Below are 55,517 nucleotides of genomic sequence, written 5' to 3'. Positions count from 1 at the left end.
TCGGGAACCGATGTGGGCGAGGCGTGTGCGCATTGCCCGATTCGATGGAAACGTGGGGTGATGACGCTCGCGCACACCGACCCCAGCCGCCACGACCGATCCGACCGTGGCGCCCCCGCACTGGTGCTGGGACCCATCCTCCGGTTCGTCGACGAGTCGCGGGCGACCGTCTGGGTCGAGACCGACCGGGCGACCGGGGTCCGCATCGACACCTCCGTCGGCGTGACGGCGCAGACCGACACCTGGGGAGTCGGCGGGCACCACTACGCGATCGTGGTGGTCGAGGGTCTGCCGCCCGATGCGCAGGTCGACTACACGGTCACCCTCGGCGACGACGCCGGGCCGGATGCGGTGTGGCCGCCCGACGGCGAACCGTGCCGATTGCGGACCGCGGCGGTCGGGGCCGACGTCACGATCGCCTTCGGCTCCTGCCGTCGCGGCGACACCTACGACGAGGAGTCACTGGGCCGGATCGGTGCCGACGCGTTGGTCGGCCTCGCACACCGGGTGAACACCGAGGCGCCGCAACGCCGGCCCGATCTGCTGATGCTGCTGGGCGATCAGGTCTACGCCGACGACCCGTCACCGGAGATCCTCACGCGCCTGCACCGCCACCGGGCGCAGACCGGCGGTCACGGCGGCACCGTCGGCCGGGGCGAGCTGAACGACGAGGTGGCCGAGGAGATCTGCGACTTCGAGGAGTACACCTGGCTCTACGCGGAGTCGTGGGGGACGCCGGAGGTGCGTGCCCTGATGGCGGCCGTGCCGAGCTGCATGATCCTCGACGACCACGACCTGCGCGACGACTGGAACTCGTCGATGGACTGGCGTCGCACCGTCACCGTCGCCCCGTGGTGGCCGCGACGGGTCGTGGGCGCCTTCACCTCGTACTGGATCTATCAGCACCTGGGCAACCTCTCCCCGGAGTCGCTCGCCGCCGACCCCGTCTACGCGGCGGTGCGCGGGGCGGCCACCGACGCCGAGCGCGAGCAGATACTGGCCGATTTCGCGCTGCGCGCCGACGCCGAACCCGATTCCGCGCGATGGAGTTTCGTGCGCGATCTCGGCGACACCCGTCTGATCGTGATCGACTCGCGCTGCTCCCGCGATCTCGACCCCGAGCGCCGCACGATGCTCGACGACACCGAGTGGCGGTGGCTGCGGACGGTCGCCACCGAGACCGATGCGCGGCACATCGTGTTCGGCACGTCGCTGCCCTACCTGATGCTGCCCGCGCTGCATCATCTCGAGCAGTGGAACGAGGCGGTCGCCCAGGGCGCGTGGGGTCCCCGTGCGGCGAAGCTCGGTGAGAAGCTGCGTCTGGAACTCGATCTCGAGCACTGGGCGGCGTTCGACAACTCCTTCGACGCGATGGCCGATCTGGTCGGCGACCTCACCTCGCGGGCCGATCCGCCGGCGTCGGTGGTGTGGCTCTCCGGCGACGTGCACTGCTCGTATGTCGCCGAGGCCGAGCTCGTCGGCCGCGCCACACCGGACACCACGCTGTGCCAGCTGACGATGTCGCCGTTCCGGAATCCGTTGGAGCGCCCCGTGCGCGCGGTCAACCGGATCGCCGTGAAGGCGCCGATGGTGAAGCTGATGCGCGCCCTGGCGAAGCGGGCCGGGGCGGGCCCGTCGGCGATGTCGTGGAAGGCCACCGCCGGCCCCTGGTTCGACAACGGCGTGATGTCGTTGACGGTCAGCGGCGAACGGCTCAGCGTGCGTGTCGAGCACGCGTTCGTCGACGGCGATGGCGCACAGCGGTTGTCGCAGACCCACGTCGCCGATCTCACCGCGGGTGGGAGGGTCTCAGCGGCGCAGCGAGGCCAGCAGCCCCTCGGGCAGTGAGCGCGACGCCCGGTACAGCAGCGTGGTGACGCGGCCACGGATGAGGCCGGCCTCGCCGAAGAAGCGCAGCATCGGTCCGCAGGCGAAGGTGGCGTTCTCGCGATAGTGCGGCGAACGCTGGGCCACCAGCCACCCCCTGGTCGGTGAGATCCCGACCGAGATGTACGCGCGGGGATCGATCAGTGTCGGCATCACGATCAGCACCAACAGCCCGATGAGGACCCGGTTGATCGCGAGCGAGACGGGCCCGCAGTTCTCGATTGCTCGCACGAGTTCGGTTCGCGCGTAGGTGATGTGGCGCGCCTCCTCGAGGATGTGGATGCGCATCATCTGACGGACGTGGGGCTGTACGTTCTCATCACGGGTGGCCTCGCGCTGCACCGCGTCGAGCAACTCCTCGACGATGAGGGTGATCGCGAAGATGAGCGGTCCGTGGGGCACGAAACCCATGAGCCGTAGCGCCCGGTTCAGCGGCCCGGGGGCGGGCCACGCAGGCATCTCGGCCTTGTTGATGAGACGCCCGAACATCGTCGAGTGGCGCGTCTCCTCGGCGACCTCGGTCAGCGAGTACAGCATCTGCGGTTCGGTGAAGTCCTCGACATGGAAGACCCTGCGCAGCAGGTTGTTACACAGTCCCATCTCGGCGACGATGCCGTAGCTCAGGACCGCCACCGCCTCGGCGCGGCCCAGCGTCAGCTGCTGTTCGGTGCTCAGCGCATCCCACATCTTCGTGCCGAACAGCGTGCCGCGGCGTTCGGTCAGCCACGCCTTGTCGGGGTCGAGCGGGGCGTCCCAGTCGATGTCGAGCTCACCGTCGAGGGCGTTGTCGGCGGTCGAGCGCAGCAACCGTTCCGCGGTGGTGCGCGGGTCACCCGGCCCCGCGGTCCCCGCCTTGTGCCGAGCGGTGTCGATGTCGACGCTCACGGGTGATCCCCTCCCCGACGCCGGGCACGGCGCCTCTCAACAGTCGTTGAGCGATCACCCTGCGCCGATGCCGGACGGGTGTCAAGGGTCACAGCCGGCGACTGGACGATGCCCGACGATCGGTCGTCGACGGTGGACATCACCACGTCACCGACGGTCCGTAGGGTGGATCACGTATCACCAGCACCGACTCGAGAGCACGGTTCGGCGTCCGATTCCCCAGGAGGCACCCATGGCCAATTACCGAGTCATCAACCCCGTCGGCGACGTCGTCGCGACCAAGGACATCGAGAACGCCGAGGACGCGTACTCGTGGTTCAAGGAGAGCCAGGAGGACAACGGCGAACTCGGCTGGCGCCTCGAGGTCGACCACGACGGCGAATGGGCGTTCGTCGACGACTCCGAGGGCACCGACGATTCGAAGGGCATCGACGAGTCGACGGGACCGACCAACTGATGGCGATCGCATCGATCAACCCGGCGACCGGCGAGACGATCCGCGAGTTCGACGCCCTGTCGGACGCCGAGGTCGAGGAGAAGATCGCCACCGCCGCACGGGTCGCGCGCGAGTACCGGCACACCGGGTTCGACGAGCGCGCCGCGGGACTGCGTCGTGCCGCCGACATCCTCGACGCCGACACCGATTCGCTGGCCGCCACCATGACCGCGGAGATGGGCAAGACCATCACCGCCGCCAAGGCGGAGATCGGCAAGTGCGCCAAGGGATTGCGGTACTACGCCGACGCCGCCCCGGCGATGTTGGCCGACGACATCGCCGACGCCGACGCGGTCAACGCCTCCCGGGCGCTGCACCGTTTCCAGCCGCTGGGCGTGATCCTCGCGGTCATGCCGTGGAACTTCCCGCTGTGGCAGGTCATCCGTTTCGCGGGACCCGGCCTGATGGCGGGCAATGTCGGACTGCTCAAGCACGCGTCGAACGTGCCGCAGACCGCGCTCTACCTCGAGGATCTGTTCCGCCGGGCGGGCCTGCCCGAGGGCGTGTTCCAGACGCTGCTGATCTCGTCGGGTCAGATCGAGGACATCCTCACCGACTCCCGGGTCGCGGCGGCGACGCTGACCGGCAGCGAGGGAGCCGGCCGTGCGGTCGGTGAGACCGCCGGCGCGCAGTTGAAGAAGGTCGTGCTCGAGCTCGGCGGATCCGATCCGTTCGTGGTGCTGCCGTCGGCGGATCTCGCTGCCGCGGCGAAGACCGCGACCACCGCGCGATGCCAGAACAACGGGCAGTCCTGCATCGCCGCGAAGCGGTTCATCGTCCACACCGACGTCTACGACGAGTTCGCCGAACTCTTCGTCGCCGAGATGGCCGCACAGAAGGTCGGCGACCCGACGGCCGACGACACCGACATCGGACCGCTGGCCACCGAGCAGGGCCGCACCGACGTCACCGATCTCGTCGACGACGCGGTGGCCAAGGGCGCGACCGTGCTCACCGGCGGTTCCGTGCCCGACGGTCCGGGGTGGTTCTACCCGCCGACCGTCATCTCCGAGATCACCACGGAGATGGACATCTACGGCGAGGAGGTCTTCGGACCGGTGGCGTCGCTGTACCGCGCCACCGACATCGACGACGCCCTGCGCATCGCCAACGACACCGACTTCGGGTTGGGCTCCAACGTCTGGACCACCGATGAGGCCGAGATCGAGCGCTGCATCGACGAGCTCGAGGCCGGACAGGTCTTCGTCAACGGCATGACGACGTCATATCCGGAGATCTCGTTCGGCGGCATCAAGAACAGTGGTCACGGTCGTGAGCTGGCGAAGTTCGGCATCCACGAGTTCTGTAACGTCAAGACCGTCTGGGTCGCCCGTACGGGGAAGAACGAGTGAAGGAGAACGCGTGAGCACGGTGGGAGTCAACAGGGGGCGTCGGCGCCCGGTCGTGGTGTCGATGATCGTCGCGGTGATGGCCGCTCTCGGTCTCGTCGTGGGTACCGCGGGTGCCAGTGCGGCGCCGCTCGGCCCGATCGCGAAGCTCGACGTCGCTCGGTACCTCGGTGTGTGGAACCAGGTCGCGGCGATCCCGCAGCCGTTCAACATCGACTGCCTGCGCAACACCCAGGCGCGCTACACCCAGATCGACGCGAACAACATCAAGGTCGAGAACACCTGCACCAAGTTCACCGGGCAGCGCAGCGGCATCACCGGCAACGCCCGCGTCAACGACCAGCGGACGAAGGCGCAGCTGCACGTCAGCTTCCCCGGCGTGCCGTTCCAGAGCTCGAAGTCGGGTCCGACGAACTACATCGTCACCTACATCGCGCCGGACTACTCCTGGGCGCTGGTGGGCAGCCCCGAGCGTCTCTCCGGCTTCGTCCTCAAGCGCGACAAGCAGGTCTCGAGCGCGCAGTGGAAGCAGATCAAGAACGTGATCGTCTCGCGCGGTTACAACCTGAACCTCTTCCTCACCACGCCGATCGACGGCGCGTACCCGAACGTGACGCCCCTGGCGCTCGTTCGCTGACACACCCGCTCCACCACGACGCCCCGCCGGGTTCACCCGGCGGGGCGTCGTCGTGTCGGGCGGCGGTGCGGCGCGACCATGTCTTGACGTGGCCGTGGCCGGCGGTGTCGACTACACGACGGTGACCTCGCGCCGCTGCTGAGATCGTCCCCGTGAGGCTGGTCCGGCGGCGATATGCCGTCGGCGACCTCTCAGGGGGACGATCTCGACAGAGATCGGGCGGCATCCGACGCAGACAACGGAAAACTGCCCCGAGAGCTCGGTCCGAGGGGAATGTTCCCTCGGACACCTGCCTCGGGGCAGTTCTCAGCAGCTGCAGTGTGGGTCAGAAGTAGTGCGACCGGCCGGCGACCACGCGACCGTGTGTGCCCGAGAAGGCCAATGCGACACCGACGACCGCCAGCACGATGCCGATGATCCACATCCACTGGATCGGGATGATGACCCCCACGACGATCAGGATGAGTCCCAGGATCGTCATGACGTCCCGTAGTCGACCGCGAGCCGCTTCACGCCGTTGAGCCAGCCGGACCGCAGCCGCTCGGGCTCGGCGAGCTTGGTGATGTCGGGCATGTGGTCGGCGATGGCGTTGAAGATGAGGTTGATCTCCATACGCGCCAGGTTCGCGCCGATGCAGTAGTGCGTGCCGTGGCCTCCGAACCCGACGTGCGGGTTGGGGTCCCGCATGATGTCGAAGGTGAACGGGTCGGTGAAGACGTCCTCGTCGTAGTTGGCCGAGCCGTAGAACATCCCGACGCGGTCACCCTTCTTGATCTCGACGCCGTCGAGCACGAGGTCCTCGCGCGCCGTGCGCTGGAACGAGTTGACCGGGGTGGCCCATCGGACGATCTCGTCGGCCGCGGTCGTGGGGCGCTCGCGCTTGTAGAGCTCCCACTGCTCGGGGTGGTCGAGGAAGGCGTTCATGCCGTGGGTGATCGCGTTGCGGGTGGTCTCGTTGCCGGCCACCGACAGCAGGATGAAGAAGTACCCGAACTCGATCTCCGACAACGCTTCCCCGTCGAAGTCCGCGTTGACGAGTTCGGTCACGATGTCCTCGGCCGGGCAGGTCTTGCGGGCCTCGGCCATCTGGTAGGCGTACCCGAGCACCTCCGCCGAGGCGGTCGTCGGGTCGACGGTGAACTCGGGGTCGTCGGCGTTCATCATCGAGTTCGACCACTCGAAGAGCTTGTGGCGGTCCTCCTGCGGGACGCCGAGCAGATCGGCGATGGCCTGCAGCGGCAACTCGACGGCGACCTGGTGGACGAAATCGCCGCGGCCGTTCGCGGCGGCCTCCTTCACGATCGTCTCCGCCGCGGTGGCCAGCTTCTCCTCGAGCCCGTGCACCGCACGGGGGGTGAACAGCCGCGACACCAGCTTGCGGAGGCGGGTGTGCTCCGGCGGGTCGTGGTTGATCAGCAACGCCTTGGTGATCTCGAGCGCCTCGGGCGGCATCGTGTCCTCGAAGCGCATGATCACGCCGTTGTCGTTGGTCGACCACAGGGCGTCGTTCTTCGAGATGTCGCGCACGTGCTCGTGCTTGCTGACCACCCAGTACCCGCCGTCGGTGAAGCCACCGCCCTTACCCGGCTTCTGGGCGTTCCACCACACCGGCGCGGTCTTGCGCAGCTGGGCGAACTCGTGGATCGGCAGCCCCTTCTCGAGCAGATCGGGGTCGGTGAAATCGAACCCGTCGTGCATGAACGGGCAGGCGGCGGGATCGGTCGCGGCGCCGGCAATACGATCGAGGGAGGTCATTCGTCTCCTGGTGGTACGGCCCGCCGCCGATCTCTTCGTCAGATCACGGCAGCGGTGAGGGCGGCCCGTCGGCGAGACGGGTATGCGTAGTATCGATGCCACTGGTACCGATACCAATGGATACGATACCACTGGATCAGGAAGGGGTGTGTGTGGTCACGTCGAATTCGTCGACCGCTCTCGGATCAGCCGGAGAACCGGACGGTCGGGGCGGCGGAACGACCGGCGCGTCCGCCGCACCGACACCTCGCGGCGGACGTCCGCGGGACATGACGATCGACTCCCGGGTGCTCCCGGTGGTGCGCGATCTGCTCGTCGAGGTGGGCTGGAACGACCTCAGCGTCCGCGCCGTCGCGGCCAAGTCCGGCGTCGCGCGAGCGACCATCAATCGCCGCTGGGAGACCAAGGCCGAGCTGGTGTTGCACGCGGTCCTCAACGACCGGATCGTGCTGGAGGACATCGGCACCGACGAACCCGGCGGCTGGATCGACGACCTCATCCGACAGAGCAACCAGATCTTCGGACACCCCGACCTGCGCTCGGCCCTGCCCGGCCTGCTCAGCACGTTCCAGCAGGATCCCGGCCTCCGGAACCAGCTCTGGACCGGGCTGGCCGGCCCGGCCGCCGAGCGCTACGCCGTACAGGGCGCGCCGGCACGTCGCGATCAGGCCGAGACCGACGCCCTGGCGATGATCATCATCGCCGCGGGCACCGCCATGTTCGCCAGCGTGCTCGCCACCGACATCACCACCGACCCGATCCGTGAACGCATCGACGAGCTGCTGCACATGATCGGACGCGAGGTCGCCGGCGGCGACGGGAACGCGCCGAACGGGGACGTGGAGCGTAACGCCTGATCAGGCCCCGGTGAAGCGCGCCGCTCGGCGCTCGACGAACGAGGTCACACCCTCGGCGCCGTCGGCGGTGGTGAACAGGCCGGCGACGGTCGGCTGCAACGCCTCGACGGTACGAGCGGTGTCCGGGAGCGCCGACTGTGCCGACGCCAGGGTTGCCCGCACACCCAACGGGGCGGCCTTGTCGACGATCGACCGCGCGATACGCACGGCGGTCTCCCGTGCGGCGCCCTCGGGTGCGATCTCCTGGATGAGGCCGATCCGGAAGGCCTCCGCGGCGTCGAACTCGTCGCCGGTGAGCATCCACCGCATCGCGTTGCCCCATCCCGCCTCGCGGGTGAATCGCAGGGTCGCACCGCCGAACGGGTAGATACCGCGCTGCACCTCGAGCTGGGTGAAGCGCGCGGTGGTGTCGGCGACTCGGATGTCGGCCGCGAGCAACAGCTCGATCCCCAGCGTCATCACCCAGCCCTGCGCCGCGGCGACGATCGGCGTGGTCCACGGCCCGTCGAGCCGCCACGGGTCGCGCGACCCCTCGGGCACGAGCACCTCGCCCGCCAGCAGCGCCGCACCCACGTCGGCGAGGTCGAGTCCGGTGGTGAAATCGGCGCCGTGCGCGAAGAGCACGCCGCACCACACCTCGGGGTCGTCCTCGACGATGGCGTAGGCCCGAGCGAGATCGGTGAGCAGCCCCCGGTTGAAGGAGTTGCGCTTCTCGGGGCGGTTGAGCCCGATCAACAGCAGGTGGCCGTCGCGCTCGAGGGTCAGGGTCGCGAGAGAGGGGTCGGTCGTCATGGCCCGCACCCTACTATGGTTTTCATCATAGAAGGGAGCGGGCCGATGAACTCAGTGCTTCTCGGCGAGCACCACGGCGAAGCGGTCGTCGGCGTCGGTCCAGATCTGCTCGACCCCGAAACCGGCGGCGGTGAGTTCCTCGGTGATCCCCGACCGGCGGAACTTCGCGGAGATCTCGGTCCGCATCTCCTCGCCCTCGGCGAACTCGACCTCGAGATCGAGGTCGGTCACGTGGACGGTCATCGCCCGGCGCGCACGCAACCGCATCTCGATCCACTCGTTCTCGGTGTCGAACAACGCGACGTGGTCGAAGGCGTCGAGATCGAAGTCGCCGCCGAGGCGACGGTTGATCACGGCCAACACGTTGCGGTTGAAGTCGGCGGTCACACCGCGGGCGTCGTCGTAGGCGGGCACCACCACCGACTCGTCGACGACGAGGCCCACCCCGATGATGAGGTGTTCGCCGGGCCGCAACGCGGCGGCGACGCCGGTCAGGAAGGCCGCCCTGTCGGCGGGGACGAGGTTGCCCAGGGTCCCACCGAGGAACGCGACGGTCCGGTTGGGGTGATCGGGGATCGACGCGGCGGTGTCGATGAAGTCGCTCACGATGCCCGCCACGCGGAGATCGGGGTACTCGACGGCCAGTTCGTCGACCGCGCCCTGCAGCGCGGTGACCGAGACGTCCTGCGGCACATAGGTGGTCAACGTGCCCGCGCGGATGCCGGCATCGAGCAGCAGACGGGTCTTCTCCGACGATCCCGATCCGAGTTCGACGAGCGTGGTCATCCCGGTCGCGGCGGCGATGTCGTCGGCGTGGGCGGCCAGGATCGCCTTCTCGGTGCGGGTCGGGTAGTACTCGTCGAGCGTGGTGATGACCTCGAACAGCTCACTGCCGCGCTGGTCGTAGAACCACTTGGGCGGCAGATGTTTCGGCGACGCAGTGAGACCGGCTCGGACATCGGTGACGAGGGCCTCGTCGACCTCGTCGGGGTCGATGTGGATCTCGAGTGCCACGGTCGAAACGGGGTGGGACACGGGTTGCCTCCTCAAGGGGCTCAGGGTGGAGCAAGGTCGAAGGGATCGAACGGTTCTAGAGGGGGTGCGTCGACACCGATCCCGCGGTCGCGACGATCAGCGACCGGTCGGGCACGGGCTCCCAGGTGCGGTCGGCGTCGAGGGGGTCCGAGTCGAGAGGCTCCGACGCCACCCACACGTCGTCGTCGCCGACCGAGGTCGACAGCGAGTGGTGAACGGCGGTGCCCCACAGCGTGGTCCCGTCGCCGAGCAGGAGGTTCAGACGCGAGCCGGGTCCGGAGTCGTCGAGGGCGGTGACGACGCGGCGCAGCACCTCGACGGGGTCGTGGTCGCGCAGCAGGTGACGGACGACCATCCAGAGCCCGGCGGAGTCGGTGGCGGCAGGCAGGCGCAGGAGGTCCTCGACGGGTACGGCGGAGGCCAGGCCGGCGAGGCTGTGCGGCCATCCCGCCACGACACCGTTGTGACTGAACGCCCAGCGTCCGTCGACGAACGGCGCCGACGCGGTCGTCACGACGGGCATCCCGACCGTCGCCGACCGGACCGCGGCGAGCACGGCGGTCGAGCGGGTGTGGGTCAGGACGTCGTCGACGGTGCGGTCGGTCCAGATCGGTGCGGCCGACCGATACGACGTCGCCGCAACGGATTCGGGCGAGTCGCCGGCCTCGAGGTCCGGCCACCATGCGGCACCGAACCCGTCGGCGTTGGCGACCGCGCCGCAGCGCATGTCGTTCGGCGCCCACGACTGGACGATCAGTGAATGGTCCCCGTGGTGGAGGACGTCACCCACGGCCGCGGCGGGCCCCAGGTAACCGAGGTGTCGACACATCTGTCAGTCGACGTCTCGCGCGAGTCGGAAGCCGGAGAAGATCTGGCGCCGGATGGGGTGGTCCCAGTTGCGGAAGGTCGACCGCACCGCGACCGGGTCGGTCCCGAACGACCCGCCGCGCAACATCTTGTAGTCGCCGCCGAAGAACACCTCGGAGTACTCGGGGTAGGGGAACATCGCGAACTCCGGGTAGGCGGTGAACCCGCTCGAGGTCCACTCCCACACGTCGCCCACCATCTGCGCCACACCCAGTGCCGAGGCGCCCGCGGGATACGCCCCGATGTCGGCCGGTTCGAGGTGTCGCTGCGCGAGGTTGGCGTGGTCGGGCGTGGGATCGCTGTCGCCCCAGGGATATCGGGGTCCGGGAACCGATCCCCCGGTCGCCGGGTCGAACCGCGCGGCCTTCTCCCATTCGGCTTCGGTCGGCAACCGCATGCCGGCCCACCGCGCGAACGCCTCGGCCTCGAAGAAACAGACGTGCACGACCGGCTGGTTCTCGCGGATCGGTGCGCGCACCCCGAAGGCGGTGCGACACCACGATCCGTCGGCGTCGCGGTGCCAGAACTGCGGTGCCACGAGGTCGGCCTCGCAGCGGTGCGCCCATCCTCGTTCCGACCACAGCTCGCGGCGCGAGTACCCGCCGTCGTCGATGAACTCGGCGTAGCGCCCGTTCGTCACGGGGTACCGGTCGATGGCGAAGGTGGGGACGTGCACCGGATGCGCGGGCTTCTCGTTGTCGAGGGCCCACGGGTCGGTGTCGGTACCCATCACGAACGGACCGCCGGGGACGACGACCTGGTCGGCCACCACCCGGCCGGCGCGCGGAGGGGCGGGCGCGGTGAGTACCGGTTCACCCGAACGCAACTGGTGGGTGGCGAGCATCGTCTCGTCGTGCTGCTGCTCGTGCTGGGCGATCATCGCGAACACGAATCCGCGATCGACGAGCGGATCGCCGGTCAGGGGTGTGGTGTCGAGCACGCTGCGCGCGTGGTCGCGGACCGCGGCGGCGTAGGCACGCGCCTGCGTCGGGTCGAGGATGGGCAGTCCCGGCCGCGACGACCGCGAGTGGCGGAAGGCGTCGTAGAGGTCGTCGAGATCGGGACGCAGCGGCTCGCGACGACCGACCTCCCGGATCAACCAGAGTTCCTCCTGGTTGCCGATGTGTGCGAGGTCCCACACCAGGGGACTCATCAACGGGGAGTGCTGTGCCATGAGGTCGGCGTCGGTCACGGCGTCGGTGAGCACGGCGGTGCGCCTGCGGGCACGGTCGAGCACCTCGGCGAGGCGGGCGCGGGTGGCCGAGGCGGACTCGCCGTACGGGGTGTCGACAGCGGGGTGGAAAACGGTCATGCCGGAAGCGCCTCCTGGGCGGGGGTGTGGCCGCGTGCGCAGCGCGCAGCGGCGGCGACGAGGTCGTCGTGGTCGGGTCCCGATGGTGTGGCCTCGGCGGCCAGGGACAGCAGATGGCTTGCCGCCGAACGGAGCTCGGGGTCGCGCAGGCCGCGCTGCGCGGCGCGGAGCCAGGCGTCGGCGGTGGGTGCGGCGATCGCGGCGGCCGCGGCTCCCACCTCGTCGTTCGCGAGCAGCGCGGTGACCGCGGCGATGGGGACCGACCACATGCCGGTGGGCTGGCCGTCGAGGTAGCGCACCTCGAGATACCCCTGGGGTCGGACCATGGGGAAGACCGTGCTCACGTGGTACGCCAGATCTCCCGCGTCGGGGCGACGCCCGACGGCGGCGTCGAGATGCCCGTCCATCCAGTCGGCGAACGTGGCCCCCGCGGGCGGTGTCCACAGGATGTCCGCCGCGGTGCGCACGCACAGCAGCGGCACCGCGAGCACCCAGTCGGTGTAGTCGTCGATGGTCTGCGCCGGCGGAGGGATGCGGGTGCGGTCGGTCTCGAGCCACGTGCGCATCCGCTGCGACGCCCACGGCGCCCCGTCGACGCCGTACAGATCCGGCGAGTTCGCGAACGCCGACATCAGGGCGGGGCCGATGGTGTGCAGCAGCGTCCATCGGGTGACCGCGTGGTCGGCGTCGACGCCGGCGTCGAGCGCGACCTGCACCGCGGCGGTGTTGCACATCATCAGTGCGCCGAAACCGCCGCTGCGGCCGAAACTCTCCTCCATCGCGCGATACCGCTCGGTGGTCAGCAAGCGCTGCGGTGGTCGGACCCCGTCGGCGGCACCCGCGACCACGTCGATGCCACGGGCGGCGAGCAGGGCGCGCAGGGACACCTCGTCGGCCGCGAGGGCACGACGGAGCCCGGTGAGATCGGGATGGGGGACGCTGGAGAGTTCGATCTGGCCGCCCGGCTCGACGGAGACGACGCTTCCGGAGCCCAGGGGCAGTTCGGGGGAGTGCGGTGCGATGGAGCGGGGGGCGTGCCCACCGAGTGCTGCGGCGAGTTCACGCAGGTCGGGGCGGACGGCCTCGGCGGTGAGAGCGGGTCGGGAGTGAGACCCGGGATCGTGTGGGGTCTCCTCGGCGACGCGGGTGAACCATTCCAGTTCGGCGCCGACGAGTTGCGGTGGCCCCAGCTTGAAACACACCCGGGTGAGGTGTGCCGCGGCGGCCGGACGAGAGGTGATCTCGCCGGAGGTGGTTGTCATGTCCGAACTCTCGTGTCAGGGCGACCGGCGGCCGGTGCCACATTCTCGAACAGTTCCGATGCTCCGCTGCTGGGGCATCGGTCCGCCGGACCCCTGTGCGGTAAGCGGGCGGGGATCGGGGGATCAGGTGTGCTGCGTTTCGATGCTACGGATTTTCCGGCCGGGGTACATCCCTCTCGGTCCGCGATGTGTGGAGCGGCGATGCGAGCGGGAGGGTCACGACGAACGTGGCCCCGACCGCGCGCACGTCCGGGCCATCGGACACCGATTCCGACGATTGGGACGATTCGCCCACCGGCCGTTCGTGCGTCACCGGCTCGTAGGTCACGTCACCGCCGTGGGCACGGGCGAGGGCTCGAGCGATCGGGAGACCCAACCCCGCACCCGTCGAATCGCGGGCGGAATCCAGCTGCACCAGGCGGTCGAAGATCCGTTCGCGGGCGTCGGGGGGCACCCCGGGGCCGGTGTCGGTGACCGCGATCCGCGCCGTGGCGCCGGCGGCGGAGACGTCGACCGTCACCTGGGCGGGCGTGGCGCCGCCGGCCGTCGCCGCACGCACCGCGTTGTCGACGAGGTTCGACACCACCTGACCGATCCGGCCCGCGTCGACACGGGCGGGGACGGACGCGGCACCCGTGCGCCGGATGGTCACCGGCCCGCCGAGGAGGCGCCATCGGTCGATCACGTCGTCGACCACCTCCACGAGGTCGGTGTCGGCGAGGCTGAGCTGCGGGTCGCTGTCGATGCGCGCCATGTCGAGGAGGTCGGCGACGAGTCGCGACGCGTGCTGCGACTCCCGCACCAGCAACTCGGTCCACCGCGGGATGCGATCGGGGCGATCGGTGCCGTCGCGTCGCAGGGACTCGGCCACCGCCGACAATCCCGCGATCGGGGTACGCAGTTCGTGCGCCGCGTCGGCGAGGAACCGCTTGGTGTCGGCCTCGGCCCGGCGCGCGGTGTCGGCGGCGGCGCGCTGTGCGGTCTCGGCCGCCTCGAGGGCGTCGAGCATCTCGTCGACCGAGCCGGCCGCGCGGCCGAGCTCGGTGTCGGGGGCCCGGGGTCGCAGCCGCCGACCGCGGTCGCCGGAGGTGATGCCGCGTGCGACGGCGACCATCGCGTCGAGCGGTCGCAGTGCGCGCCGTACGGCCAGCATCATCAGCAGTGCCGCCACCACGAGCGTCGCCGCGCCCGCGCCGAGCATGAGCCACCGCAGTTGCGTCCGGACCTCGCTGATCGACGTCGTGTCGCCGAGGAGGGTGACGGTGGTCCCGCCCGGCAGTCGTCGGGTGACCACGAGCGAGTCGGCGGGGGGCCGAGGCGGACCGCGATCGGGACCCACCCCCGGCACTGGGGGCCCGCCACTCGGGTCGATCCCCGCACGTCCGCCCGGGTCGCCTGTGCCCCGCCCGCCAGGACCCGGCCGACCGGACGGGGGGATCGGGGCATCGCCCGCACCGGGCGCGTCGGCGTCGGGGAACGGTCCGGGACCGCCGTAGACGTCGCCGTCGGAGGTCGTGACGCGCACCCGGATCGCGTCGCCCTGCAAGGCGTTCGCGAGCTGCTGCGGTGAATACCCCTCGGCTACGAGGGTGGTGGACCGGTCCGCGCGGTCGGTGAGGCGGGCCGAGAGATCGCTGCGCAGTTGATGACCCAGCGCGACGTCGATCGCGACCCCGACGAGCGTGAGCAACACGGCGAACAGCACCACGACCAGCACCAGGACCCGGCGACGCAACGAGGGTGTCGGGGTGGTCGGGTCGCCGTCGGGGTGTCGCTTCACGCGTCGCCGCTCGGCCGCACGACGCCACCGGGCACCCGGGGAGGTCGCGGTCACGAGCCGACCCTCAGGACGTAGCCCAGCCCTCGGACGGTGTGGATCATGCGCGGGCCGTGTGCCTCCATCTTGCGACGCAGGGCGCTGATGTGGACCTCCACCAGGTTCACGTCGTAGGCGTCGTATCCCCAGACCGCCTGCAGGATCTGCGGTTTGGTGACCGTTCGACCACGCTGGGTGACGAGGAACTCGGCCAGGCGAAGTTCGGTGGCCGTCACGTCGAGGACTGCGCCGCCACGGGTGATCGTGCCCGCCGTCGGGTCGACCAACAGATCGCCCACCGACACCGCCGCCTCGGTCCGGCCACGACGTCGCAGTACCGCGTCGGCGCGGGCGAGCAACTCGTCCAGCAGGAAGGGTTTGATCACGTAATCGTCAGCGCCGCTGCGCAACCCGTGCAGTCGGTCGTCGATGTGGTCGCGGGCGGTCACCATGATGATGCCCGCGTCGGACCGCTCGCGGACGATGTCGATGAGGTCGAACCCGTCGCGGCCGCCGGGCAGCATCACGTCGAGGATCACCAGGTCGGGACGGCGCGCGGCGATGAGCTGTTCGAGGTCACTGCCGTCGGCGACGCCCGTGGCGGCGTACCCGGCATCGACGAAGGCCTCGACCACCGGTTCGCGGATCGCGTCGGAGTCCTCGACGACCACGACGCGTTGCGCGGTGCTGAAGTCGCCGTGGGTCACCGGCCCATTGTGGTCTGCCATGACACCACTGTGCTCACGACTGCCTGAAGTGACGCTGAAGACCCGCTGTGGGGCCGCTCGATTCAGGATGGCTTCAGCTGCGGCCGTCACCGTCGTTCATGTCGGGCTCACCGCTCGACTCCACGAGACAACGAGACGAGGACCAGCGATGGCTGACAAGACCCCGGACAACCCCGGCGACGACAACCCGACCGGGCGCATCGACCGCCCCGCCACCCCGGCCGATCCCCACACCCCGACGGTCGCCTACAGCGCGAACAACCCGTCGACCAGCCCCCTCGAGGGCCAGCAGGCGCCCGCGGCCGCCGCGCCGGTCGCACCCACCGGCTCGCGTTGGTCGCGTGTCCGTTCGCAGGCCGGCTCCAAGCCCTGGCTGCCGCTGACCGCGGTCGGTGTCGGTGGCGCGCTCATCGGCGCCGTCGTGGTGTCGGCGATCTTCCTCGCCAACCCGGTGGAGCAGAACGTGAACAACGCGTCGTCGTCGAGCGCACTGCCCCGCTCCGGCGGCGATCAGCAGCAGGGCCCCGACGCCTCCGGCGCACCCGCCGCCCCGGGTGAGTCGGGAGCACCCGCGGCGCCCGGTGACGGCTCCGGCCCCGCCGGCAAGGGCGGACCCGCCGGTCCCGACGCCAAGGGCGGCCCGGCAGGCCCCGACGCCAAGGGCGGACCCGACGGCGCCCAGTGCGCACCCGGTGGACCTCCCGCCCCGGGTGGTCCCGACGCCAAGGGCGGCCCCGCCGGGCCGGACGCCAAGGGTGGCCCCGCGGCCCCCGACGCCAAGGGCGGCCCGGCCGGGCCGGACGCCAAGGGTGGTCCCGACGGCAAGGCGCCGACCGACGGTGGGCAGCGCCCGCCGGCACCGAGCGGTGCACCGGCACCTCCCGCCGGTTCCTGACCGACGATCCCCGACCACCGCGGGTGGCGCCCACCGGGCGTCACCCGCGGTCTCGTCGATCCACCGTCATGCTTAGTTAGCGTCACATCTGTTCTGCGGTCGCATCGCGTCCACCCGACGCCCCTAGCGTCACCCCCGCGGGGGTTCGGGGGCGAGCCGAGAGACCAACAGATGTTTGCGCACAACAGAATTCGAACGCTGATCGTGTCCGCTGCGATCGGCTGTGCCGCCGCGGGTGTCATCACCGCACCCGGTGTCGCGGGCGCCACCCCACCGGCGATCCCGTCGGCGGCGACCGCGCGGTCCGAGCTGGCCGACCTGCAGGTCGCCACCGAGAGCTCCATGAGCGGCTACTCGCGAGACCAGTTCCCACACTGGATCGCCCAGTCGGGCACCTGCGACACCCGCGAGACCGTGCTCAAGCGCGACGGCAGCGGCGTCACGACAGGGTCGGACTGCTCCCCGACCGCGGGCACCTGGTACTCGCCCTACGACGGCGTCACCATCGCCGCATCGTCCGGCGTCGACATCGACCACGTGGTCCCCCTCGCCGAGGCCTGGCGCTCGGGTGCGGCGTCGTGGACCACCGCCCGCCGTCAGCAGTTCGCGAACGACCTCACCCACTCGCAACTCATCGCGGTGTCGGCGAGTTCGAATCGGTCGAAGGGCGATCAGGATCCCTCGACCTGGCTGCCGCCGGTGTCGGCATACCGCTGCACCTACGCCCGCATGTGGGTCGGCTCGAAGCACGCATGGGGCCTGAGCCTGCAGTCGTCGGAGAAGTCCGCACTCACCACCCTGCTGAACGGCTGTTGATCATGCCCGGCGACATCGACCCGGGAGAACTCACCTCCATCGTCACCGCGGCACCGGGCGGGGTGATGACCGACGAGGTCGGCGTCATCACCGGCTCGGTCGAGATCGCGTGCCGGTGTGACGCCGGACGGGGCCTGGCCCGCGTGCGCTACCAGGACGCCGGCGAGTGGTACACGATCACCGACGCCGCGCAACCACTCTCGGGGCCCGCCGAACTCCCCGACTTCCACCGCTCGGTCGTCGAACGCTGCTCGACTCCCTGACCCACCCGCCGAGGGGCGACGTACGGTGGGTCACGCCGTGACACGGTGAAGCAGCGCAGACGCCACTCGAGGAGGCCGGCGACCATGAGCGATTTCCCGCACGACAACGAGACCCCCATCGGCGAGACGAAGAAGATCGCCGAGGAGGAAGGCGCGTACGCGGCGTCGCAGGAGCCCGGCGACGCCGACGAGCCGGCCAGGAAACCCGACCACGCCCTGGGCGGTTCCGAGGGGACGACCGACGGAACCTGAGCGGTCGGATCCTGGCACCACCGTCGATCACCGCGCGCTGATCGACGCGCTGCGGCGGGCCGGCTGCGTGTTCGCCGAGGACGAGGCGCGTGTGCTCGCCGACGCGGCCGGGTCGCCCGCCACCGTGCGCGCGTTCCTCGACCGCCGGATCGCGGGCGAGCCGCTGGAACACATCGTCGGCTGGGTCGAGTTCGACGGGCTCCGTATCCGGGTGGGACCCGGTGTGTTCGTGCCCCGACGCCGCACCGAGATGCTCGTCAGCGTCGCGGTGGCGCACCTCGCGCCTGCGTCGGTGTTCGTCGAGATGTGTTGCGGCAGTGCCGCTGTGACGCGGGCCGTCATGGAACGCACTGGCATACGCGCGGTCACGGCCTCCGACATCGATCCCGTCGCGGTCGAGTACGCGAGCACCAACGCCCCCGACGCCCACATCGTCTGCGGTGACCTCTTCGACCCGCTGCCCGGCGACCTCGTGGGCCGCGTCGACGTCATCGTCGCCAACGCCCCGTACGTTCCGGGCCACGCGATCGCGTTCATGCCGCGCGACGCCCGCGACCACGAACCGCGACAGGCACTCGACGGCGGCGACGACGGGCTCGCGATCGCCCGACGCATCGTCGCCGACGCGCCCCGGTGGCTCGCCGACGGCGGCACGCTGGCGATCGAGACGTCCCCCGCGCAGGCCCCGCACCTCGCGGCCGCCTTCGAGCGCGCGGGACTGACCGCCGCCACCGTCACCGACGACGACATCGACGGATGCGCCGTCGTCGGTACGCGTCTTCCTGTCGGTTCTCCTCGACCGGCCGGTCGGTCCGACGTCCATCCGTAGGCTGGACACGACGTCCATCACGCCGCGCCACCGCGCGACGCGCACGACAACGGAGCAATCATGAATCCACGGACCTGCCTGGTCACCGGCGCCACCGGCTACATCGGCGGACGCCTCGCGCCACGGCTCATCGCCGCGGGCCACACCGTGCGCGCACTCGCGCGCACACCGGAGAAGCTCGCCGACGCCCCGTGGGCCGGCGACGACGCGGTGGTCAAGGGCGATCTCTCCGACCGGGACTCCCTCGATCGGGCCTTCGAGGGCGTCGACGTCGTCTACCACCTCGTCCACTCGATGGGCCTGTCCGAGGACTTCATGGCCGAGGAGCGGGAGTCGGCGACCAACGTCGCCAAGGCCGCCCAACACGCGGGCGTCTCGCGGATCGTCTACCTCAGCGGCCTGCACCCGACGGGCAAGAACCTGTCCCAACACCTCACCTCCCGGGTCGAGGTCGGTGAGATCCTCATGGCCTCGGGCATCGAGACGATCGTGCTGCAGGCCGGTGTCGTGATCGGCACGGGCTCGGCGTCGTTCGAACTCATCCGCCACCTCACCGATCGCCTGCCGGTGATGACGACACCGCGCTGGGTGCACAACAAGATCCAACCCATCTCGGTACACGACACGATGCACTACCTCATCGAGGCCGCGACGGCCTCGGTGCCGGAGAGTCGCACCTGGGACATCGGCGGGACCGAGGTGTTCGAGTACGGCGACATGATGCAGATCTACGCCGAGGCCGCCGGGCTGCGTCGCCGCCGGATGATCGTGCTGCCGTATCTGACGCCGTCGATCGCGAGCCGCTGGGTCCGTCTGGTGACCCCGGTGCCGAGCGGCCTGGCCCGCCCCCTGATCGAGTCGCTCGAGTACGACGCCGTGATGGGCGACCACGACATCGACACGGTCATCCCCCGCCCCGAGGGCGGACTGCAGACCTACCGAGCGGCCCTCGACGCCGCGCTCGACCGGGTCCGCCGTGCCGACACCGACAACGACTGGTCGAACGCCGATGCCTCGGTGCCCGCCGCCGAACCCCTTCCGTCGGACCCCACGTGGGCGGGCGAGGACGTGTTCACCGACACCCGCTCACTGTCGAGTTCGGCGTCTCCCGAGGCGGTCTGGGATGTCGTCGAGAGCCTCGGCGGCGAGAACGGCTGGTATTCCCTCGAATCCGCCTGGACCGCACGCGCACTCATCGACTCCGTCGCCGGCGGGCCGGGTGTACGGCGCACCCGCCCCTCGGGCACACCGGAGGTCGGCGACGCGCTCGACTGGTGGCGTGTCGAGGCGGTCGAACCCGGTTCGCTGCTGCGGCTGCGCGCCGAGACGAAGATGCCCGGCACCGCCTGGCTGGAGTTGCGGGTGGTCCCCGACGGCACCGGTTCACGCCTCGAACAGAAGACGATCTTCTACGCCCGCGGCCTCGCCGGACTCGCGCACTGGTACGGGCAATTGCCGTTCCACAAGGTCGTCTTCTCCCGCATGCTGCACAACATCGTCGCGACAGCGGAGTCGCACAGCTGATCTCGGGCTCAGATCTCGACGCCGGGCCGCCTGCGCTCGATGGTCTGCACCACGAGCCGGTAGCCGATCCCGACCGCGACCACCCCGACTCCGATCGCGATGGACGTCGCGGGCAGTGTCGCGACGAGCACCACGCACCCGACCGCGCCGATGATCTGCAGCGCTCGGGGATACCGCCGGTCGTCGCCGCGTTGGGTCCACGCCGCGGCGTTCGCGATCAGGTAGTAGAGCAGCACGCCGAACGACGAGAACCCGATCGCCTCGCGCAGGTCGACGGTCAGCACGAGGACGACGACCACCACGGCGAGTGACACCTCGGCCCGGCGGGGGACCCGGTGTCGGGGCTCGATCCGCGACAGCGCCCGCGGCAGATCACCGTTGCGCGCCATGGCCAACGCGGTGCGGCCGACTCCGGCGATGAGGGCCAGCAACGCTCCGAGGGCCGCGAGCGCGGCACCGATCCGGACCGGTGTCGCCCATCCGTCGCCTCCGCCCGCCGTCGCCAGGTCGACCAGCGGCGACTGGCTCGAGGCGAGGTCGTCGACACCCAGTACGGCCAGGGCGGCGATCCCCACGGCGACGTACACGACGAGGGTGATCGCCAGCGCGGTGACGATGGCGCGAGGGATCGCCCGCCGCGGGTCGCCGACCTCCTCGCCGAGCGTCGCGATGCGGGCGTAACCGGCGAAGGCGAAGAACACCAGCCCGGCCGACTGGGCGATGCCGTACCAGCCGTGACCGAGCAGATCACCGGTCAGATTCGAGGTGTCGGGACCACCGCCGGCGACCCCGACGACCACCACCGCGACGAGGACCGCCAGCACCGCCACGACGATCACCTTGGTGGCGGTGGCCGTACGGGTCACGCCGAAACAGTTCACGGTGGCCAGAGCGACTACCGCGGCGGCAGCAACCCAGGGTGCGGCACCGGCCGGGACGGCATAGGTCGCGCACGTGAGGGCCATCGCCGCACAGCTCGCCGTCTTGCCGATCACGAACGTCCACCCCGCGAGGAAACCGGCCCACTCCCCCAGCCGCTCGCGGCCGTAGAGGTAGGTACCGCCCGACTGCGGGTACTGCGCGGCGAGCTGGGCCGACGACGTCGCGTTGCAGAACGCCACCACTGCCGCGATCGCCAGACCGATCAGCAGCCCCGATCCGGCGACGGACGCGGCGGGGGCGAACACCGCGAAGATCCCGGCGCCGATCATCGACCCGAGACCGATCACGATCGCGTCACCCGTGCCGAGTCGACGGGCCAATCCGGCGGCAGGAACCTGCGGTGCAGACGACTCCGCCCCGGTCACGTCGATCTCAGATCGCGTGCCGGGGCGGGTCGGTGTTCGGGTCCGGGCGGCCGGGTCAGGCGCCCAGGGCCGGGCCGAGCGTGGAGAACCACGACTCGTGCAGCCGGTTCTGCCAGTCGTCCCAGAAATGGACGCCCTGCGGCGTGATGTGCACGACGGGGTTCACGCCGTTGCGGCGCAGCGTGTCGACGTACTGCACGCTCGCGATCGAGGCGGCGACCTCGAGCGGCACGAGCTGGGCGAACTTCACGGGATCGGTGACGGGGTCGATGTTCGAGCCGCCCGAGCCGGAGGAGACGTAGACGCGCTTGCCACGCAGCTTGCCGGCGTTGAGCGCCGGGTCGTTGGCGAGCCACTCGCCGCCGGGCCACACGCCCCACATGTTGTTCACGTCGCCGCCGACCTGGCCTACGGCCACGCCGATGCCCTGCGCGAAGCCGGGCTCGCTGGCTACGGGGTAGCCACTGTAGGAGGCCACACCGCGGTACATGCTCGGGTGGCGGGTGGCGAGGTTGAGCGCGCTGGTGCCGCTCATGGACAGACCGGCGATGGCGTTGCGGCCGGCCGGGCTGCCGAAGTTCTTGGCCATGTAGGCCGGGAGCTCACGGGTGAGGAAGGTCTCCCACTTGTTGAGGCCCAGGCCCGGGTCGCGACGCTCCCAGTCGGTGTAGAAGCTGCCCGCGCCGCCGAACGGCAGGACCACGTTGACGTTCTTGCCCGCGAAGAACCGGACGATGTCGGTGTTGATGAGCCAACCGTTGTCGTTGTTCGGGGCGCGCAGGCCGTCGAGCAGGTACAGGGTGGGCGCGCCCTGCTTGCGGTTGAGGATCTGCACCGGGATGGTGCGCTGCATCGCTGCGGAGTACACGGAGTTCGAGGCAGGTCGCGCCTGAGCGGGCGCCGTGGTGACGACGGTGGCGAACCCCGCAATGGATGCGGTTGCCAGAACGCCGGCCAACAGGCGGGTTCGGAGGCTGCGAATCGACATCGAATCTGGTCCTTAGGTTCTCGCGAGGCGGTAGACCCCAGCACAGTAACAGCCGGATAACGGGTCGGCAGAATCGCTGGTCTGCGATCGGACATATCGCTTTTACGATTCGATTACTTAGTACTACGCAACTAATATCCTTGCTCATGACCTCCGTTCACACCGCTGCCACCGGCACCGGCAGCGCGGTCGACGTCTACACCGCGCTCGCCCGTATCTCCCGGACCCTCCGCCACGAGGCCGGATCGGGTTCGCTCACCCTCGGCTCCACGTCGGCGCTGTGGGTGCTGGTGTCGAGCCCGCCGATGCGCCTGTCGGAACTGGCGGCACGTGAACGGGTCACCGCGCCGACGATGTCGCGGATCGTGAGCGGGCTCGAACGCGACGGGATGGTGGCCCGCACCGCCGACCCGCTCGACGGCCGGGCCAGCCTGATCACCGCGACCGATGCGGCGATCGAGCTCATCACCTCCACCACCTCACGCCGCGCGCGGTTGATGGAGGAGGCGCTCTCCCGCCTGTCCGACGACGACCGCGCCGCCGCCGAGCGGTCCATCGCACTGCTCGCGGAGTCGTTGATCGAGACCGTGCGGTCCCGACCCGACTGACGTCCGGCCGCGCAATCCCGCGCCACCACCGCTTCGTTCGCCCACCGCGAGAGATCCGAGGAAGCCATGACCCGCAGTTCCACACCCGTACTCGAGAAGGGTGCCGCGCCCGAACCCTCGGGACGCCGTCGCATCCGCTCGCTCGAGGAGCTCGGTCCGCACTACAAGTGGATCGCGCTGTCCAACACCACGTTGGGGATGCTGATCGCCACGATCAACTCGTCCATCGTGCTCATCGCACTGCCCGACATCTTCAAGGGCATCAAGCTCAACCCGCTCGAGCCCGACAACACCAGCTACCTGCTGTGGATGATGATGGGCTTCCTCGTCGTCACCGCGGTGCTCGTCGTCAGCTTCGGCCGCCTCGGCGACATGTTCGGCCGGGCACGCATGTACAACATCGGGTTCCTGGTCTTCACCGTCTCGTCGGTGTTCCTCGCCGCCACATGGTTCGACGGCAGCAAGGCCGCCATCTGGCTGATCTTCTGGCGCGTGATCCAGGGTGTGGGCGGCGCGTTCCTCATGGCGAACTCGTCGGCGATCCTCACCGACGCCTTCCCGCAGCATCAGCGCGGTCTGGCGTTGGGCATCAACGGCGTCGCCGCGATCTCGGGGTCGTTCCTCGGCCTGCTCATCGGCGGGATCCTGGCGCCGATCGACTGGAACCTCATCTTCCTGGTGTCGGTCCCCTTCGGTCTCGTCGGGACCGTCTGGGCCTACATGAAGTTGCACGACACCGGTATTCGCCAGAAGGCGACGATGGACTGGTGGGGCAACATCACCTTCGCGGTCGGCCTGGTCGCGATCCTGGTGGGGATCACCTACGGCATCCAGCCCTACGGCTCGTCGAACATGGGCTGGATGAGCCCGATGGTGTTGAGCTGCCTCATCGGTGGACTCGTGGTGCTCGCGGCGTTCGCGGTGATCGAGACCAGGGTGTCGAACCCGCTGTTCAACCTGTCGCTGTTCAGGAACCACTCGTTCCTGTACGGCAACATCGCCAACCTCATGGCGTCGATCGGTCGCGGTGGACTGCAGTTCATCCTCATCATCTGGTTGCAGGGGATCTGGTTGCCGCAGCACGGGTACGACTACACCCGCACCCCGCTGTGGGCGGGCATCTACATGGTGCCGATGACCATCGGCTTCCTGCTGTCCGCGCCGGTGTCGGGGTACCTGTCGGACAAGGTCGGCACCAAGTGGTTCACCACGACCGGCCTGTTCGTCACCGCAGCGACGTTCTTCGCGCTCATCGTGATCCCGGTCGACTTCAGCTACTGGGCCTTCGCGGTCATCCTGCTGATCAACGGCATCGGCATGGGTCTGTTCTCCTCGCCCAACCGAGCCGAGGTGATGAACAGCCTGCCCGCCAACGCACGGGGATCCGGCGCAGGCATGATGACGACGTTCCAGAACGCGGCGATGGTGCTGTCGATCGGCCTGTTCTTCAGCCTCATGATCGCCGGCCTGTCGAGCGATCTCCCGTCGGCGATGCACGGCGGCCTCGTCGCCAACGGTGTCTCGCAGACGGACGCGAACGCGGTGGCGAGCCTGCCGACCGTCGGGATCCTGTTCGCGGCGTTCCTCGGGTACAACCCGATCAAGGAGCTCGTGGGTCCGCACCTGTCGACGCTGTCGCAGACGAACCAGGACACGCTCACCGGCCTGAAGTTCTTCCCGCACCTCATCTCCGAGCCCTTCTCCAACGGACTGTCTGCGGCGTTCACCTTCGCGATCGTCTGCTGCATCCTCGGGGGGATCGCGTCACTGTTCACCGGCGGCAAGGGCGCTGAGGCAGCGTCCGACGAGCCGCACGAGTCGGTGGGCGAGGAGCTCGCGAGCGTCGGCTTCAACGGCGTCGCCTCCCGCGAGGCCGAGCACGCGGAGTACGACGAGTACGCACGCCGCTGACCGGACTCGTAACCAGGGGTCTTGACTTTCCTGGTTGGAAAGTAGAAGCTACTTTCCAACCAGGAAAGAGGTTTCTCATGAACGACATCGACCCCGAACAGGCTCGCGCAGCGCTCGATTCGGTCGGACAGGCGCGTGATCACGTGGCCGACGAGATCGGCCTCCCCCGCGCCTACTGGTGGGTTCTCGCCGCGGCATGGATCGCTCTCGGCGTGATCGGCGCCTACGGCCCGGCCTGGGTGGCGACGGTCGGGACCATCGCGTTCGGCGTCGGCCACTCGATCGCCGCCTCGCGCCTGCTCGAGGGACGGCGTCGCACCGCGAAGTTGCAGGTGAGCCGCGAGGTCGCCGATCGACGCGTGCCCGTGGTCGTCGTGGCGATGCTGCTCGCGCTGGTGGGTCTCACGGTCGTCGCCGCGCTGGCCCTCGACGCCGACGGAGCCGACCATCCGCAGCTGTGGGCGGCGGTGATCGTCGCGGCGGTGGTCGGTTTCGGCGGGCCCGAGATCCTGCGCACGCTGCGGCGCCGGCTGGGCGCATGACGCTCGCGCGCTTCGACGAACTCATCCACCCCAGCACGCGCCTCACGTTGATGGCGACGTTGGCCGCCGCCGACTGGGTGGAGTTCGCCTATCTCCGCGATCGACTGTCGATGTCGGATTCGGCTCTGTCCAAACAGCTCTCGACGCTGGAGGGCGCGGGCTACGTCGCGACCGAACGGCCCACCACCGGGTCACGCCGCACGGTGCGTGCCCGCATCACCGACGACGGGCGCACCGCGTTCGACGGTCACGTCGCCGCGCTGCAGGCGATCGTGGGCGGGGCGAGCTGAACGGTAGGCCTACGGAAAACTGCCCCGAGACCGCGCATCGAGGGGAATGTTCCCTCGGAGCGTCGTCTCGGGGCAGTTTTCAGCAGCGGTCGGCGATCACTCGACGCCGACGGTGACCTCGGTCGACTTGATCAGTGCGGTCGCGGCCTGCCCGACGGTGAGTCCGAGCTCCTCGACGGCCTCCTTGGTGATCGACGAGACCACCGTCTGCCCGCCCGGCTCGAGCGCGATCTTCACCGTCGCCATGACCGAGCCCAGCGTCACCTCGGTGATGACGCCGGTCAGCTGGTTGCGCGTGGACAGTCTCATCGGTGACGTTTCCTCTCGTGGCGGGCGAGCCACGAAACCGCAGCTCACAGCGGCAACCTAACAACCATCGGTCGGCCTCCGCCACCACGTCCGCTCGCGCGGGCACCGCGGTGTGCGGTGACCGCATCTGCGAGGTCACGCCGCACGTTTTGACCACGACTCGTCGGTCGCGCAGCATGGTCTCATCTGTGGTTACCCGTGGGTAACCGCGCGCCACCTCGAGGAGAATCATGCGCAGGACCCTGTACGGACCCGACCACGTCGCCTTCGGCGAATCGGCCCAGGAATTCGTCGACCGCTACGTCACGCCGCGGCACGAGTCGATCATCGAACAGCGCTACATCGACCGCGAGATCTGGAAGCGCGCCGGTGAATCCGGCTTCCTCGGCCTCGAGGTCCCCGAGACCTACGGCGGCTCCGAGGCCGGCGACTACCGGTTCAACGCGATGTTCACCGAGGTTCTCTCGGGCGTCAGCGCCGCGCTGCCCTCGGCGTTCGGCATCCACGTCGACATCGTCGCGCCGTACCTCACCCAGCTGACCACCGACGAGCAGCGACAGCGGTGGCTGCCCGGGTTCTGCACCGGCGACATCGTCACCGCGATCGCGATGACCGAGCCCGCCGCCGGATCCGACCTGGCCGGGATCAAGACCACCGCCCGCCAGGAGGGCACCGACTGGGTCATCAACGGCTCCAAGACCTTCATCACCAACGGCTACAACGCCGATCTCGTGGTCGCCGCGGTGAAGACCTCGCCGGACAAGAAGGCCAAGGGCATCACCATGTTCGCGATCGAGAAGGGCATGCCCGGCTTCGAGCGGGGTCGCAAGCTCGACAAGGTCGGTCAGCCCGAGTCCGACACCGCCGAACTGTTCTTCTCCGATGTCCGCGTGCCGGCCGAGAACGTGATCGGTGAGGTCGACCGCGGGTTCGTCCACATGATGACGTTCCTGCCGCAGGAACGCCTCAACTGCGCGGTGTCGAACCTGGCGCACGCGAAGGCGTTGTTCGGCGAGACCCTCGCCTACGTCAGCGAGCGCAAGGCCTTCGGCCAGGCCGTCGGTTCGTTCCAGTTCAACAAGTTCACGATCGCCGAGATGGCCACGAAGATCGACGTCACGCAGGCGTTCGTCGATGCGTGCGTCAGTGCCCACGCCGACGGCGAGCTCTCGGCCCCCGACGCGGCCAAGGCCAAGTGGTGGACCGCGGAGATCCAGAACGCCGTCCTCGACACCTGCCTGCAGCTGCACGGCGGCTACGGGTTCATGAACGAGTACCGGATCGCCCAGGCATGGAAGGACGCCCGCGTCACCAAGATCTGGGCCGGCTCGAACGAGATCATGAAGGAGATCATCGGCCGCGATCTCGGCCTGTAGCCCGTGCCGGTAGCGTCCCTCGAAGGGGCCCGACCACACGAGGAGACATTGGTGTCCGTTCTCGACATGTTCCGACTCGACGGCAAGGTCGTCATCGTCACCGGCGCGTCCGCCGGTCTCGGTGTCGCGTTCGCGAAGGCGTCGGCCGAGGCCGGTGCGTCGGTGGTCCTTGCTGCCCGCCGGGTGGAGAAGCTCGCGGAGACGAAGTCGATGGTCGAATCGGCCGGCGCGAAGGCGCTGACCGTGGCCACCGACGTCGCCGAACCCGAGGCGTGCGCCGCGCTCGTCGACGCCGCGATGGCGGAGTTCGGTCAGGTCGACGTGCTGATCAACAACGCCGGCGTGGGTACCGCGGTGCCCGCGACGCGCGAGACGGTCGAGCAGTTCCGCTCGGTCATCGACATCAACCTCAACGGCTCGTACTGGACGGCGCAGGCCGCGGGCCGGGTGATGGCACCGGGCAGCTCCGTGATCAACATCGCGAGCATCCTCGGCATCACCACCGCGGGGTTGCCGCAGGCCGCCTACGCCGCCAGCAAGGCCGGGGTCATCGGTCTCACGCGCGACCTCGCGCAGCAGTGGGGAAGCCGAAAGGGCATCCGCGTCAACGCGATCGCACCGGGCTTCTTCGCCTCGGAGATGACCGACCAGTACCACGACGGTTACCTCGAATCGCAGCAACCGCGCCAGCTGCTGGGCCGAACCGGGGATCCCGCCGAGCTCGCCGCCACCGCGGTCTGGCTCGCCTCACCCGCCGGCGGATACGTCACCGGCCAGACGATCGTCGTCGACGGCGGCGTGTCGATCACCTAGCGCACCAGGCCATGTCGACGAACGACCCCGGCGGCCTGCCCGACTGGACACGCCCCGACGGATACAAGAGCGGCGGCGCGCCGTCGTCACGGCGACGCAGGCGGTGGCCGTGGATCGCCGTCGCGGCGATCGGCGCGGTCGTAGCGGTCGGTCTCATCGCCCCCGACGACACCAAGCAGTCGTCGGATCAGGCCGCCGCCGTGGTCGCGACGCCCTCGGGCACCGTCACCGAATCGAGTTCTGCGCCGGGGAGTTCCGCCCCGCCGAGCACGACCTCCGAACCGCCCGCACCGGCGCCGACGAGCGCGGCCGCCATCGGCTCGAACACCCAGGCCCAGGCCGCGCTGACACAGCTCGACGGGTTGGCAGTGAAGGGTCGCGCACCCAAGACCGGCTACAGCCGAACGCAATTCGGCCAGGCGTGGAGCGACGACGTCGATGTCGACGGCGGCCGCAACGGCTGCGACACCCGCAACGACATCCTGCGTCGCGATCTCACCGGCATCACCGTGCGGCCGGGCACCCGCGGATGTGTGGTCCTGACCGGGACGCTCGCCGATCCCTACACGGGTACGTCGGTCGCCTTCACCCGCGGCGCGCAGACCTCCGACGCGGTCCAGATCGACCACGTGGTCGCCCTCAGCGACGCCTGGCAGAAGGGCGCCCAACAGCTCTCGCCCGAGAAGCGTCGCGACCTCGCCAACGATCCCCGCAACCTGCAGGCCACCGACGGTCCGACCAACCAGCGCAAAGGTGACGGTGACGCCGCCACCTGGTTGCCGCCCGCCCGAGCGTTCCGCTGCACGTACGTGAGCCGCCAGGTGCAGGTGAAGTCGCTGTACGGGCTCTGGGTCACCCAGGCCGAGAAAGACGCCATCACCCGGGTGCTCACCTCGTGTGGCGCCGTCTCCGCGCCGCCCCCCGTGCCGCAGAACGACACCGCGACCCGAACCCAGACTCCTGTGCCCCGGCCCGCTCCGCGCTACACACCTCCGCCGGCCGCGCCCGTCGTCCCCGACGGGGGTGACGTCTACTACCGGAACTGTGCGGCCGCTAGGGCTGCCGGTGCCGCGCCCATCCGTGCGGGCGAACCCGGTTACCGGGCGGGATTGGACGGAGACGGCGACGGGACGGCCTGCGACCGAGGCTGACGCGACGCTGTCCGACATCGGTTCGGCGTCGGTGGCCCGTGCCAGGATGGAATCCGTGACCTCTGCCGGATCGACGCACGCTCTCTGGCGTCCCGGTGTCGGGTTGTCGCTGTGGTTCACCGATCCTGACGGGGCACCCACCGCCGCCCCCGACCAGGCGACGATCCCCGCGCCGGTCGCCGAGATCGTCTCGGGGCGCACCCTGCGTCGCACCATCACCGTGCACGGTCCCGGAGAGGGCACCGCACGTCAGGTGGCGTCGTTGACGTTGGGTCCCGCGGCGGCCACCGACCTCCTCGACGCACCCGGTCTGCCCGCGTCCGGCGAACTCGCCTACTACGCGTACCTCGCTGCGTCGGTACGGCGTTTCGTCTCGGCCGGGTCGGTGACGCCGGCGCTGTCGTGGTCGGTGGGCAGCTGGTCGACCCGATGGGCGCCCCTGCCCGGTATCGCCTGGCGTGCCTGGTTGTCGAGCGCGGTCTCCGCGGCGCCGCCGGTCCTGATCGCGAACGGCGGCGCCGAATCGGTTCTCGACTTCTGTCGCGAGATCACCGATCACGAGTGCCGGCGCCGCTGTGAAGGTCTGTCGCACGGCGTGTTCCGATCACCTCTGGTGCGTTCTCTGCTGCCCGGAACCGACGACGATCTCCCGATGTCGTCCGATCGCGCGTCGGCGGCGTCCACCGCGTGGCAGGAGTGGGCCGACGGGGTGCGCGAGAACGAGAGCGCATTGGTGCTCCGACTCCACGAGCCCGAGTATCCCGACGACGACGACCCGTACACCGTCGCCGACGACCGCTGGCGGCTGCAGGTGTGTCGCCGCACCGACGACGGCCTCGACGTGCCCATCGATCTGCACCGTCTCGGCCCGCACGAACTCGACGAGGTGACCACCGAGATCGCCGGTGCGGTGCGGGCATTCGCCGGATTGTCGCGGGCCGGGCACGATCGCGCCACCCTCGACTTCCTGCTCGACACCGAGCTGGTCACCGAGCTCCTCGACACCGGCGCCGAGCATCTCGCGCGCGCAGGCATCGTGGTGCTGCTGCCCCGCACCCTGGCCGCGGTCACCCCGACGCTGTCGCTGCGGGGACGTCCCGGGGTCGGGGCGACTGTCGAACGGTCGGTCATGGTGGGTCTGTCGGAGATCCGGGACTTCCAGTGGCAGTTGGCGATCGGCGAGGACGTCCTCGACGACGGCGATCTCGCGTCGCTCGCCGAACAGAAGGGAAGTCTCGTCCGCGTCCGCGGCGTCTGGATCCGCGCCGAGGGGTCGGCACTGAGCCGGGCCGCGGAGTTCATCACGACACAGCGCGCACTGGCCGCCTCGGGCGACCCCGTCGACATGGGTGAGCTGTTCGGACTGGTGACCGGCGGCGCCGACCGTCTGGGCGTCGCGGTGACGAGCGTGTCGGGCCTGTCATGGCTCGACGAGGTCGCGGCCGGCGGCACACTGACCCCCGATCCGCTCGCGGCGCCGGCTTCGCTGGCCGCCGACCTCCGCCCGTATCAGCATCGGGGGATGGAGTGGCTGGCCCACCTCGCGTCGCTCGGGATCGGTGCCGTCCTCGCCGACGACATGGGTCTGGGCAAGACCGTCCAGGTCATAGCCCTGCTGTGCAGCGAGCGCGAGGCGTCCAGTGAGGAGGCGGGTACGGAACGACCGGGACCGACGCTGATCGTCTGCCCGATGTCGGTGGTGGGCAACTGGGAACGTGAGATCGCGCGTTTCGCACCGCATCTGCGCGTGATGGTCCACCACGGCCCCGGCCGCTCACGGCGCGACCCGTTCACCGCCGCCGCGCGCGACGCCGACGTCACCATCACCACCTTCGCGATCGCCACCCGCGACGCCGAGTCGTTGCAGACGGTGTCGTGGCGCCACGTCGTGGTCGACGAGGCGCAACACATCAAGAACGTCGCCACCGCGGCATCGCGCGCGGTCCGGAGCATCGGCGCGCAGCACCGCATCGCGCTCACCGGGACACCCGTCGAGAACCGGCTCGAAGATCTGCGTGCGGTGATCGATCTCGTCAACCCCGGACTTCTCGGATCGCCGTCGGTGTTCAAGGCACGCTTCGCCGAATCCATCGAGCGCGAACGTGATCCGCAGGCCGCGCGGCGGCTGAACGCCATCACCTCGCCGTTCATCCTGCGTCGAGTGAAGACCGACCCCACCATCATCGCCGACCTCCCCGAGAAGACCGAGCTGACCGTGCGCGCCAACCTGACGGTCGAGCAGGCGGCGCTCTACCGCGCCGTCACCGACGACCTGATGCAGGCACTCGGCCGCGAGCAGTCGACGGTATCGGGCAACGAAGGTCACCGCGTGCGAACGGTTCTCGCCGCGCTGACCAGGCTGAAGCAGGTGTGCAACCACCCCGCGCATTTCCTCGGCGACGGCTCGGCGCTGGTGCGACGCAACACCCACCGATCGGGCAAGCTCGAGCTACTGGGCGACATCCTCGAGAACATCGTCGCCGACGGCGAGCGTGCCCTGATCTTCACCCAGTTCACGGCCTTCGGAGAGATGCTCGCGCCGTGGCTGTCGAAGGTGTGCGGCGACGACGTGTCGTTCCTGCACGGCGGACTCTCGCGCACGGCGCGCGACCGGATGGTCGCCGAGTTCCAGGATGCGGCAGGTCCTCCGGTGCTGATGGCGTCACTCAAGGCGGGCGGTACCGGACTCAACCTCACCGCCGCGAATCATGTTGTGCACCTGGATCGGTGGTGGAACCCCGCGGTCGAGGCGCAGGCCACCGACCGCGCCTACCGCATCGGACAGACCAGGCGCGTCGAGGTGCGGACGTTCGTGTGCGTCGGGACGATCGAGGAACGCATCGATGCGATGATCACCGACAAACGTGCCCTCTCCGACCTCACCGTCACCGCCGGGGAGAGCTGGCTCGGCCAGATCGACGACGATCAGCTCTTCGATCTCATGCGTCTGCGCGACGAGGCGGTCGGCGAATGAGCCGCCGGAAGAAGGACGCGCCCGTCCGTGGGTACGGGCTCACGGCGTGGTCGCGGGCGGTACTCGCGGTGATCGACCGGCCCGAGGACACCCGTCGGGTCGGCAAGGCGCGCACCTACTTCCGCGAACGCACGATCCTCGACGTCCGGGTGCGCCCCGGCCTCGTCACCGCACTGGTGCAGGGCAGCCAGGTCGAACCGTTCGAGACATCGCTGACGATGCGGACGGTCGAACCCGACACCGTGGTCGCGCTGCTGCGGGAGAAGGACGCCACGAACGACCTGCTCGCCGTCGCGCGCGGCGAGCAGCCGCGCATCCTCGGGTCGCTGGTGCTGCCGACCGAGCCGGCCGATGTCCGCGGCGACTGCACCTGTCCCGACGACGAGCCGCGATGCATCCACGTGTTGGCGCTCGGGTACGAGATGGCCGCCCAGATCGACAAGACGCCGTCGGTCGCGCTGACCATGATGGGCGCCGAGATCGCGACGCTGCTCGCTCACCTCCGTGACGACACCGAGGAGCCGGCCCGACCGGCCCGCGTCCGCGCACCCGAGGTCGTCGACTTCTACGGAGCGGCGTTCGCGCCACCGCCCCTGCCGAGCCCGCCGTCGATCGACGTGTTCGCCGATCTCGATGTCGCAGGGCTCCATCGGGCGCTGCGCATGTCCGGTGTCGGGTCCCTCGACATCGGTGAGGTCACCGACGAGCTCGCCGAGCTCTACGCCCGCCTCATCCGCACCCCACCGCAGCCGAGCACCTAGACGCGCCAGTTGGGCCGTCGTTTCCGCCAGTTGGGCCGTCGTTCGCATCAGTTGGGCCGTCGTTTCCGCCAGTTGGGCCGACGTTCGCCCTCGCCGAGTGCGCGGCGCGGTCGTCACATGGCGGTGTAGGCAGAACTCACGCCCACCCCGCTCGTCTCGACTCAGCCGCGGTCCTCAACGGCCCATCGGATGAGAACAAGGGCCCAAACGGCGGGAACAAGGGCCCAACTGGCGGGAACGACGGCCCAACTGGCGGGGTCAGGTGAGGAGGCGGGCGGCCCGGGCAGCGGCACGTCCGCCCGAGACGAGGGCTCCCTGGATCGACGGGGTGTCGCGGTGGTCGCCGGCGAGCACGAGGCGTTCTCCCAGCCGCAGGGGTCGCCGCAACGGTGTGCCGGCCGCCTGGGCGGGCAGGGCGCGACGGACGTCATGCCGTGTGATGACCCGCCACGACGCGGTGCTGGTACCCCAGAGCCGATCGAGCTCGGTGCGCACCTGCGATTCCGCCGCGGGCCCGTCGTCGTCGAGAAGGGTCGTCGCCTGCACCAGCGTCGTGCCCGGCGGCGCGTATCCCGGTGCGATGGAACTCATCTCGGCGGTGTTGACCACGACACCGCCGACACCCGAGACGCGCAGGAAGGTGTCGGAGGCGAGACCGTCGGCCTCGAACCACCACGTCGACAGTCCGCGCATCGGTGAGGTGGGTGTGCTGGTCAATCCCGCTGCGTCGACCGCATCGGTGGCGACCACCACCACGCGTGATCGGACGATCGCACCGTCGGCGGTCCGGACCGAGGGCTCGGTGCCGTCGTCGATCTCCTCGACGCGGGTCGAGTAGTCGATCGCGACGCCGGCGGTACGGGCGAGCTGTTCGGGGAACGCCTGCATGCCGGTGTTCGGCACGCCCGGTGTCGCCAGGAGAAAGCTGCGGAGGACGAGCCGGACGTAGCGGTCGGAGGTGTCCCCGACGCCGTCGGCGAGGACACCACTGAGGAACGGCGCCAGCAGTGCGTCACGCAACGGTCCCCGCAGACCGAGCCGATCCCAGTCGTCGGCGAGGGCCGCATCGGGGGCGCCGGCCAGCCGACGGACCGGTCCGATGGCGGGCAGCGCCCACCGCACGGCGCCGGCGACGGCCCGGGGACGTAGCAGGCCGACGCCGAACGCCGACCGCACCGTCTCGGGGAGCAACCGGGGGTGGCGGGTCGGATCGGCGACCGTCCAGGCTCGGGCCGACTCGTCGACGATGCGAACACCCCGACCGGCGACACGCAGATCGAGCGCACCGACGTCGACATGCCGCTTCACCGCGGGGTACGAGGGGTTGAGCAGCTGGAATCCACGATCGCACCGAAAGCCGTCGATCACGTCGGTCCGGATGCGGCCGCCGGGTTCCGCCTCCGCCTCGAGCACGCGGACAGAGAATCCCCGCAGCCGCAGGGCCGCGGCACACCGCAATCCTGCGATCCCCGCACCCACCACGATCACGTCCGCATCGATGTCGCTCATGCCTCATCGATACCACCCGACCGTGCACGGGCCGTGCTGTCGGCGTCAGCTCGTGGCGATGAGGCGCTCCAACTGTTCGAGGCTGCGTCCGGCATACCCGCGCCACAGCCGGCCGAACGCGACGACGGCAGGTCGCAGGAGCGCCGACCTCGGATGGATGGTCCACGACCAGGTGACGGTCGTGGCGCCGGGGCCGGCGTCGTCGAACCGCCACAGCCCGTCGATGTGGTCGATGAGGGGGGCCATGGCGCCGGTGACCCCCGAGAGTCGGTAGGCGAACGACGCGGGGTCGTCGACCGAGGTCAGCTCCTCCTGCATCGACCCACCTCCGGTGAGGAACACGGTGCGTCGCCGGCCGGCGGTGGTCCACGGGCCGGTCTGGTCGCGCACCTCGCGTATCGGCGGGATGGGGCCGTACCAGCGGTCGAACAGCACCGGCAGCTCGATCGGGATGGTGGATGTGAACGCCGTCGACGGGGGCACCGGGATGCGACGGGAGTGGTGGACGAGGACCGGTGTCATGCGGGACATCATCGTCTGATCCGCGCGTCGGCGCGTTGGTGTTCGAGCACGGCGAGCAGTTCCTGGTAGGGGCCGACGACGAAGGCGTCGTCACCCGACGCGAACTTCGTGCCCCGGCGCGGCGGGTACTCGAGGTCGCCCGACCCACCCTCGCCGGAGGCGCGACGGATCGCGATCACGCGGGTGTTGGCCGACAACTCGCGCATCTCGACCCCGACGAGCCCGCCGTCGGCCCGGATCCGCACCCGACCGACCATGAACGACGTCGACTGCACCGAGAAGGTCCCGAGGATCTCCAGGCCCAGTGCCGCGCCGATGAACCAGGGCGCGGCCAGTTCCGCGGTCGATCGGACGTGGCGGAACCCGAATCGCGCGGCGACGGCGTCTCCCATCCCGCGGTCGAACACCCGCAGCACCACCGGGACGCTGCGGCCGGGGCCGTCGGCGAAACGGTCACCGAGCGCACCGCGGACCGCGATGCCGGTCTCGATGTTGATGACGTCGTCGCTGGTGAGCACGGCGACGGCGGCCGCGCGGTGGACGCGCGCGTCGGAGAGTGTCTCGGCGACGGTGGCGTCGCCCACGATGACCGGGATCCCGGCCTTCGCGGCGGCGGAGAGAAAGCGGTTCGACGAGGACCGTTCGATGACCACCACATCGCGCCCCCGCGACCGCAGTTCGCGGGCGACGCGGATGCCGAACGCGCCCAGGCCGATCACCACGACGTGCCCGGTCATGAACCGCGCGCGTCGCCGCCCCGCGGCCTCGGCAATGCGTCGGGAGATGAGCAGTTCGGCGAGGAACGCCATGATCATCGCGGTGGTGGTGAGGCCCGCGAACATGAGGATGATCGACCAGATACGCAGGGCCGGTGGTTGATCGGCGAAGTTGAAGTCGCCGTACCCCACCGTGGCGACGGTCTCGGTGCTGAAGTAGACGGCGTCGAGGACGCTCATGCCCGGTTTCTGGTAGCCCAGACGTAGCACCGTGGTCGACAGGGCGAGGAGGAAGAACAACACGCCGATCATGCGGAAGAAGTTGGGGTTGGCGTCCTCCCGGAAGCCGCGGATCGCCGCCCGCACCCGCTGCGGCCGCGAGGGGCGACGGGCGGGTGCCACGGGGGTCTCGTCGTCGGCGGCCGCGATGCCGTGTGCGGCGAGCTCGTCGGTGGTCCCGAGCAGTGTCACGACGTCCCCGGCGAGAACGGGGTGATCGCGACCCGGGCACAGCACGGTGGTCGGGCCCGTGGTCTGCGACATCGCCGATGTGTGGGTCGACACCGCCAGCGGCGCGAGGTCGCCGAATCGCTCGCGGAGGGTGCCCGCCTGCCGCACGGTGACGGTGGCGGCCACGAAATCGATTCCTGCGGCGTCGATGTGGTGGTCGCCGATGCCCAGGCAGGCCTCGATCACCGAGGGCGCGGCGAGATCGGCGACGTCGAGCACCGCTCCCGGCGTCGACCCGTCGTCCATGGCCCCCGCGACCGTGGAGTTCGACAGCTGGGTGATCACGCGGACGTCGGCGCGCAATTGACCTGCCACCAGCGCGGTCTCGAGGTTGTGCAGCTCGTTCTCCTCGACGCACACCACCGCGACAGCGTCGGCGATCCCGGCGTCGAGGAGTGCGTCGGCCACGCCGACGACGGCGGTGTGCACGGTGATCCCCCACCGGGCGACAGCCGCGTCGAGGGCCGGGTCGGCGGTGCGCACCACGACGACGACCTGTTCCCCGGCGTCGAGGAACCCGTCGATGATGGGCACCGCGATACCGGCGAAGCCGCAGACGATCACGTGCCCGGACGGCGGCGAGGCGCTCTCGGGGGTGGCCGCCTCACGCCTCGGTTGCAGCTGCGCCACGTGTCCACCTCCGCCGTCACTCCTGGTGGGGTGACCTTACGACGGCAGGCGGGTGGTCAGCGCGGTGTAGACGACGATTGCGCTCTCATGCCAGGGAGGACGGCAGGTCGAGCACGTGGGTGAACGCCAACAGCGACGGGTCGTGGCGCCAGAGGAAGGTCGCCGCGGCGCGCGAGAGGGCGAGCGAGTCGCAGCGCCACGGTGCGATGTCGGCGCAGCAGGCCCGGCCGGTCAGCACGAGGGTGTGCAGGCGCGGGGTGGCGGTGGGTTCGGTGTCGCAGTGGGTCAGCAGGTGTCGGTCGCGGGTGGCGGCCAGGGCGCCGAAGGTGAACCCGGTGAGCTCGGACGCCTCGAGGGCCGACCGCAGATCATCGGTGACGGCGTAGAGGTTGCGGGTCGCGACGACCGCGGTCGTGATCGGGTACTCGATGGCGACATGCCCCGAGAGGGCGCGCGGCGGGTTGTGAGTGCGGTCCCACGACGCGGTGAGCAGGCGGATCGGAGCCGGCGGACGGAGCCGGAAGTGTCGCGGCCCGTCGGCGGCGGCGAGGGATCGATGGATGTCAGACGAGACCGGGTTCGACGAGACCGGGTTCGACGAGACTGGCGGGGCGACCGAGGATGTCATGTCTCATGGGTACGCCCGCGACACGATGTCCGGCAGTCGTCGCCGCGTAAAGAATCGGCGGTCCCCGTCAAGAATCCGCAAAGCCCTCAGCTGTCGCGGGCGAGGTCCAGGGTGTCGAGGTCGCGGATGGCCGCACACGCGCGGCGCACCATGGTCGCGAACATCTCGTCGCCCCGCGGGGACCGGGTGCCGTACGCGCAGCCGAACACCGAGACGAGCGGCCCCTGGATCATGGCGTACCGGTAGTCGTCCCAGCATTCGTCGCGAGGGTGGTCGGTGACGCCGTGACCGAGGAGGGCCTGGTGGTAGGCGTCGACCAGATCGGCCTCCGCCGCACGGCGCGCATCGGGTTCGAGGGCGGTGCCGACGAAGAACGCGAGATCGCGCGCGGGCAGGCCGATCCCGACGGTCTGCCAGTCGACGGCGAGTACCTCGGTGTCCCCGTCGTCGAACATGAGGTTGTCGAGCCGATGGTCACCGTGGATGAGCGCGAATCGTTCCGACCGCGCGAGACTCCACCGCTCGATGACATCGCCGACCTCGCGGAGGGTGGCGACGTCGGGCGCGGTGAGCTGCTCACCCACCGCCTCGAGGAACAGGTCGACCGTCGACGGGTACAGCTCGGCGAGCATCGACGCCTCCGCGGGCCCGTTCACGGCGAGCGCGGGGACGTCCGGGGCGGTGGGGGTGAGCAGGGTCGGGTCGCACCATCGCGGGCCGTGGAGTCCGGCGAGGTTGCGTACCGCGACGAGTGCCGCGGCGGTGGAGCAGCCTGCGATCTGATCGCCCTGGTGGTGGGCGTGCAGATCGGTCAGCAGCAGGGTGAACTCACCGCCGGTGTCGTTCATGATCGCGAGATGGCAGGCGGGAACGGCGATCTCGACGGTGCCGGCGAGGTGGGCGTAGAAGCGGACCTCGGCGGCGTAGGCGCCGGCGAGCATCTCGCGGGCTGCGGGATCGGCGGCAGGGAGTTTCGCGACCACGGCGTCGGGCACGACACCCGCGTCGACGCCGGGACCGGTCATCGTGACGCGGTGGCACGACGCGATCTGCCCGGTCCCGATGCGTTCGGCGGTCACGGTCTCGACCGGTGCGCCGAAGACGTCCGAGAGCCATCGCGGCGTCATGTCGTCGACGTCGGTGACGAGCTCGACGGTCACCGCAGGCGCCCCGGGTTGGCGACGGCGCGGGCGCATCGCTCGGGCGCGAGCGTCGACCACGCCGGCAGCAGCGGTGCGATCTCGGCCGGGGTGGCTCCGTGCAGGATCACGCTGTCGACGCCGGCGTCGAACTGGTCGAGGATCCGTCGGGCACAGTGTGCCGTCGAACCGGTGGCCGCCGCGGACGTCCACTCTGCAGGCAGCAGCGCGGTGAGATGGGCGATGTCGTCGGGTGTGGCGTCGGCGTCGAACGCTCCGCGGAAGGCCTGCACGCGTTCGTCGGCGCGGAAGTCGGCCAACCGCTGCCGATCCCAGCCGTTGGTGCGCACCAGGAGGTCGCCGTAGCCCTGCAGGTAGGTGGCGAGCCGCCCGACGATGCGTCGGGTGCGGTCGGGTTCGGGCACCCAGTCGCCGACGGTGGCGAGCACCGACCAGATCCGGATCGCGCCGGGGTCACGGCCGGCGCGCAGAGCGGCGTCGCGGATCACGCGCACCTGGCGCGCGACGGTGTCGTCGGTCAGGAAGGTGTGCAGGACGACACCGTCGGCGATCTGCCCGGCGAGGCGCAGGGTCGCGTCACCGATGGCGACGAGCACGATCGGGATCTCCTCGTTCGCGTCGATCTGCAACCGCAGGAACGGGAATCGGCCGGCGGGGCCGTCGTGATCGACGATCGACTCCCCGCGCCACAACCGGCGCAGCAGCTCGACGGCGTCGACGATCTGCGCGGAGGTGATGCGTGGGATGTTCATGAGGTCGAACAGCACGTCGAAACCTCGGCCGAGTCCGAGTGCGAACCGCCCCTGGCTCATCCGGTGGGCGGTGACCGCCATCGTCGCGGTCACCAGCAGGTGCCGGGTGTTGTGGTTGGTGGCGGCGGTCGCCACGCCGACCCGCTCGCTCGACGCGGCCGCCGCCCCGGTCAGCACCCCGGCGTCCTTCGTCGAGTAGCGCTCGGAGAGGAACACCGAGCCGAGGCCGAGAGCGTCGGCGGTGCGCACCTCGTCGACGAGGTCCCGCGGGGAGTCGGTGTGTCCGGCGAGTCCGTAGAAGCCCAGTTCGGCGTGCTGCGGCCGGGCCTGCTCCATGGGCATCGGCTGTCTCCGTCCTCGTCGCGGCCGTCTCACCCAGCTGACCGGCGGACACCCGACTGGACAGCAGTCTAACGGGGCAGCGTTGCCCCCGGAGCGCTTTGGACAGGGGCACACTGGACCGATGCGCACCGACGTCCGTTCGACACGCCTCCGATCGGCGCTCGTCGCCGCCCTCCTCACCGTGATCGGCGCGGTGCTGGTGTCGGCGTGCGGGAGCGACCCGGGGCCCGCGGCCACCCACAACGCCACCGACGACGCCTTCGTGGTGGCCATGGCGCGTCACCATCAGCGCGCGATCGAGGTCGGTCAACTCGCCGCCGACCGCGGCACCGATCGCCGCGTGGCCGACTACGGGCGGTTGATCGTGTCGCAGCAGACACCGGAGCTGCAGAAGCTCAACGGATGGAGCGGCCACTGGGCGCTGCCCTCGGCCGCCGCCGGCGCCGCCATGCCCGACGGGTACATCACCGACGCGGCGCTCGCCGGGCTCCGGGCGCAGTCGGGTGTCGCCTTCGACCGTGCGGTTCTCCTGGCGTCGGCCGACAGCGAGACCGGCGCCGCGGCGATGGCGCAGCGCGAGCTGGCCTCGGGGGTCTACGGACCCGCCCGGGAACTGGCGACCTCGATCGCCACCGCGCCGACCACCCAGATCCCGAATCTGCGCGCGCTCGCAGCACAGTTGGGCTGATCGTCACCCCTTGAGCTGGGGGATGGGGCCCGCGAGCACCTCGAGCGCCTCGGCGAGTGCCTCGGCGTCGAGAGCGCGCAGCGGATCGAGCACTCGCGCACGCACGCTCGCGAGATGCGCGGGATAGGCACGTTCGAGTCGGTCGAACCCGGCGTCGGTGAGCACCGCGCTCATCCCCCGTCGATCGCACCCGTCGCGCATCCGGGTGGTGTCGCCGCGCGCGGTCAACGCCGCGATCAGCCGCGTCATCCGGCTCGCCGACAGCCCCACCAGCGACGCGAGCTCGGTCATGCGACATCGCCTCCCGGGCGACTCGGAGAGGATGACGAGCACCTGGTACTCGCCGAGGGTCAGCCCCGACTCCCTCTGCAGGTCTGTCTCCAGATCGCGCGGCACCACGACCAGTGCCCGCGCGAGGGCACGCCACACCCGGCCCTCGACGTCGTCGAGTGGTTCGGTCACGTGCGCCACCTCCGGTTCGTCACCCCACATCACGATGGTACTTGCGTGGGCAAGTATTTCCTGCGACAGTACTTGCCTACGCAAATACATGTGGTCGCGTCCTCGCGACCGGACATGTCGTCGACAGGAGCCCCATGTTCATCACCGCCGCCATCCTCAGCGTCGTGCTCGCCCTCGTCAGCCTCGGCGCAGGCGCACCCAAGGCCCTGCTGAAGGGACCCGCGGTCGAGCAGCTCTCCGGACGTGGGCTGAGCGCGTCGCTCATCCGGTTCATCGGTGCGGCCGAGGTCGCCGGCGCGGTGGGCCTGCTGATCGGCCTCGCGTGGCACCCGCTCGGCATCGCCGCGGCGATCGGCCTGCTGATCGTGTTCATCGGCGCCACGGTGTTCCACGCCCGCAACGGCGACTACGCGAACGCCGAGACCCGCGGGGCGTCACTGCCGTCGGTGGTGCTCACGATCGTGTCGCTCGCCGTGGTCATCACGCTCGCCGCGGCCTGAGCCCGGTTCTCGCGCAGGCGCGTACGAGCCGGATCAGGCGGAACGATCGGTCGGGATCCATTCGAACTCCGACTCGTCGAGTGAGCGCATGACCCGGATGTAGTGCGCGGTCGACGCCGGCCAGTTGTTGGTGTTGCGGCCCGAGGCGGTGCGATACCAACTGGTGCACCCCTGTTCCCACACCGTCTTCGACAGCGCGGTCTGCAGCGCGAGGTTCGACCGACGCTCGACGTCGGCCTTCACCTCCACCGCACGTGCCCGGCCGCCGGGTCGTGCGGTGTCCAATCGTTCGAGGGCCTGCGAGACGTACTTCATCTGCGCCTCGAGCATCAGGATGATCGACGTGTGCCCGAGGTTCGTGTTCGGACCGTAGAGCAGGAACATGTTGGGGAACCCGTGCACGCTCACCCCGAGATGCGCCTGCGCGCCGTCGTCCCACTCGCGGTGCAGATCTGCACCGTGGGCTCCGGTGACCGTGATGCCGCGCAGGAAGTCGGTCGCATGGAAACCGGTGCCGTAGACGATGGTGTCGGCCTCGACGGCGGTGCCGTCGGCCAGGCGGACGCCGTCGGGGGTGATCCGGTCGATCGGTGTCGTGGTGACGGTGACGTTCGGTCGATCCAACGACTTCAGGTAGTCGTTGGAGATGAGGACCCGTTTGCAGCCGATCGGGTGATCCGGGGTGACGGCGGCTCGAGTGGCCGGATCGGCGATCTGGCGGCGCATGTGCAGACGCGACCGCAGGCCGACGACCTTGAGGAGCGCCGGGATCTTGGTGAACCCGATCGACCGTGGTTCCAACGTCGCCCACGTCAGCCAGCGCGAGAGTCGTTGCAGCACAGGCACGCGAGCGAACAGCGTCCGCACCCATCGCGGGTAGGCGTAGTCGGCCTTGGGGATCACGAACGGGGCACTGCGCTGGAGCAGGGTGAGGTGTCCGACCTGTTCGGCGAGGCGCGGGACGAACTGGATGGCCGAGGCACCGGTGCCGATCACCGCGACCCTCTTGCCGTCGAGATCGGCGTCGTGATCCCAGCGCGCCGAGTGGAACAGGTTGCCGCGGAACGACTCCGCACCCTCGATGACGGGGATGGCGGGGTTGCTCAGCTGACCACACGCGAACACGACGACGTCGTGCGCGGTCTCGGTGCCGTCGTCGAGCCGCACGGTCCACGACGCACTCGCGTCGTCGTAGCTCGCGGAGACGACGCGACTGCGGAAGCGGATGTGGGGGCGCAACGCGAAGGTGTCGGCGATCGACCGGAGGTAGTCGAGGATCTCCGGTTGGGGGGCGAACCGCCGCGACCAGCGCGCACTCGGGGCGAACGAGAATGAGTACAGATGTGAGGGCACGTCGCAGGCGGCACCGGGATAGGTGTTCTCGCGCCAGCACCCGCCGACGTCATCGGCCGCCTCGAACAGGACGAAGTCGTCGTGGCCGGCGCGACGCAGGCTCGCCGCCATCCCCAGCCCCGCGAAGCCGGTCCCGATGATGGCCACCGACTGTCCTCGAACGCTCATCTGCGCCCCACCTCGTCCTGTGATCGCGAATCGACACCGCGTCCTGCGATGTCCCCTTCGAGGCTAGCGATCCGCTCGCCGCCCGAACATGCGATTGACGGCCAAGAAGTTACTAGAATTGACCATCATGACCCGGCCCACCGACGACGCTCCGTGGACGGTGCTGCGGTCGGCCCCGGGTTCACAGCTCCTGCTGGACTTCGCGGCCGAACACGGGATCGCCGAACGCGAGATGCTGAGCGGAACCGGTATAGCTCCCGGCACCGTGATCACCTCGATCACCGCCGAGCAGGAACTGGCGATGCTCGAGACGCTGGCCGACCGACTGGACACGGTCGAGGGACTCGGCGCCCTGCTCGGACAGCGCTATCACCTCACCACCTACGGGCTGTGGGGCTTCGCCATGATCAGCAGCGCCACCCTCCGCGAGGCGATCGCCGTCGGCCTCCGGCTGGTCAACCTCACGTTCGCCTTCTGTCGGATCGGTCTGCGCGACGCCGACGCCGACGGTCTCGCCGCGATGGTCCTCTCGGTGGAGGGCGGCGTTCCCGACACGGTCCGACGCATCGTGTGCGACCGCGACATCGCCGCCATCCGCGTCATCGCCCACGAGATCATGGGTCGCGAACTGTTCGCCGAGGCCGTCACGTCCACCTTCCCCGAGCCCACCGACACCTCCGCCTACGAGGCGGCCTTCGGGGTGACACCACGCTTCGGTGCGATCGAGAACGCGATCTGGTTCCGCGCCGCGCTGCTCGACTTGCCGCTGCCGCAGGCCAATGCGCTGGTCGCCGCCGAGATCGGCGATCAGTGCCGGCAACTCCTGCAGGAGCGCAGGGTCCGCATGGGAACGGCGGCGCGCGTGCGCGATCTGGTGTCCGCGGCGCCGTCGGACCCCCTCACGCTGGCCCGCGCGGCCCGGGAGTTGCACACCTCCGAACGACACCTGCGCCGCCAACTCGCACACGAGGGGACGACGCTGCGACGCATCGTCAACGAGGTCCGCGAGGACATGGCCGACGAACTGCTCTGCGTGACCGGTCTCTCGGTCGCCGAGACCGCGCGGCGCCTGGGCTACGCCGAGGTGTCGAGCTTCTCGCAGGCGTTCCGACGGTGGAAAGGGATGGGGCCGAGAGAGTATCGGCGGCAGCGGTCGTCAGCGGCTCCGCCGGTCGGAGTCAGCGTTCGCTGACCCGGCCGTCCCGCACGGTCCACGAACGGTCGCAGTGCACGGTGTCGAGCATCCGTCGGTCGTGCGTCACCAGCAGCAGGGTTCCCTCGTAGCTGTCGAGCGCCTGCTCGAGCTGTTCGATGGCGGGCAGGTCGAGGTGGTTCGTCGGCTCGTCGAGCACCAGTACGTTCGTACCCACGGCCTGCAGCAGGGCGAGGCCGGCACGGGTGCGTTCACCCGGCGACAGGTCGTCGACCGCGCGTTCGACATGATCGGCGCGCAGCCCGAACTTCGCGAGCAGGGTCCGCACATCGGCGGTGGGCCAGTCGGGGACATGGCTCTCGAACCTGTCGACCAGCGGTGTCGCACCGGTGAACTCCGCTCGCGCCTGGTCGATCTCGCCGACCGCGACGTTCGCGCCGAGGCTCGCCCGACCCGAGTCGGGGGCCTGGCGTCCCAGCAGCAACCGCAACAGCGTCGATTTGCCCGCCCCGTTGGGGCCGGTGATGCCGATGCGCTCACCCGCGTCGACCTGCAGCGACACCGGCCCGAGGGTGAAGTCGCCCTGGTGCACGACGGCCTCGCTGAGTGTCGCGACCACCGAACTCGATCGCGGTGCGGCACCGATCGTGAACTGCAGTGCCCATTCCTTGCGGGGTTCGGCGACCTCCTCCAACCGCGCGATCCGGCTCTCCATCTGCCGCACCTTCTGCGCCTGCTTCTCGCTCGATTCCGCGGCGGCCTTACGCCGGATCTTGTCGTTGTCGGGTGACTTCTTCATCGCGTTGCGGACACCCTGACTTGACCATTCGCGTTGTGTACGCGCGCGATCGACGAGATCGGCCTTCTTCTCGGCGAACTCCTCGTACTCCTCACGGCGGTGCCGACGCGCGGTCTCGCGTTCCTCCAGATAGCTGTCATAACCGCCACCGAAGACCGTCGTCGTGTTCTGCGCCAGATCGAGCTCGAGCACGCGGGTCACGCTGCGGGCGAGGAACTCCCGGTCGTGGCTGACGAGAACGACGCCGCCGCGCAGCTCACGGACGAACGTCTCGAGCCGCTCGAGGCCGTCGAGGTCGAGGTCGTTGGTCGGCTCGTCGAGCATCACGATGTCGAAACGCGACACCATCAGCGCGGCGAGCCCGACACGCGCCGCCTGCCCACCCGACAACGACGTCATCGCGGTGGTGGCGGGATCGACGGCGTCGGAATCGAGACCGAGATCGGCCAGCACCGCGGGCAATCGTTCCTCGAGGTCGGCGGCACCGGTGGCGAGCCAGTGGTCGAGCGCGACCCCGTAGGCGTCAGCGGGATCCACACCGGGTGTCGCCGCATCCGGATCCGACAGGGCGGCGGCCGCGGCATCCATCGTCGCGGTCGCGTCGGCGCACCCGGTGCGGCGCGCGATGTAGGCCGCGACGGTCTCGCCGGGCACACGTTCGTGCTCCTGCGGCAGCCAGCCGATGAACGCGTCCGCCGGCGCCAGGCTCACGGTGCCCTCCAGCGGTTCGAGTACCCCGGCGAGGATGCGGAGAAGTGTGCTCTTGCCCGCGCCGTTGGCCCCCACGACACCGACGACGTCGCCGGGCGCGACGGTGAGATCGAGGCCGTCGAACAGGGTGCGATGGGCGAAACCGCCGGCCAGGTCTTTCGCCACGAGCGTTGCGGTCATGGGTACATCCTCACACCCGCACCGCTGGGACCCGGCACAGCGATCACCGGCGTCGGATCGACGTGGGTTACCGTCGATGAATCGACACGACCGTGTGTCCGATCGACACCGAGGACGTCCCCATCTCCGTTCACGATTCTGCCGCCGCCCTGCCCGAGCAGCCGTTCGTCGCCCCGCACGACGACACCGCGGCGCACCGCAGGCCGCTGCTCCCCGCCGACGACCCGTTCTACCGCGCCCCCGGCGGGTTCGAGCACACCGCGCCCGGCACCGTGCTGCGGTCACGGGACGTCACCCTGGGTTTCCTCGGCGTGGTCCGGCAACAGATCCGTGCGACGCAGCTGGCCTTCCGATCGACCGACTCCCAGGGCGCGCCGATGGTCGCGGTGACCACCGTCCTCGTCCCGGCCGACCGGGACCCCGCGGCGGCGTGCCCGATCGTGTCCTACCAGTGCGCGATCGACGCCATCACCGGTCGCTGCTTCCCCTCGTACGCCCTGCGCCGTCGGGCACGCGCCGTCGGGGCGCTGCCCCAGTTCGAGTTCCTGCTCATCGCCGCTCTCCTCGCCGAGGGGTGGGCGGTGTCGATCCCCGATCACGAAGGGCCTCGCGGCCTCTGGGGCATCCCGTTCGAACCGGGCCACATCGTGCTCGACGGCGTCCGCGCGGCGCTCGGCCACGCGCCACTCGGGTTGCAGCGGGACGCGCAGGTCGGATTCTGGGGGTACTCCGGCGGTGGCCTCGCCACGGCGTGGGCGGCCGAGATGTTCGCCGAGTACGCACCCGAACTGAGCGTGGTCGGTGCCGTGCTCGGTTCGCCCGTCGGCGACCTCGGCAACACCTACATCCGCCTCAACGGTGGACTGTTCTCCGGACTCCCCGCACTCGTGGTCGGGGCACTACAGCACGTCTACCCGGAGCTGCAGCGCATCATCGACCGCCACACCACGCCGCGGGGACGGATCGCGCTGGCACGTCTGCAGCGCGCGACCACCGTCGAGGCGGTTCTGCGCTTCATGTTCACCGACATGGACGACATGCTCGACCGGCCGCTCGCCGACATCCTCGCCACGCCCGAGGTCCGCGCGGTGTTCGACGCCATCCGGTTGGGGCGTTCGGCGCCGGCCATGCCCGTCCTCATCGTGCAGGCGGTCAACGACCGGATCGTGTCGGTCGACGACATCGACACCCTCGCGGCCGCGTACAGCGCGGGCGGTACCAGCGTCACTTATCACCGAGACCGGTTCAGCGAACACATGCTGATGCACCCGATGGCGGCGCCCACGGCACTGCGGTGGCTGCGAGAACGCATGGAGGGGCGTCCGATCGACGAGAACCGCCTGCGCACCACCTGGCCGACGCTGTTCAACCCGAGCACCTACCGCGGCATGCTGCGTCTGGGCGCCATCTCGGCGAGGGTCGTCACCGGCCGCGCGATCGGCCGCCGGGAACTGTCCGAACTCGATCGCTGAGACCGTCTGACGCGGGACTCAGCCGCGCGCCATGTTCACGAAGCGGCTCAGGTGCAGCTGGTGGGCCACGGTGATGGTCGCGGTCGGACCGTTGCGGTGCTTGCCGAGGATGATGTCGGCCTCACCGGCGCGCGGGTCGTCGCGCTCGATGGAGTCGGGGCGGTGCAGGAGGATCACCATGTCGGCGTCCTGCTCCAGCGACCCCGACTCACGAAGGTCGGAGACCTGGGGACGCTTGTCGGTGCGCTGCTCGGGACCGCGGTTGAGCTGACTGATCGCGACCACGGGAACTTCGAGTTCCTTGGCCAGCAGCTTGAGCTGACGGGAGAACTCCGAGACCTCCTGCTGGCGCGACTCGACCTTCTTGCCCGACGTCATCAGCTGCATGTAGTCGATCACCACCAGCCGCAGATCGTGTCGCTGCTTGAGGCGGCGGGCCTTCGCGCGGATCTCCATCATGGTGAGGTTCGGGGAGTCGTCGATGAACAGCGGCGCCTCGCTGATCTCGCCCATGCGGCGGGCCAGGCGGGTCCAGTCGTCGTCGGTCATCCGGCCCGACCGCATGTCGGCCAGCTTGATGTTCGCCTCGGCCGAGAGCAGACGCATCACGATCTCGGTCTTGCCCATCTCCAACGAGAACATCGCCGACGTCATCTGATGCGTGATCGAACAGCTGCGCAAGAAGTCCATGGCGAGCGTCGAATTGTGGGTGGGCACCATCGACTCGCCGGCGAGGTACATGTGCGCGTCGTTGTCGACCTGCACGCACCGCACCGGCACGCTGTCGACGGCACGGATGTCGACGATGCGACGCAGGCCGGACGGGCGACGCAGCTCCTTGTGACGAATCGCCTTGCGGTGCACGGTGAAGACGTCCTCGTCGGCGTCGACGCGCAGCCATCCCGTGGCCGCACGACGGTAGGAGTACCCCAACCCCGCCACGAGGTCGGCGATCACCGCACTCATGTGCTGGGTCGCGGCGGGAACGGTGATCCAGCCGTCCTCGTCGACGATGCCGCGCGCGTCGAGCAACCCGGCCAGCAGCGCCCGACGCTGGGCGATCGAGCCGCGCAGGTACTCGTACGGGATGCGGCCACCGAGGTCCGACATCAGGGCCATCACGTCGACAGGACCCTCGGCGTCGATCCGCATCGCGATCTCGGGATCGTCGAAAGCCATGCCGGCCAACGCCGCAACGGTGTACGGCCCGTACCCGAAGCGGCGTCGCGGAAGCTCCAGCGGCTCGGCGTTGCGCACCGACACCGCACCGACCTGACCGATGAGCGCGCTGGTGGTCTGGACCGAGCGCACACCGTCGGACTCGATGCGCCACTGGTGTTCGGCGTCCGCGACGAGAACCGAGCCGTCGGAGAACTCGACCTCGTAGCAGGGACGTTCGGTCATCACGTCGGTCGTCGCCACCACGCGTGTGGGCGCACCGGCGGCGTCGATCAGGGTGTCGCCGACCTTCACCTCACCCATCGTGGTCCAGCCGTTGGGCGTGGGCAGAGGGGTGTCGAGGGCGAGCGCCTTGCCGACACCGGGACGTGCGGCGACGATGATCATCTGCCCGGCGTGCAGACCGTTGGTCACGTTGTCGAGATCGGTGAAACCCGTTGGGACACCGATGGAGATGCCGCCGCGCGACGCGATGGAGTCGATCTCGTCCATCGTGGGCTGCAACAGCTCCTCGAGTGGCACGTAGTCCTCGGCGGTACGCCGCTCGGTGACCTCGTAGACCTCGGCCTGCGCTCGGTCGACGACCTCGGCCACGTCCTGCCCGTCGTCGCCGCCGTAGCCGAACTGCACGATGCGCGTCCCGGCCTCCACCAGGCGCCGCAGGATGGCCTTCTCGGCGACGATCTGCGCGTAGAAGCCGGCGTTGGCCGCGGTGGGCACCGTGGAGATCAGCGTGTGGATGTACGGCGCTCCGCCGATCCTGCGGAGCTCGCCCTTGCGCTCGAGTTCGGCGGAGACGGTCACCGCGTCGGCGGGCTCGCCCTTGCTGTAGAGGTCGAGCACGGCGTCGTAGACCGACTGATGGGCCGGGCGGTAGAAGTCGCCGGGACGCAACACCTCGAGGACGTCGGCGATCGCGTCCTTGGACAGCATCATCCCGCCGAGCACCGACTGCTCGGCCACGAGGTCCTGCGGCGGTTGGCGGCCGAAGTCCTCTGAGGGCGGCGGCTCGTCGCGCGGCGAATGCCCGCGATCGTCCACTACTGCCACGACTCATCCTCCCGACGTCTCACTGCGCTACCACTGCACCGGCGGGGTCCCGCCGTGGGCGATCGTCGTCGCCCCCCACCTGAAGGTCACCTGTGGGTGAGTAGTACACCGCCGGTCCGACAGCTCCACGCGGGAGAACACCCCTGCCCTGTCGACCGGTGCACGGAGGCGGTCGGAGCGGGCGGGCGAACAGCGGCTACAGGCACGGTGAGTGACATTAGGGCGGGTTGTGACCGGCCACAAACCGGCCTGTGGACCAACTTGTGAACTACCTGTGGACGGGGTGGGCATAGACCCCGTGTTCCTGTGCATGGAGCTGGGGAACACGGCTGCGACGCCGACGATCGGCGCTGGTCACCCGCCAGTTCCGCCGTCCGTGGCATGTGGACCGAATTCTTTTCGGCGTGTCGCGGTTTGCGTGTTTTCGGGCGTGTTCGCGCAATCGCAACCGCGGACGTCGGTCGATTGGGTGAACCCTGCACGAATGGCGGATTGCGGGGCGGTGGGCGACACGCCGACGGCCACGAGGCCGCTTCCCACAGTACGCGCGTCCTGCGGGCTGGCGGCACATGAGGTGTCGAAACCGTGACGCCCGTATGGTTTTCGTCAACACGTGCAGGTCACCGCGTAGAGAACCCGTCATCGACGGCCGCCCGTCGCGTCCTCGCGAGTACACCGGTGGATGTGACACTCACCGACATCATGCCCACGTTGCGCATGTCGATCCCCGACCCCATCGATCTCCGACAGTGGCCACCGGGCACCTCGGTCACGATCGATGACGTTGCGGTGCAGGGCTTCTCCCTGTCCACGGCCTCAGCGCTGCTGGGCAGTCCGATGCGATGGGCGGCCGACGACCGTGCGACGACGATCGTCGTCGTGTGCTCGGTGAGCGCCGTTCTCCCCGATCCGACACATCCGATCCTGTTGCTCGACTGCGATGTTCGCCGTGGCGTACCCACCGAGACCGATGCGTCGGTGATCGACATCGTCTGGGACCACGCGCGTCTCATCGGCCGGGTGTCGGTGGCCCACAAACATCGGGTGCACCTGCTGGGAGACGGCACGCATTCACCTTTGGCTCCTGCACCGCACGCGGCGGACACCGACACGGCGTCGGTCACCGCGCCCCTCCCGCGGGATCTCGTCGTCGGTGATCGCATTGCCGTCCCCTGCACCGTCGGGGCGACACCTGTACGCACATCGGTCGCGGGGGTGGTGGCGCACACGGCGCGTGCGGTCTAATCGACCCATGGCCCGTCTGCGTGCGTTCTCCTCGTCGTTCGGCATCGTCGCGGTGCTCGCGCTGCTCGCAGCCGTCCTCGGCGTCGGCGCCGCTGCCGCCGCACCCACCACGGGCGGATCGACGGTGTGGCTGTGCCGGCCCGGTCAGCCCGACGACGCCTGCGGCGGCCGTTCCGGCGCGCCCGTCGACTGCTTCTACGTCTATCCCACCGTCTCCCTGCAGCTCGGGCAGAACGCCGACCGCGTGATCGGCCCGGAGGAACGGGTGATCGCCGCCGAGCAGGCCGCGCCGTTCGGCGCCCGCTGCAACGTGTGGGCACCGATGTACCGGCAGAGCACCCTCCGCGGACTCTTCACGGCCGGCAACGGGCCGCAGCGCAATGCCGCACTGGCCGTGGCATTCTCCGACATCCGGTCGGCGTGGCAGGACTACCTCACCCATCACAACGCCGGCCGGGGTGTGGTCCTGATCGGCCACTCACAGGGCACCCTGATGCTGCGCGCACTGATGCGTGAGTCGATCGACGGCACCGCCACGCGTGACCGCATCGTCTCGGCGATCCTGCTCGGGGGCAATGTGCTCGTCCGCTCCGGTTCGACGATCGGCGGCGACTTCTCGACCATCCCGCTGTGCACCGCGCGCAGCCAGTTCGGTTGCGTGGTGGCCTATTCCACGTTCGGGAACACCCCACCGGCCGACACCCGTTACGGCCGGGTACCCCCCGCGGGCACCGCCCCCACGCCCGGCGCGGCGTTCCCGGCCGGCGCCGATCTTTCGGTGGCGTGCACCAATCCGGCGGCCCTGGGTTCCACCGCGACCGCTCCCCTCCGCGGACTGATCGCCGGTCGAGCGGTCGACGGCTACCGGGCCCGGTGCACCACCGGTGCCGGTCCGCACGTCCTGCAGGTGAGTGGTGCAGCTCCGGTCCCCGCCTCGGCGCTGCCGCAGTTGCCCAACCCGACCTGGGGAACGCATCTGCTCGACGTCAACCTCGCCCAGCGTGACCTCATCGATCTGGTCGGAGCGCAGACCGCCGCCTACCTCGCCGCTCGCTGAATACAGCCTGCCGCCGAACCCGGCAGCGACACAACGCACTCGGCCCCCGACACCAGGCGTCGGGGGCCGAGATGTGTGGTGCGTGGGTCAGCCTGCGACGACCGTGAGGTCGACCGACGCCGAGACGTCGGGGTGCAGGTTCACGACGACCGGGAAGCTACCGGTGGACTTGATGTGCCCCTTGGGCAGCTCGACCGAGCGCTTGTCGACCGCCGGGCCACCCGCGGAACGGATGGCGTCGGCGACGTCGGAGACGGTGACCGAGCCGAAGAGCTTGCCGGAATCGTGGGTCTTCACGGTCAGGGTGACCGCGTCGAGGCCCTCGATGGCCTGCTTGAGCTCGTTGGCGTGCTCGAGGCCGCGCACCGCACGGGCCTCCTGCGAGCGACGGATGCCGTCGACCTGCTTCTGGGCGCCACGGGTGGCGGGGATGGCCAGGCCGCGGGGCAGCAGCAGGTTACGGCCGTAGCCGTCTTTGACCTCCACGGTGTCGCCCGCGACTCCGAGGTTGTCGACCTCGGTGGTGAGGATGAGTTTCATTGTGTTGTCCTTTCCGCTCAGCGGGCCGTCGAGGTGAACGGCAGCAGCGCCACTTCGCGCGAATTCTTGACTGCGACAGCGACGTCCCGCTGATGCTGCACGCAGTTACCGGTAACCCGACGCGAACGGATCCTGCCGCGGTCGGACACGAAACGCCGCAGCAGCGACGTCTCCTTGTAGTCGATCTGAGTGTGGTTCTCCTTGCAGAAGGAACAGGCCTTGGCCGTGATGTCCTTCTCGGGACGGATCGTGCGTCCGCCTCCCGATGCCTTGGGCATGTACGTACTCCGCTGTCTCGCTTGCCGAGAACCTGCTGGTGGGGATGTCCCCGCCCAGAGGCGTCCCGTCAGAAGGGTGGTTCGTCGTCTCCGCCGCCGAACGATCCGCTCGCGGGGGCGCTGCCCCACGGATCGTCGTTCTGCGCGGCGGCGCCGCCGCCTCCGCCGGAGCCGCCGCGGTTCCCACCGCCGCCGCCCGACGACATCGAGCCGCCACCCCCGCCGCCTCCGCGCGATGCGCGGTTGACCTTGGCGGTGGCGTACTTCAACGACGGACCGACTTCCTCGACCTCGAGTTCCACGACCGTGCGCTTCTCACCCTCGCGGGTCTCGTAGGAGCGCTGCTTGAGCCGACCGGACACGATGACGCGTGCGCCCTTGGTCAAGCTCTCGGCCACGTTCTCCGCCGCCTCGCGCCAGATGCTGCACCGCATGAACAGTGCTTCGCCGTCTTTCCATTCGTTGGTCTGACGATCGAACATCCGCGGGGTGGAGGCCACGGTGAAGTTGGCCACCGCGGCCCCGGACGGGGTGAAACGCAGCTCGGGATCCGCCGTCAGATTTCCGATGACGGTGAGGATGGTGTCGCCGGCCATGTCTGCTCCCTAAACGTGAGTGTGGTTGTCGAAGTCGATGCGCACCGATCACCGGTGGCGTCGTGATGACGCCGACCCTATTGATCGGTACCGACATACGACGCGGCTTCGCGCGATCCGGTTCCCTCGAGAGGGAAACCGGTCACACGAGGCTGCCGAGTCGGGTGTCTACTTGGCCTTCATGACCTTGGTGCGGAGCACCGACTCGTTCAGCTTCAGCTGACGGTCGAGCTCGGACACCGTCTTGGGCTCGGCATCGATGTCGATGACCGCGTAGATCGCTTCGGTGTGCTTGTCGATCTCGTAGGCGAGACGGCGCTTTCCCCAGATGTCGACCTTGTCGATCTTCCCGCCGTCCTTCCGGACGACGTTCAGGAATGTGTCGAGCGACGGGGCAACGGTGCGCTCGTCCAGGTTCGGATCGAGGATGACCATCAATTCGTAGTGACGCATAAGACCTCATCACCTCCTATGGGCTGATCGGCCACGGACTGTCCGTGGCAGGAGGGTCGCCTGCGTCGGCAACCGGCCCAGGCTACCGCAGGCACCCGTGACCAGCGAAATCGTCGACGGTCGCACGCGAATCGATGCACGGACGTGTCCGAATCGGGCTCCGGGGACCATCGCACAGCTCCTACAGTCGTACCGATGGCGTGGTGGCGGATCGAGGAGCTGACGGCCCCGTGGCTCTCCGAGGCCCTGGGCGCACCCGTCGCCGGCGTGCGCGTCGAGCCGTTCGCCCACTCCGGCGCCACCGTCACCGTGCGCGTGGCGATCGACGCCCCCGCCGCCCCCGAGCTGCCGTCGTCGGTGCTGCTGATCGCGGCCGCACCGTCGTGGCGGGGCTCCGACCACCCGTTCCGCCGACTCGTGGCCTTTCACACCCTGCCCCGGGCGGGGTCGATCTCCTCGGTGGCGGGGTGCCTGGTCGCCGAACTCGACGCCGTGACCGGCGACTTCTGGATCATCCTGCGCGACTCCGGGCGGGCCACCGTCGGCGATGAGCTCGCGGGGATCACGCGCGGCAAGGCGCAACTGGTGATCGCGGCGCTCGCCGACGTGCACACCACCCTCGACGACCGCACCATGCTGCCCGGGATCATCACCGAGCCGGCGCCGGTCGATCGGCGGGGCCTCGGCGAGCTGTACGTGCGGTTCGTCGAAAACTACGGGGAGCAGATCGCGCCCCACGCACTCGGTGTCGCCAACCGTGTCGTCGCCTCGGTCGAGTCGATGATCGCCCACCAGCGTCAGTCCACCTCGCCGCAGGCCGTGGTGCACGGCGACTTCCGTCTGGGCAACGTCCTGTTCGGCTGGTCGGGGACCCGCAGACCGATCACCTTCGTGAACTGGCAGCACGCCCACTGGGGGTCGCGTGCCACGGACCTGTCGACGTTCCTCGGCACCGCGCTCGACCCGCGGATGCGCCGCGAGTTCGGCGTCACCCTGGTGTCCGCCTATCACCGGATGGTGGGTGGTGACCTCGAGGCGCTGCGCCGGGACGTGCGCGACGCCGCGTTCCACTGCGTGGTCAACGCCATCACCTCGTGGGCGGAGTCCGTCGGCGCACGCACCGCCGATTCCGAACGCCTCTGGCTCACCCACTTCCATCGGGCGTGCGGCTACCTCATCGATCTCGAGTCCACGTCCACCCCGCACGAGCCGACCGTCGCCGCGGCCGGCGACCTGTTCCGCTCCGGCGCCCGGCGTCACCCGGATCCGCGGGGTGTGGTGCCCGACGACGGGTTCGCGACCGACGGGCAGTCCTACGCCGCGGTGGCGCTCGCCGACGAGGGACCGCATCCGCCCGCGCCCGGCGACGGCTGGAACGAGACCTGGTACCTCGACGTCGCCGACCCCGCGGCCGGTGTCGGTGCGTCCCTGCGTTTCGGTGTCGGGCCCGACAACCCGACGGGGTGGTTCAGCCTCACCGTGTGCGGACCCGACCTGCCGACCATCACCCTGTCCGACCCCGGGATCGACCTCGGCCGCGTCTTCACCGGCGACGACGGAACGCTGACCTGCGCGGT

At 69.8% G+C, this 55,517-nt stretch carries 54 protein-coding genes (1 of these 54 running past the window's edge); 27 read left to right on the top strand and 27 right to left on the bottom strand.

Annotated features, from left to right (window positions below; all coding sequences use genetic code 11):
• The first annotated feature begins 60 nt into the window (after nt 1-60).
• On the top strand, nt 61-1,848 hold the full coding sequence (locus tag ACQ7HM_RS06280) for a DUF7800 domain-containing protein (RefSeq protein ID WP_434215346.1): 1,788 nt from the start codon (nt 61-63) through the stop codon (nt 1,846-1,848).
• Here the strand turns inward: ACQ7HM_RS06280 and ACQ7HM_RS06275 are convergent.
• Complete coding sequence (locus tag ACQ7HM_RS06275; protein WP_434215345.1) at nt 1,810-2,772, bottom strand: AurF N-oxygenase family protein; 963 nt, start codon at nt 2,770-2,772, stop codon at nt 1,810-1,812. The two genes, ACQ7HM_RS06280 and ACQ7HM_RS06275, sit on opposite strands and share 39 nt — an antisense overlap.
• A gap of 232 nt (nt 2,773-3,004) precedes the next feature.
• Between ACQ7HM_RS06275 and ACQ7HM_RS06270 the strand changes: the two genes are divergently transcribed.
• From ACQ7HM_RS06270 to ACQ7HM_RS06260, 3 genes are read left to right on the top strand one after another with little or no spacing between them, the layout of a single operon-like run.
• Nucleotides 3,005-3,229: a hypothetical protein gene (locus tag ACQ7HM_RS06270; protein ID WP_434215344.1), complete on the top strand. Its 225-nt coding sequence runs from the start codon at nt 3,005-3,007 to the stop codon at nt 3,227-3,229.
• Nucleotides 3,229-4,620 (top strand): NADP-dependent succinic semialdehyde dehydrogenase, encoded by a 1,392-nt coding sequence (locus tag ACQ7HM_RS06265; protein ID WP_434215343.1) that lies wholly within the window; start codon nt 3,229-3,231, stop codon nt 4,618-4,620. The genes ACQ7HM_RS06270 and ACQ7HM_RS06265 overlap by 1 nt, the downstream gene beginning before the upstream one ends.
• A gap of 10 nt (nt 4,621-4,630) precedes the next feature.
• Complete coding sequence (locus ACQ7HM_RS06260; RefSeq protein WP_434215342.1) at nt 4,631-5,254, top strand: lipocalin family protein; 624 nt, start codon at nt 4,631-4,633, stop codon at nt 5,252-5,254.
• Nucleotides 5,255-5,579: 325 nt separating this feature from the next.
• On the opposite strand, the gene ACQ7HM_RS06255 is transcribed toward ACQ7HM_RS06260, so the two are convergent.
• Together ACQ7HM_RS06255 and ACQ7HM_RS06250 are read right to left on the bottom strand one after the other, a co-directional pair.
• On the bottom strand, nt 5,580-5,735 hold the full coding sequence (locus tag ACQ7HM_RS06255) for a hypothetical protein (protein WP_434215341.1): 156 nt from the start codon (nt 5,733-5,735) through the stop codon (nt 5,580-5,582).
• Nucleotides 5,732-7,009: a cytochrome P450 gene (locus ACQ7HM_RS06250; RefSeq protein WP_434215340.1), complete on the bottom strand. Its 1,278-nt coding sequence runs from the start codon at nt 7,007-7,009 to the stop codon at nt 5,732-5,734. The genes ACQ7HM_RS06255 and ACQ7HM_RS06250 overlap by 4 nt, the downstream gene beginning before the upstream one ends.
• Before the next feature lie 269 nt (nt 7,010-7,278).
• On the opposite strand from ACQ7HM_RS06250, the gene ACQ7HM_RS06245 reads away from it, so the two are divergent.
• Nucleotides 7,279-7,866, top strand: a complete 588-nt coding sequence (locus tag ACQ7HM_RS06245) for a TetR/AcrR family transcriptional regulator (RefSeq protein WP_434215339.1) — start codon at nt 7,279-7,281, stop codon at nt 7,864-7,866.
• On the opposite strand, the gene ACQ7HM_RS06240 is transcribed toward ACQ7HM_RS06245, so the two are convergent.
• From ACQ7HM_RS06240 to ACQ7HM_RS06210, 7 genes are all read right to left on the bottom strand, one after another.
• On the bottom strand, nt 7,867-8,658 hold the full coding sequence (locus tag ACQ7HM_RS06240) for a crotonase/enoyl-CoA hydratase family protein (RefSeq protein ID WP_434215338.1): 792 nt from the start codon (nt 8,656-8,658) through the stop codon (nt 7,867-7,869).
• A gap of 51 nt (nt 8,659-8,709) precedes the next feature.
• Nucleotides 8,710-9,693 (bottom strand): L-histidine N(alpha)-methyltransferase, encoded by a 984-nt coding sequence (gene egtD / locus ACQ7HM_RS06235; protein WP_434215337.1) that lies wholly within the window; start codon nt 9,691-9,693, stop codon nt 8,710-8,712.
• Nucleotides 9,694-9,748: 55 nt separating this feature from the next.
• Entirely contained in the window at nt 9,749-10,522 is a 774-nt protein-coding gene (gene egtC, locus ACQ7HM_RS06230) for an ergothioneine biosynthesis protein EgtC (protein ID WP_434215336.1), read from the bottom strand.
• 3 nt (nt 10,523-10,525) lie between these two features.
• Entirely contained in the window at nt 10,526-11,872 is a 1,347-nt protein-coding gene (gene egtB / locus ACQ7HM_RS06225; protein WP_434215335.1) for an ergothioneine biosynthesis protein EgtB, read from the bottom strand.
• Complete coding sequence (gene egtA, locus ACQ7HM_RS06220; RefSeq protein WP_434215334.1) at nt 11,869-13,134, bottom strand: ergothioneine biosynthesis glutamate--cysteine ligase EgtA; 1,266 nt, start codon at nt 13,132-13,134, stop codon at nt 11,869-11,871. The genes egtB and egtA overlap by 4 nt, the downstream gene beginning before the upstream one ends.
• 145 nt (nt 13,135-13,279) lie before the next feature.
• Entirely contained in the window at nt 13,280-14,968 is a 1,689-nt protein-coding gene (locus ACQ7HM_RS06215; RefSeq protein WP_434215333.1) for a HAMP domain-containing sensor histidine kinase, read from the bottom strand.
• Complete coding sequence (locus ACQ7HM_RS06210; protein WP_434215332.1) at nt 14,965-15,678, bottom strand: response regulator transcription factor; 714 nt, start codon at nt 15,676-15,678, stop codon at nt 14,965-14,967. Before ACQ7HM_RS06210 ends, ACQ7HM_RS06215 begins: the two co-directional genes overlap by 4 nt.
• A 148-nt stretch (nt 15,679-15,826) precedes the next feature.
• On the opposite strand from ACQ7HM_RS06210, the gene ACQ7HM_RS06205 reads away from it, so the two are divergent.
• From ACQ7HM_RS06205 to ACQ7HM_RS06180, 6 genes are all read left to right on the top strand, one after another.
• On the top strand, nt 15,827-16,573 hold the full coding sequence (locus tag ACQ7HM_RS06205; RefSeq protein WP_434215331.1) for a hypothetical protein: 747 nt from the start codon (nt 15,827-15,829) through the stop codon (nt 16,571-16,573).
• A 204-nt stretch (nt 16,574-16,777) separates the two neighbouring features.
• Nucleotides 16,778-17,389, top strand: a complete 612-nt coding sequence (locus ACQ7HM_RS06200) for an HNH endonuclease family protein (protein ID WP_434215330.1) — start codon at nt 16,778-16,780, stop codon at nt 17,387-17,389.
• A 2-nt stretch (nt 17,390-17,391) separates the two neighbouring features.
• Nucleotides 17,392-17,652: a hypothetical protein gene (locus tag ACQ7HM_RS06195; RefSeq protein ID WP_434215329.1), complete on the top strand. Its 261-nt coding sequence runs from the start codon at nt 17,392-17,394 to the stop codon at nt 17,650-17,652.
• A gap of 84 nt (nt 17,653-17,736) precedes the next feature.
• A complete protein-coding gene (locus ACQ7HM_RS06190; RefSeq protein WP_434215328.1) occupies nt 17,737-17,904 on the top strand; it encodes a hypothetical protein in 168 nt (55 codons plus the stop codon).
• 37 nt (nt 17,905-17,941) lie between these two features.
• Nucleotides 17,942-18,733, top strand: a complete 792-nt coding sequence (locus tag ACQ7HM_RS06185) for a putative protein N(5)-glutamine methyltransferase (RefSeq protein WP_434215645.1) — start codon at nt 17,942-17,944, stop codon at nt 18,731-18,733.
• Between the two features lie 60 nt (nt 18,734-18,793).
• A complete protein-coding gene (locus ACQ7HM_RS06180) occupies nt 18,794-20,257 on the top strand; it encodes an SDR family oxidoreductase (RefSeq protein WP_434215327.1) in 1,464 nt (487 codons plus the stop codon).
• An 8-nt stretch (nt 20,258-20,265) separates the two neighbouring features.
• Here the strand turns inward: ACQ7HM_RS06180 and ACQ7HM_RS06175 are convergent, their stop codons facing one another.
• Both ACQ7HM_RS06175 and ACQ7HM_RS06170 read right to left on the bottom strand, forming a co-directional pair.
• Entirely contained in the window at nt 20,266-21,564 is a 1,299-nt protein-coding gene (locus tag ACQ7HM_RS06175) for an APC family permease (protein ID WP_434215326.1), read from the bottom strand.
• 55 nt (nt 21,565-21,619) lie between these two features.
• Nucleotides 21,620-22,552 (bottom strand): alpha/beta hydrolase, encoded by a 933-nt coding sequence (locus ACQ7HM_RS06170; RefSeq protein ID WP_434215325.1) that lies wholly within the window; start codon nt 22,550-22,552, stop codon nt 21,620-21,622.
• 146 nt (nt 22,553-22,698) lie between these two features.
• Between ACQ7HM_RS06170 and ACQ7HM_RS06165 the strand changes: the two genes are divergently transcribed.
• The 4 genes from ACQ7HM_RS06165 to ACQ7HM_RS06150 all read left to right on the top strand — a co-directional run bounded on the left by ACQ7HM_RS06165 (nt 22,699) and on the right by ACQ7HM_RS06150 (nt 25,903).
• Nucleotides 22,699-23,160: a MarR family winged helix-turn-helix transcriptional regulator gene (locus ACQ7HM_RS06165; protein ID WP_434215324.1), complete on the top strand. Its 462-nt coding sequence runs from the start codon at nt 22,699-22,701 to the stop codon at nt 23,158-23,160.
• 66 nt (nt 23,161-23,226) lie between these two features.
• The gene (locus tag ACQ7HM_RS06160; protein ID WP_434215323.1) at nt 23,227-25,071 is read left to right on the top strand and encodes an MFS transporter; all 1,845 of its coding nucleotides are present in this window, start codon (nt 23,227-23,229) and stop codon (nt 25,069-25,071) included.
• Between the two features lie 77 nt (nt 25,072-25,148).
• A complete protein-coding gene (locus tag ACQ7HM_RS06155) occupies nt 25,149-25,613 on the top strand; it encodes a hypothetical protein (RefSeq protein WP_434215322.1) in 465 nt (154 codons plus the stop codon).
• On the top strand, nt 25,610-25,903 hold the full coding sequence (locus tag ACQ7HM_RS06150) for a transcriptional regulator (protein WP_434215321.1): 294 nt from the start codon (nt 25,610-25,612) through the stop codon (nt 25,901-25,903). Before ACQ7HM_RS06155 ends, ACQ7HM_RS06150 begins: the two co-directional genes overlap by 4 nt.
• Before the next feature lie 96 nt (nt 25,904-25,999).
• Here ACQ7HM_RS06150 and ACQ7HM_RS06145 read toward each other — a convergent pair whose 3' ends face one another.
• The gene (locus tag ACQ7HM_RS06145) at nt 26,000-26,212 is read right to left on the bottom strand and encodes a TOBE domain-containing protein (protein ID WP_434215320.1); all 213 of its coding nucleotides are present in this window, start codon (nt 26,210-26,212) and stop codon (nt 26,000-26,002) included.
• A gap of 230 nt (nt 26,213-26,442) precedes the next feature.
• Between ACQ7HM_RS06145 and ACQ7HM_RS06140 the strand changes: the two genes are divergently transcribed.
• The 5 genes from ACQ7HM_RS06140 to ACQ7HM_RS06120 are packed head-to-tail and all read left to right on the top strand — an operon-like array spanning nt 26,443 to nt 33,287.
• Nucleotides 26,443-27,588 carry an acyl-CoA dehydrogenase family protein gene (locus tag ACQ7HM_RS06140; RefSeq protein ID WP_434215319.1) on the top strand — a complete coding sequence of 382 codons (1,146 nt, stop codon included), beginning with the start codon at nt 26,443-26,445 and terminating at the stop codon, nt 27,586-27,588.
• Nucleotides 27,589-27,639: 51 nt separating this feature from the next.
• Complete coding sequence (locus tag ACQ7HM_RS06135) at nt 27,640-28,401, top strand: SDR family NAD(P)-dependent oxidoreductase (RefSeq protein WP_434215318.1); 762 nt, start codon at nt 27,640-27,642, stop codon at nt 28,399-28,401.
• Nucleotides 28,402-28,412: 11 nt separating this feature from the next.
• Nucleotides 28,413-29,552 carry a GmrSD restriction endonuclease domain-containing protein gene (locus ACQ7HM_RS06130; protein ID WP_434215317.1) on the top strand — a complete coding sequence of 380 codons (1,140 nt, stop codon included), beginning with the start codon at nt 28,413-28,415 and terminating at the stop codon, nt 29,550-29,552.
• A 46-nt stretch (nt 29,553-29,598) separates the two neighbouring features.
• Nucleotides 29,599-32,526, top strand: coding sequence for a DEAD/DEAH box helicase (locus ACQ7HM_RS06125; protein WP_434215316.1), 2,928 nt, complete (start codon nt 29,599-29,601; stop codon nt 32,524-32,526).
• A complete protein-coding gene (locus ACQ7HM_RS06120) occupies nt 32,523-33,287 on the top strand; it encodes a hypothetical protein (RefSeq protein ID WP_434215315.1) in 765 nt (254 codons plus the stop codon). The genes ACQ7HM_RS06125 and ACQ7HM_RS06120 overlap by 4 nt, the downstream gene beginning before the upstream one ends.
• Nucleotides 33,288-33,545: 258 nt before the next feature.
• Here the strand turns inward: ACQ7HM_RS06120 and ACQ7HM_RS06115 are convergent, their stop codons facing one another.
• From ACQ7HM_RS06115 to ACQ7HM_RS06090, 6 genes are all read right to left on the bottom strand, one after another.
• Nucleotides 33,546-34,796, bottom strand: a complete 1,251-nt coding sequence (locus tag ACQ7HM_RS06115; protein WP_434215314.1) for an FAD-dependent oxidoreductase — start codon at nt 34,794-34,796, stop codon at nt 33,546-33,548.
• A 45-nt stretch (nt 34,797-34,841) separates the two neighbouring features.
• Nucleotides 34,842-35,318 (bottom strand): SRPBCC family protein, encoded by a 477-nt coding sequence (locus ACQ7HM_RS06110; RefSeq protein WP_434215313.1) that lies wholly within the window; start codon nt 35,316-35,318, stop codon nt 34,842-34,844.
• Nucleotides 35,319-35,326: 8 nt separating this feature from the next.
• On the bottom strand, nt 35,327-37,174 hold the full coding sequence (locus ACQ7HM_RS06105; RefSeq protein ID WP_434215312.1) for an NAD-binding protein: 1,848 nt from the start codon (nt 37,172-37,174) through the stop codon (nt 35,327-35,329).
• A gap of 85 nt (nt 37,175-37,259) precedes the next feature.
• Nucleotides 37,260-37,802, bottom strand: a complete 543-nt coding sequence (locus tag ACQ7HM_RS06100) for a hypothetical protein (protein ID WP_434215311.1) — start codon at nt 37,800-37,802, stop codon at nt 37,260-37,262.
• 86 nt (nt 37,803-37,888) lie between these two features.
• On the bottom strand, nt 37,889-38,962 hold the full coding sequence (locus tag ACQ7HM_RS06095) for a phosphotransferase family protein (protein WP_434215310.1): 1,074 nt from the start codon (nt 38,960-38,962) through the stop codon (nt 37,889-37,891).
• On the bottom strand, nt 38,959-40,056 hold the full coding sequence (locus ACQ7HM_RS06090; RefSeq protein ID WP_434215309.1) for a TIGR03857 family LLM class F420-dependent oxidoreductase: 1,098 nt from the start codon (nt 40,054-40,056) through the stop codon (nt 38,959-38,961). Before ACQ7HM_RS06090 ends, ACQ7HM_RS06095 begins: the two co-directional genes overlap by 4 nt.
• Before the next feature lie 121 nt (nt 40,057-40,177).
• Between ACQ7HM_RS06090 and ACQ7HM_RS06085 the strand changes: the two genes are divergently transcribed.
• Complete coding sequence (locus tag ACQ7HM_RS06085) at nt 40,178-40,744, top strand: DUF305 domain-containing protein (RefSeq protein ID WP_434215308.1); 567 nt, start codon at nt 40,178-40,180, stop codon at nt 40,742-40,744.
• Nucleotides 40,745-40,747: 3 nt separating this feature from the next.
• Here ACQ7HM_RS06085 and ACQ7HM_RS06080 read toward each other — a convergent pair whose 3' ends face one another.
• Nucleotides 40,748-41,206 (bottom strand): MarR family winged helix-turn-helix transcriptional regulator, encoded by a 459-nt coding sequence (locus ACQ7HM_RS06080; RefSeq protein ID WP_434215307.1) that lies wholly within the window; start codon nt 41,204-41,206, stop codon nt 40,748-40,750.
• 134 nt (nt 41,207-41,340) lie between these two features.
• Between ACQ7HM_RS06080 and ACQ7HM_RS06075 the strand changes: the two genes are divergently transcribed.
• Complete coding sequence (locus ACQ7HM_RS06075) at nt 41,341-41,706, top strand: DoxX family protein (RefSeq protein ID WP_434215306.1); 366 nt, start codon at nt 41,341-41,343, stop codon at nt 41,704-41,706.
• 33 nt (nt 41,707-41,739) lie between these two features.
• Here the strand turns inward: ACQ7HM_RS06075 and ACQ7HM_RS06070 are convergent, their stop codons facing one another.
• Nucleotides 41,740-43,227, bottom strand: coding sequence for a flavin-containing monooxygenase (locus tag ACQ7HM_RS06070; RefSeq protein ID WP_434215305.1), 1,488 nt, complete (start codon nt 43,225-43,227; stop codon nt 41,740-41,742).
• A 127-nt stretch (nt 43,228-43,354) separates the two neighbouring features.
• Here ACQ7HM_RS06070 and ACQ7HM_RS06065 point away from each other — a divergent pair, with 127 nt between their 5' ends.
• Entirely contained in the window at nt 43,355-44,419 is a 1,065-nt protein-coding gene (locus tag ACQ7HM_RS06065; RefSeq protein ID WP_434215304.1) for an AraC family transcriptional regulator, read from the top strand.
• Here the strand turns inward: ACQ7HM_RS06065 and ACQ7HM_RS06060 are convergent.
• The gene (locus ACQ7HM_RS06060) at nt 44,406-46,070 is read right to left on the bottom strand and encodes an ABC-F family ATP-binding cassette domain-containing protein (RefSeq protein WP_434215303.1); all 1,665 of its coding nucleotides are present in this window, start codon (nt 46,068-46,070) and stop codon (nt 44,406-44,408) included. The genes ACQ7HM_RS06065 and ACQ7HM_RS06060 overlap by 14 nt on opposite strands.
• Nucleotides 46,071-46,192: 122 nt before the next feature.
• Between ACQ7HM_RS06060 and ACQ7HM_RS06055 the strand changes: the two genes are divergently transcribed.
• Nucleotides 46,193-47,542 carry a lipase family protein gene (locus tag ACQ7HM_RS06055; RefSeq protein WP_434215644.1) on the top strand — a complete coding sequence of 450 codons (1,350 nt, stop codon included), beginning with the start codon at nt 46,193-46,195 and terminating at the stop codon, nt 47,540-47,542.
• A gap of 18 nt (nt 47,543-47,560) precedes the next feature.
• On the opposite strand, the gene dnaB is transcribed toward ACQ7HM_RS06055, so the two are convergent.
• A complete protein-coding gene (dnaB, locus tag ACQ7HM_RS06050; RefSeq protein WP_434215302.1) occupies nt 47,561-49,771 on the bottom strand; it encodes a replicative DNA helicase in 2,211 nt (736 codons plus the stop codon).
• Nucleotides 49,772-50,455: 684 nt separating this feature from the next.
• Here dnaB and ACQ7HM_RS06045 point away from each other — a divergent pair.
• Nucleotides 50,456-51,016, top strand: a complete 561-nt coding sequence (locus tag ACQ7HM_RS06045; RefSeq protein WP_434215301.1) for a hypothetical protein — start codon at nt 50,456-50,458, stop codon at nt 51,014-51,016.
• Between the two features lie 7 nt (nt 51,017-51,023).
• Nucleotides 51,024-52,073: a DUF3089 domain-containing protein gene (locus ACQ7HM_RS06040; protein ID WP_434215300.1), complete on the top strand. Its 1,050-nt coding sequence runs from the start codon at nt 51,024-51,026 to the stop codon at nt 52,071-52,073.
• An 87-nt stretch (nt 52,074-52,160) separates the two neighbouring features.
• Here ACQ7HM_RS06040 and rplI read toward each other — a convergent pair whose 3' ends face one another.
• The 4 genes from rplI to rpsF all read right to left on the bottom strand — a co-directional run bounded on the left by rplI (nt 52,161) and on the right by rpsF (nt 53,940).
• Entirely contained in the window at nt 52,161-52,613 is a 453-nt protein-coding gene (rplI, locus tag ACQ7HM_RS06035) for a 50S ribosomal protein L9 (protein ID WP_045824834.1), read from the bottom strand.
• Nucleotides 52,614-52,630: 17 nt separating this feature from the next.
• A complete protein-coding gene (gene rpsR, locus ACQ7HM_RS06030; protein ID WP_434215299.1) occupies nt 52,631-52,891 on the bottom strand; it encodes a 30S ribosomal protein S18 in 261 nt (86 codons plus the stop codon).
• A gap of 68 nt (nt 52,892-52,959) precedes the next feature.
• Nucleotides 52,960-53,487, bottom strand: a complete 528-nt coding sequence (locus ACQ7HM_RS06025; protein WP_434215298.1) for a single-stranded DNA-binding protein — start codon at nt 53,485-53,487, stop codon at nt 52,960-52,962.
• Nucleotides 53,488-53,655: 168 nt separating this feature from the next.
• Nucleotides 53,656-53,940, bottom strand: a complete 285-nt coding sequence (rpsF, locus tag ACQ7HM_RS06020; RefSeq protein ID WP_045824837.1) for a 30S ribosomal protein S6 — start codon at nt 53,938-53,940, stop codon at nt 53,656-53,658.
• 195 nt (nt 53,941-54,135) lie between these two features.
• Here rpsF and ACQ7HM_RS06015 point away from each other — a divergent pair, with 195 nt between their 5' ends.
• A protein-coding gene (locus ACQ7HM_RS06015) for an aminoglycoside phosphotransferase family protein (protein ID WP_434215297.1) crosses the window boundary here: on the top strand, nt 54,136-55,517 show its 5' portion. The gene runs 661 nt beyond the window's last position; 1,382 of the gene's 2,043 nt are visible here — the first part of the coding sequence; it begins with the start codon at nt 54,136-54,138; the stop codon falls past the right edge of the window.

Origin of the sequence: Williamsia sp. MIQD14, assembly GCF_051025635.1 — a bacterium.
Lineage (GTDB): Bacteria > Actinomycetota > Actinomycetes > Mycobacteriales > Mycobacteriaceae > Williamsia_A.
Note: the sequence above shows the minus strand (reverse complement) of the source record. Positions and strands in the feature narration are given on the sequence as shown.

Excerpts from the sequence above, each read along its gene's own strand:
- ACQ7HM_RS06280 (WP_434215346.1), top strand. The coding sequence starts at position 61 with ATGACGCTCGCGCACACCGACCCCAGCCGCCACGACCGATCCGACCGT.
- ACQ7HM_RS06270 (WP_434215344.1), top strand. The coding sequence starts at position 3,005 with ATGGCCAATTACCGAGTCATCAACCCCGTCGGCGACGTCGTCGCGACC.
- ACQ7HM_RS06265 (WP_434215343.1), top strand. The coding sequence starts at position 3,229 with ATGGCGATCGCATCGATCAACCCGGCGACCGGCGAGACGATCCGCGAG.
- ACQ7HM_RS06255 (WP_434215341.1), bottom strand. The coding sequence starts at position 5,735 with ATGACGATCCTGGGACTCATCCTGATCGTCGTGGGGGTCATCATCCCG.
- ACQ7HM_RS06250 (WP_434215340.1), bottom strand. The coding sequence starts at position 7,009 with ATGACCTCCCTCGATCGTATTGCCGGCGCCGCGACCGATCCCGCCGCC.
- ACQ7HM_RS06245 (WP_434215339.1), top strand. The coding sequence starts at position 7,279 with ATGACGATCGACTCCCGGGTGCTCCCGGTGGTGCGCGATCTGCTCGTC.
- ACQ7HM_RS06240 (WP_434215338.1), bottom strand. The coding sequence starts at position 8,658 with ATGACGACCGACCCCTCTCTCGCGACCCTGACCCTCGAGCGCGACGGC.
- egtC (WP_434215336.1), bottom strand. The coding sequence starts at position 10,522 with ATGTGTCGACACCTCGGTTACCTGGGGCCCGCCGCGGCCGTGGGTGAC.
- egtB (WP_434215335.1), bottom strand. The coding sequence starts at position 11,872 with ATGACCGTTTTCCACCCCGCTGTCGACACCCCGTACGGCGAGTCCGCC.
- egtA (WP_434215334.1), bottom strand. The coding sequence starts at position 13,134 with ATGACAACCACCTCCGGCGAGATCACCTCTCGTCCGGCCGCCGCGGCA.
- ACQ7HM_RS06210 (WP_434215332.1), bottom strand. The coding sequence starts at position 15,678 with ATGGCAGACCACAATGGGCCGGTGACCCACGGCGACTTCAGCACCGCG.
- ACQ7HM_RS06205 (WP_434215331.1), top strand. The coding sequence starts at position 15,827 with ATGGCTGACAAGACCCCGGACAACCCCGGCGACGACAACCCGACCGGG.
- ACQ7HM_RS06195 (WP_434215329.1), top strand. The coding sequence starts at position 17,392 with ATGCCCGGCGACATCGACCCGGGAGAACTCACCTCCATCGTCACCGCG.
- ACQ7HM_RS06190 (WP_434215328.1), top strand. The coding sequence starts at position 17,737 with ATGAGCGATTTCCCGCACGACAACGAGACCCCCATCGGCGAGACGAAG.
- ACQ7HM_RS06180 (WP_434215327.1), top strand. The coding sequence starts at position 18,794 with ATGAATCCACGGACCTGCCTGGTCACCGGCGCCACCGGCTACATCGGC.
- ACQ7HM_RS06170 (WP_434215325.1), bottom strand. The coding sequence starts at position 22,552 with ATGTCGATTCGCAGCCTCCGAACCCGCCTGTTGGCCGGCGTTCTGGCA.
- ACQ7HM_RS06165 (WP_434215324.1), top strand. The coding sequence starts at position 22,699 with ATGACCTCCGTTCACACCGCTGCCACCGGCACCGGCAGCGCGGTCGAC.
- ACQ7HM_RS06160 (WP_434215323.1), top strand. The coding sequence starts at position 23,227 with ATGACCCGCAGTTCCACACCCGTACTCGAGAAGGGTGCCGCGCCCGAA.
- ACQ7HM_RS06155 (WP_434215322.1), top strand. The coding sequence starts at position 25,149 with ATGAACGACATCGACCCCGAACAGGCTCGCGCAGCGCTCGATTCGGTC.
- ACQ7HM_RS06150 (WP_434215321.1), top strand. The coding sequence starts at position 25,610 with ATGACGCTCGCGCGCTTCGACGAACTCATCCACCCCAGCACGCGCCTC.
- ACQ7HM_RS06145 (WP_434215320.1), bottom strand. The coding sequence starts at position 26,212 with ATGAGACTGTCCACGCGCAACCAGCTGACCGGCGTCATCACCGAGGTG.
- ACQ7HM_RS06140 (WP_434215319.1), top strand. The coding sequence starts at position 26,443 with ATGCGCAGGACCCTGTACGGACCCGACCACGTCGCCTTCGGCGAATCG.
- ACQ7HM_RS06130 (WP_434215317.1), top strand. The coding sequence starts at position 28,413 with ATGTCGACGAACGACCCCGGCGGCCTGCCCGACTGGACACGCCCCGAC.
- ACQ7HM_RS06125 (WP_434215316.1), top strand. The coding sequence starts at position 29,599 with ATGGAATCCGTGACCTCTGCCGGATCGACGCACGCTCTCTGGCGTCCC.
- ACQ7HM_RS06120 (WP_434215315.1), top strand. The coding sequence starts at position 32,523 with ATGAGCCGCCGGAAGAAGGACGCGCCCGTCCGTGGGTACGGGCTCACG.
- ACQ7HM_RS06115 (WP_434215314.1), bottom strand. The coding sequence starts at position 34,796 with ATGAGCGACATCGATGCGGACGTGATCGTGGTGGGTGCGGGGATCGCA.
- ACQ7HM_RS06110 (WP_434215313.1), bottom strand. The coding sequence starts at position 35,318 with ATGACACCGGTCCTCGTCCACCACTCCCGTCGCATCCCGGTGCCCCCG.
- ACQ7HM_RS06100 (WP_434215311.1), bottom strand. The coding sequence starts at position 37,802 with ATGACATCCTCGGTCGCCCCGCCAGTCTCGTCGAACCCGGTCTCGTCG.
- ACQ7HM_RS06090 (WP_434215309.1), bottom strand. The coding sequence starts at position 40,056 with ATGCCCATGGAGCAGGCCCGGCCGCAGCACGCCGAACTGGGCTTCTAC.
- ACQ7HM_RS06085 (WP_434215308.1), top strand. The coding sequence starts at position 40,178 with ATGCGCACCGACGTCCGTTCGACACGCCTCCGATCGGCGCTCGTCGCC.
- ACQ7HM_RS06075 (WP_434215306.1), top strand. The coding sequence starts at position 41,341 with ATGTTCATCACCGCCGCCATCCTCAGCGTCGTGCTCGCCCTCGTCAGC.
- ACQ7HM_RS06070 (WP_434215305.1), bottom strand. The coding sequence starts at position 43,227 with ATGAGCGTTCGAGGACAGTCGGTGGCCATCATCGGGACCGGCTTCGCG.
- ACQ7HM_RS06065 (WP_434215304.1), top strand. The coding sequence starts at position 43,355 with ATGACCCGGCCCACCGACGACGCTCCGTGGACGGTGCTGCGGTCGGCC.
- ACQ7HM_RS06060 (WP_434215303.1), bottom strand. The coding sequence starts at position 46,070 with ATGACCGCAACGCTCGTGGCGAAAGACCTGGCCGGCGGTTTCGCCCAT.
- ACQ7HM_RS06040 (WP_434215300.1), top strand. The coding sequence starts at position 51,024 with ATGGCCCGTCTGCGTGCGTTCTCCTCGTCGTTCGGCATCGTCGCGGTG.
- rplI (WP_045824834.1), bottom strand. The coding sequence starts at position 52,613 with ATGAAACTCATCCTCACCACCGAGGTCGACAACCTCGGAGTCGCGGGC.
- rpsR (WP_434215299.1), bottom strand. The coding sequence starts at position 52,891 with ATGCCCAAGGCATCGGGAGGCGGACGCACGATCCGTCCCGAGAAGGAC.
- ACQ7HM_RS06025 (WP_434215298.1), bottom strand. The coding sequence starts at position 53,487 with ATGGCCGGCGACACCATCCTCACCGTCATCGGAAATCTGACGGCGGAT.
- rpsF (WP_045824837.1), bottom strand. The coding sequence starts at position 53,940 with ATGCGTCACTACGAATTGATGGTCATCCTCGATCCGAACCTGGACGAG.